The sequence below is a fragment of the Actinomadura opuntiae genome, from assembly GCF_030283205.1.
Lineage (GTDB): Bacteria > Actinomycetota > Actinomycetes > Streptosporangiales > Streptosporangiaceae > Spirillospora.
The window spans coordinates 57,087-110,871 of record NZ_JASNWF010000002.1 but is presented as its reverse complement, the minus strand read 5'-3'; the positions used below and the strand labels follow the sequence as shown (position 1 = coordinate 110,871).

At 72.9% G+C, this 53,785-nt stretch carries 59 protein-coding genes and 1 pseudogene (1 of these 60 running past the window's edge); 33 read left to right on the top strand and 27 right to left on the bottom strand.

What is annotated here, in order from left to right:
- A protein-coding gene (locus tag QP089_RS03920; protein ID WP_285909856.1) for an SDR family oxidoreductase crosses the window boundary here: on the bottom strand, window positions 1–1,288 show its 5' portion. 221 nt of this gene lie to the left of the window's left edge; the window shows 1,288 of its 1,509 coding nt (coding positions 1–1,288); the start codon lies at window positions 1,286–1,288; the stop codon falls past the left edge of the window.
- A gap of 263 nt (window positions 1,289–1,551) precedes the next feature.
- Here QP089_RS03920 and QP089_RS03915 point away from each other — a divergent pair, with 263 nt between their 5' ends.
- The 3 genes from QP089_RS03915 to QP089_RS03905 all read left to right on the top strand — a co-directional run bounded on the left by QP089_RS03915 (window position 1,552) and on the right by QP089_RS03905 (window position 4,186).
- A complete protein-coding gene (locus QP089_RS03915; protein WP_285909855.1) occupies window positions 1,552–2,796 on the top strand; it encodes an NAD(P)/FAD-dependent oxidoreductase in 1,245 nt (414 codons plus the stop codon).
- Between the two features lie 67 nt (window positions 2,797–2,863).
- Window positions 2,864–3,193 (top strand): DUF3140 domain-containing protein, encoded by a 330-nt coding sequence (locus QP089_RS03910; protein WP_285909854.1) that lies wholly within the window; start codon window positions 2,864–2,866, stop codon window positions 3,191–3,193.
- Window positions 3,194–3,214: 21 nt separating this feature from the next.
- Complete coding sequence (locus QP089_RS03905) at window positions 3,215–4,186, top strand: YbgA family protein (protein ID WP_285909853.1); 972 nt, start codon at window positions 3,215–3,217, stop codon at window positions 4,184–4,186.
- Window positions 4,187–4,194: 8 nt separating this feature from the next.
- Here the strand turns inward: QP089_RS03905 and QP089_RS03900 are convergent, their stop codons facing one another.
- Window positions 4,195–4,920: an SDR family oxidoreductase gene (locus QP089_RS03900; protein ID WP_285909852.1), complete on the bottom strand. Its 726-nt coding sequence runs from the start codon at window positions 4,918–4,920 to the stop codon at window positions 4,195–4,197.
- Window positions 4,921–5,003: 83 nt separating this feature from the next.
- Between QP089_RS03900 and QP089_RS03895 the strand changes: the two genes are divergently transcribed.
- The 4 genes from QP089_RS03895 to QP089_RS03880 all read left to right on the top strand — a co-directional run bounded on the left by QP089_RS03895 (window position 5,004) and on the right by QP089_RS03880 (window position 8,091).
- Window positions 5,004–5,846 (top strand): LysR family transcriptional regulator, encoded by an 843-nt coding sequence (locus tag QP089_RS03895; protein ID WP_285909851.1) that lies wholly within the window; start codon window positions 5,004–5,006, stop codon window positions 5,844–5,846.
- A 28-nt stretch (window positions 5,847–5,874) separates the two neighbouring features.
- Entirely contained in the window at window positions 5,875–6,522 is a 648-nt protein-coding gene (locus QP089_RS03890) for a maltokinase N-terminal cap-like domain-containing protein (RefSeq protein ID WP_285909850.1), read from the top strand.
- Window positions 6,523–6,710: 188 nt separating this feature from the next.
- Window positions 6,711–7,667: a TIGR01777 family oxidoreductase gene (locus QP089_RS03885; RefSeq protein ID WP_285909849.1), complete on the top strand. Its 957-nt coding sequence runs from the start codon at window positions 6,711–6,713 to the stop codon at window positions 7,665–7,667.
- A 28-nt stretch (window positions 7,668–7,695) separates the two neighbouring features.
- Window positions 7,696–8,091: a hypothetical protein gene (locus QP089_RS03880; RefSeq protein WP_285909848.1), complete on the top strand. Its 396-nt coding sequence runs from the start codon at window positions 7,696–7,698 to the stop codon at window positions 8,089–8,091.
- 80 nt (window positions 8,092–8,171) lie between these two features.
- Here the strand turns inward: QP089_RS03880 and QP089_RS03875 are convergent, their stop codons facing one another.
- Both QP089_RS03875 and QP089_RS03870 read right to left on the bottom strand, forming a co-directional pair.
- Window positions 8,172–8,783, bottom strand: coding sequence for a hypothetical protein (locus tag QP089_RS03875; RefSeq protein WP_285909847.1), 612 nt, complete (start codon window positions 8,781–8,783; stop codon window positions 8,172–8,174).
- 114 nt (window positions 8,784–8,897) lie between these two features.
- Window positions 8,898–9,278 (bottom strand): VOC family protein, encoded by a 381-nt coding sequence (locus tag QP089_RS03870; RefSeq protein ID WP_285909846.1) that lies wholly within the window; start codon window positions 9,276–9,278, stop codon window positions 8,898–8,900.
- A 187-nt stretch (window positions 9,279–9,465) separates the two neighbouring features.
- Between QP089_RS03870 and QP089_RS03865 the strand changes: the two genes are divergently transcribed.
- Window positions 9,466–10,197 carry an SDR family oxidoreductase gene (locus QP089_RS03865; protein WP_285909845.1) on the top strand — a complete coding sequence of 244 codons (732 nt, stop codon included), beginning with the start codon at window positions 9,466–9,468 and terminating at the stop codon, window positions 10,195–10,197.
- A 92-nt stretch (window positions 10,198–10,289) separates the two neighbouring features.
- Here QP089_RS03865 and QP089_RS03860 read toward each other — a convergent pair whose 3' ends face one another.
- Entirely contained in the window at window positions 10,290–10,553 is a 264-nt protein-coding gene (locus QP089_RS03860; protein WP_285909844.1) for a winged helix-turn-helix domain-containing protein, read from the bottom strand.
- Between the two features lie 87 nt (window positions 10,554–10,640).
- Window positions 10,641–10,904, bottom strand: coding sequence for a GntR family transcriptional regulator (locus QP089_RS03855; protein WP_285909843.1), 264 nt, complete (start codon window positions 10,902–10,904; stop codon window positions 10,641–10,643).
- A gap of 175 nt (window positions 10,905–11,079) precedes the next feature.
- Here QP089_RS03855 and QP089_RS03850 point away from each other — a divergent pair, with 175 nt between their 5' ends.
- Both QP089_RS03850 and QP089_RS03845 read left to right on the top strand, forming a co-directional pair.
- Window positions 11,080–11,370, top strand: a complete 291-nt coding sequence (locus QP089_RS03850) for a hypothetical protein (RefSeq protein ID WP_285909842.1) — start codon at window positions 11,080–11,082, stop codon at window positions 11,368–11,370.
- A gap of 185 nt (window positions 11,371–11,555) precedes the next feature.
- Complete coding sequence (locus QP089_RS03845) at window positions 11,556–13,079, top strand: MFS transporter (RefSeq protein ID WP_285909841.1); 1,524 nt, start codon at window positions 11,556–11,558, stop codon at window positions 13,077–13,079.
- Here the strand turns inward: QP089_RS03845 and QP089_RS03840 are convergent.
- Window positions 12,961–13,794: a helix-turn-helix transcriptional regulator gene (locus tag QP089_RS03840; protein WP_285909840.1), complete on the bottom strand. Its 834-nt coding sequence runs from the start codon at window positions 13,792–13,794 to the stop codon at window positions 12,961–12,963. The two genes, QP089_RS03845 and QP089_RS03840, sit on opposite strands and share 119 nt — an antisense overlap.
- A 9-nt stretch (window positions 13,795–13,803) precedes the next feature.
- Window positions 13,804–15,012 carry an acetyl-CoA C-acetyltransferase gene (locus QP089_RS03835; protein WP_285909839.1) on the bottom strand — a complete coding sequence of 403 codons (1,209 nt, stop codon included), beginning with the start codon at window positions 15,010–15,012 and terminating at the stop codon, window positions 13,804–13,806.
- Window positions 15,013–15,161: 149 nt separating this feature from the next.
- Between QP089_RS03835 and QP089_RS03830 the strand changes: the two genes are divergently transcribed.
- Window positions 15,162–16,709: a 3-hydroxyacyl-CoA dehydrogenase gene (locus QP089_RS03830; RefSeq protein ID WP_285909838.1), complete on the top strand. Its 1,548-nt coding sequence runs from the start codon at window positions 15,162–15,164 to the stop codon at window positions 16,707–16,709.
- 71 nt (window positions 16,710–16,780) lie between these two features.
- On the opposite strand, the gene QP089_RS03825 is transcribed toward QP089_RS03830, so the two are convergent.
- From QP089_RS03825 to QP089_RS03815, 3 genes are all read right to left on the bottom strand, one after another.
- Entirely contained in the window at window positions 16,781–17,863 is a 1,083-nt protein-coding gene (locus QP089_RS03825) for a CU044_5270 family protein (RefSeq protein ID WP_285909837.1), read from the bottom strand.
- 2 nt (window positions 17,864–17,865) lie between these two features.
- Window positions 17,866–18,438, bottom strand: coding sequence for an RNA polymerase sigma factor (locus tag QP089_RS03820; RefSeq protein ID WP_285909836.1), 573 nt, complete (start codon window positions 18,436–18,438; stop codon window positions 17,866–17,868).
- An 85-nt stretch (window positions 18,439–18,523) separates the two neighbouring features.
- Window positions 18,524–20,026: an MFS transporter gene (locus QP089_RS03815; RefSeq protein ID WP_285909835.1), complete on the bottom strand. Its 1,503-nt coding sequence runs from the start codon at window positions 20,024–20,026 to the stop codon at window positions 18,524–18,526.
- Window positions 20,027–20,139: 113 nt separating this feature from the next.
- Here QP089_RS03815 and QP089_RS03810 point away from each other — a divergent pair, with 113 nt between their 5' ends.
- On the top strand, window positions 20,140–20,883 hold the full coding sequence (locus tag QP089_RS03810) for a TetR/AcrR family transcriptional regulator (protein WP_285909834.1): 744 nt from the start codon (window positions 20,140–20,142) through the stop codon (window positions 20,881–20,883).
- 68 nt (window positions 20,884–20,951) lie between these two features.
- On the opposite strand, the gene QP089_RS03805 is transcribed toward QP089_RS03810, so the two are convergent.
- From QP089_RS03805 to QP089_RS03790, 4 genes are all read right to left on the bottom strand, one after another.
- Entirely contained in the window at window positions 20,952–22,157 is a 1,206-nt protein-coding gene (locus QP089_RS03805; protein ID WP_285909833.1) for a CU044_5270 family protein, read from the bottom strand.
- Window positions 22,154–22,723 carry an RNA polymerase sigma factor gene (locus QP089_RS03800; protein ID WP_285909832.1) on the bottom strand — a complete coding sequence of 190 codons (570 nt, stop codon included), beginning with the start codon at window positions 22,721–22,723 and terminating at the stop codon, window positions 22,154–22,156. Before QP089_RS03800 ends, QP089_RS03805 begins: the two co-directional genes overlap by 4 nt.
- 86 nt (window positions 22,724–22,809) lie before the next feature.
- Window positions 22,810–24,006 (bottom strand): hypothetical protein, encoded by a 1,197-nt coding sequence (locus QP089_RS03795; RefSeq protein WP_285909831.1) that lies wholly within the window; start codon window positions 24,004–24,006, stop codon window positions 22,810–22,812.
- On the bottom strand, window positions 23,999–24,610 hold the full coding sequence (locus QP089_RS03790) for an RNA polymerase sigma factor (RefSeq protein WP_285909830.1): 612 nt from the start codon (window positions 24,608–24,610) through the stop codon (window positions 23,999–24,001). The genes QP089_RS03795 and QP089_RS03790 overlap by 8 nt, the downstream gene beginning before the upstream one ends.
- Before the next feature lie 272 nt (window positions 24,611–24,882).
- On the opposite strand from QP089_RS03790, the gene dnaK reads away from it, so the two are divergent.
- The 9 genes and pseudogenes from dnaK to QP089_RS03750 all read left to right on the top strand — a co-directional run bounded on the left by dnaK (window position 24,883) and on the right by QP089_RS03750 (window position 34,262).
- Entirely contained in the window at window positions 24,883–26,742 is a 1,860-nt protein-coding gene (gene dnaK, locus QP089_RS03785) for a molecular chaperone DnaK (RefSeq protein ID WP_285909829.1), read from the top strand.
- Window positions 26,739–27,362, top strand: a complete 624-nt coding sequence (gene grpE / locus QP089_RS03780; RefSeq protein WP_285909828.1) for a nucleotide exchange factor GrpE — start codon at window positions 26,739–26,741, stop codon at window positions 27,360–27,362. Before dnaK ends, grpE begins: the two co-directional genes overlap by 4 nt.
- Window positions 27,363–27,427: 65 nt before the next feature.
- The gene (gene dnaJ, locus QP089_RS03775; protein ID WP_285909827.1) at window positions 27,428–28,600 is read left to right on the top strand and encodes a molecular chaperone DnaJ; all 1,173 of its coding nucleotides are present in this window, start codon (window positions 27,428–27,430) and stop codon (window positions 28,598–28,600) included.
- Between the two features lie 4 nt (window positions 28,601–28,604).
- A complete protein-coding gene (locus QP089_RS03770) occupies window positions 28,605–29,051 on the top strand; it encodes a heat shock protein transcriptional repressor HspR (RefSeq protein WP_285909826.1) in 447 nt (148 codons plus the stop codon).
- 40 nt (window positions 29,052–29,091) lie between these two features.
- Window positions 29,092–31,689 (top strand): ATP-dependent chaperone ClpB, encoded by a 2,598-nt coding sequence (clpB, locus tag QP089_RS03765; RefSeq protein WP_285909825.1) that lies wholly within the window; start codon window positions 29,092–29,094, stop codon window positions 31,687–31,689.
- Window positions 31,690–31,898: 209 nt separating this feature from the next.
- The gene (locus tag QP089_RS03760; RefSeq protein ID WP_285909824.1) at window positions 31,899–32,669 is read left to right on the top strand and encodes a lytic polysaccharide monooxygenase; all 771 of its coding nucleotides are present in this window, start codon (window positions 31,899–31,901) and stop codon (window positions 32,667–32,669) included.
- The gene (locus QP089_RS03755; protein WP_285909823.1) at window positions 32,654–33,253 is read left to right on the top strand and encodes a DUF305 domain-containing protein; all 600 of its coding nucleotides are present in this window, start codon (window positions 32,654–32,656) and stop codon (window positions 33,251–33,253) included. Before QP089_RS03760 ends, QP089_RS03755 begins: the two co-directional genes overlap by 16 nt.
- 57 nt (window positions 33,254–33,310) lie before the next feature.
- Window positions 33,311–33,772, top strand: a pseudogene (locus QP089_RS48705) (GNAT family N-acetyltransferase); the annotation flags it as partial.
- A gap of 118 nt (window positions 33,773–33,890) precedes the next feature.
- Window positions 33,891–34,262 carry an amidohydrolase family protein gene (locus tag QP089_RS03750; RefSeq protein ID WP_285909822.1) on the top strand — a complete coding sequence of 124 codons (372 nt, stop codon included), beginning with the start codon at window positions 33,891–33,893 and terminating at the stop codon, window positions 34,260–34,262.
- Here QP089_RS03750 and QP089_RS03745 read toward each other — a convergent pair.
- The gene (locus tag QP089_RS03745; protein WP_285909821.1) at window positions 34,252–34,635 is read right to left on the bottom strand and encodes a DoxX family protein; all 384 of its coding nucleotides are present in this window, start codon (window positions 34,633–34,635) and stop codon (window positions 34,252–34,254) included. The two genes, QP089_RS03750 and QP089_RS03745, sit on opposite strands and share 11 nt — an antisense overlap.
- Before the next feature lie 126 nt (window positions 34,636–34,761).
- On the bottom strand, window positions 34,762–35,271 hold the full coding sequence (locus QP089_RS03740) for a winged helix-turn-helix transcriptional regulator (protein ID WP_285909820.1): 510 nt from the start codon (window positions 35,269–35,271) through the stop codon (window positions 34,762–34,764).
- Between the two features lie 83 nt (window positions 35,272–35,354).
- Between QP089_RS03740 and QP089_RS03735 the strand changes: the two genes are divergently transcribed.
- Window positions 35,355–35,789, top strand: coding sequence for a tautomerase family protein (locus tag QP089_RS03735; protein ID WP_285909819.1), 435 nt, complete (start codon window positions 35,355–35,357; stop codon window positions 35,787–35,789).
- A 152-nt stretch (window positions 35,790–35,941) separates the two neighbouring features.
- Here the strand turns inward: QP089_RS03735 and QP089_RS03730 are convergent, their stop codons facing one another.
- Window positions 35,942–36,865, bottom strand: a complete 924-nt coding sequence (locus QP089_RS03730) for a LysR family transcriptional regulator (RefSeq protein ID WP_285909818.1) — start codon at window positions 36,863–36,865, stop codon at window positions 35,942–35,944.
- Window positions 36,866–36,995: 130 nt separating this feature from the next.
- On the opposite strand from QP089_RS03730, the gene QP089_RS03725 reads away from it, so the two are divergent.
- Complete coding sequence (locus QP089_RS03725) at window positions 36,996–37,475, top strand: hypothetical protein (RefSeq protein WP_285909817.1); 480 nt, start codon at window positions 36,996–36,998, stop codon at window positions 37,473–37,475.
- The gene (locus tag QP089_RS03720; RefSeq protein WP_285909816.1) at window positions 37,468–39,081 is read left to right on the top strand and encodes a multicopper oxidase family protein; all 1,614 of its coding nucleotides are present in this window, start codon (window positions 37,468–37,470) and stop codon (window positions 39,079–39,081) included. Before QP089_RS03725 ends, QP089_RS03720 begins: the two co-directional genes overlap by 8 nt.
- Before the next feature lie 30 nt (window positions 39,082–39,111).
- Here the strand turns inward: QP089_RS03720 and QP089_RS03715 are convergent, their stop codons facing one another.
- Both QP089_RS03715 and QP089_RS03710 read right to left on the bottom strand, forming a co-directional pair.
- A complete protein-coding gene (locus QP089_RS03715) occupies window positions 39,112–39,306 on the bottom strand; it encodes a DUF397 domain-containing protein (RefSeq protein ID WP_285909815.1) in 195 nt (64 codons plus the stop codon).
- Entirely contained in the window at window positions 39,303–40,115 is an 813-nt protein-coding gene (locus QP089_RS03710; RefSeq protein ID WP_285909814.1) for a helix-turn-helix domain-containing protein, read from the bottom strand. The genes QP089_RS03715 and QP089_RS03710 overlap by 4 nt, the downstream gene beginning before the upstream one ends.
- Before the next feature lie 73 nt (window positions 40,116–40,188).
- Here QP089_RS03710 and QP089_RS03705 point away from each other — a divergent pair, with 73 nt between their 5' ends.
- Window positions 40,189–40,638, top strand: a complete 450-nt coding sequence (locus tag QP089_RS03705) for an ATP-binding protein (RefSeq protein ID WP_285909813.1) — start codon at window positions 40,189–40,191, stop codon at window positions 40,636–40,638.
- Window positions 40,639–40,645: 7 nt separating this feature from the next.
- Here QP089_RS03705 and QP089_RS03700 read toward each other — a convergent pair whose 3' ends face one another.
- From QP089_RS03700 to QP089_RS03690, 3 genes are read right to left on the bottom strand one after another with little or no spacing between them, the layout of a single operon-like run.
- Window positions 40,646–41,035: a PPOX class F420-dependent oxidoreductase gene (locus tag QP089_RS03700; RefSeq protein ID WP_285909812.1), complete on the bottom strand. Its 390-nt coding sequence runs from the start codon at window positions 41,033–41,035 to the stop codon at window positions 40,646–40,648.
- Window positions 41,032–41,499, bottom strand: a complete 468-nt coding sequence (locus QP089_RS03695) for an erythromycin esterase family protein (protein ID WP_285909811.1) — start codon at window positions 41,497–41,499, stop codon at window positions 41,032–41,034. Before QP089_RS03695 ends, QP089_RS03700 begins: the two co-directional genes overlap by 4 nt.
- Window positions 41,500–41,536: 37 nt before the next feature.
- Entirely contained in the window at window positions 41,537–42,181 is a 645-nt protein-coding gene (locus tag QP089_RS03690; protein WP_285909810.1) for a CatB-related O-acetyltransferase, read from the bottom strand.
- Between the two features lie 132 nt (window positions 42,182–42,313).
- Here QP089_RS03690 and QP089_RS03685 point away from each other — a divergent pair, with 132 nt between their 5' ends.
- Window positions 42,314–42,946 carry a TetR/AcrR family transcriptional regulator gene (locus tag QP089_RS03685; RefSeq protein WP_285909809.1) on the top strand — a complete coding sequence of 211 codons (633 nt, stop codon included), beginning with the start codon at window positions 42,314–42,316 and terminating at the stop codon, window positions 42,944–42,946.
- A 5-nt stretch (window positions 42,947–42,951) separates the two neighbouring features.
- Here QP089_RS03685 and QP089_RS03680 read toward each other — a convergent pair whose 3' ends face one another.
- Window positions 42,952–43,644, bottom strand: coding sequence for an SDR family oxidoreductase (locus tag QP089_RS03680; RefSeq protein ID WP_285909808.1), 693 nt, complete (start codon window positions 43,642–43,644; stop codon window positions 42,952–42,954).
- A 56-nt stretch (window positions 43,645–43,700) separates the two neighbouring features.
- On the opposite strand from QP089_RS03680, the gene QP089_RS03675 reads away from it, so the two are divergent.
- Entirely contained in the window at window positions 43,701–44,111 is a 411-nt protein-coding gene (locus tag QP089_RS03675; RefSeq protein WP_285909807.1) for a MerR family transcriptional regulator, read from the top strand.
- A gap of 32 nt (window positions 44,112–44,143) precedes the next feature.
- Entirely contained in the window at window positions 44,144–44,782 is a 639-nt protein-coding gene (locus tag QP089_RS03670; protein ID WP_285909806.1) for a nucleotidyltransferase domain-containing protein, read from the top strand.
- On the opposite strand, the gene QP089_RS03665 is transcribed toward QP089_RS03670, so the two are convergent.
- The 3 genes from QP089_RS03665 to QP089_RS03655 form a co-directional block, all read right to left on the bottom strand.
- Window positions 44,748–45,302 (bottom strand): DUF6624 domain-containing protein, encoded by a 555-nt coding sequence (locus QP089_RS03665; RefSeq protein WP_285909805.1) that lies wholly within the window; start codon window positions 45,300–45,302, stop codon window positions 44,748–44,750. The genes QP089_RS03670 and QP089_RS03665 overlap by 35 nt on opposite strands.
- A gap of 80 nt (window positions 45,303–45,382) precedes the next feature.
- A complete protein-coding gene (locus QP089_RS03660; RefSeq protein WP_285909804.1) occupies window positions 45,383–46,072 on the bottom strand; it encodes a hypothetical protein in 690 nt (229 codons plus the stop codon).
- Window positions 46,073–46,091: 19 nt separating this feature from the next.
- Entirely contained in the window at window positions 46,092–46,877 is a 786-nt protein-coding gene (locus QP089_RS03655) for an SDR family NAD(P)-dependent oxidoreductase (protein WP_285909803.1), read from the bottom strand.
- A gap of 102 nt (window positions 46,878–46,979) precedes the next feature.
- On the opposite strand from QP089_RS03655, the gene QP089_RS03650 reads away from it, so the two are divergent.
- The 5 genes from QP089_RS03650 to QP089_RS03630 all read left to right on the top strand — a co-directional run bounded on the left by QP089_RS03650 (window position 46,980) and on the right by QP089_RS03630 (window position 53,745).
- Entirely contained in the window at window positions 46,980–47,555 is a 576-nt protein-coding gene (locus QP089_RS03650; RefSeq protein WP_285909802.1) for a TetR/AcrR family transcriptional regulator, read from the top strand.
- Between the two features lie 67 nt (window positions 47,556–47,622).
- Complete coding sequence (locus QP089_RS03645; protein ID WP_285909801.1) at window positions 47,623–48,615, top strand: NAD-dependent epimerase/dehydratase family protein; 993 nt, start codon at window positions 47,623–47,625, stop codon at window positions 48,613–48,615.
- A gap of 49 nt (window positions 48,616–48,664) precedes the next feature.
- Window positions 48,665–50,293 (top strand): alkaline phosphatase D family protein, encoded by a 1,629-nt coding sequence (locus QP089_RS03640; RefSeq protein WP_285909800.1) that lies wholly within the window; start codon window positions 48,665–48,667, stop codon window positions 50,291–50,293.
- 268 nt (window positions 50,294–50,561) lie between these two features.
- Window positions 50,562–52,022 carry a sigma-70 family RNA polymerase sigma factor gene (locus QP089_RS03635; RefSeq protein ID WP_285909799.1) on the top strand — a complete coding sequence of 487 codons (1,461 nt, stop codon included), beginning with the start codon at window positions 50,562–50,564 and terminating at the stop codon, window positions 52,020–52,022.
- A 241-nt stretch (window positions 52,023–52,263) separates the two neighbouring features.
- On the top strand, window positions 52,264–53,745 hold the full coding sequence (locus QP089_RS03630; protein ID WP_285909798.1) for an NYN domain-containing protein: 1,482 nt from the start codon (window positions 52,264–52,266) through the stop codon (window positions 53,743–53,745).
- Window positions 53,746–53,785 lie beyond the last annotated feature (40 nt).

Genomic DNA, 53,785 nt, shown 5'->3' with positions numbered 1-53,785 from the left:
GCCGCATCTCGGCGCGCAGCCGCAGCAGGCGTTCCGGCTCGACCTCCTCCACGCGCCAGAAGTCGACGGACTCCCCGATCCGGAGCCGCTGCGGGTCGCGGCGTCCGCGGCGCAGGCCCACCCCGCCCACCAGCCGGTCCAGGACGCCGCGGGCGCGCCAGGCGAGCGGGAAGGAGTACCAGCCGTGCTCGCCGCCGACGCCCTCGACGACCTCCCACACGCGGTGCGCCGGGGCGTCCACGTCGCAGGCCCGCTCGTCGGTGTAGAGGCTGCCTCCCGCCCAGTCCGGATCGGTCGGGAGCGGATCGCTGGGAGCGCCCGGGACGCTCGCCGACGACCAGCGCGTGGCGACGTCGGCCTCCCGGACGCGCCGCAACGCCAGGGACACGGCGCGCTCGAACCCGGCCGCTCCCCCGTCCGGCGGCCCGACGTACCGGTCGATGTCGTGGTCGCGGCAGATCACCTCGTTGCGCAGCGACTCCACCAGCGGGCGCGCCAGGCGGCCCGGCACCGGGGTGACCGCCCCGACCCACAGGCTCGACAGCCAGGGGCTCAGGACGGGCACCGGGACGATCAGCCGCCTCCCGAGCCCGGCGACGGCGGCGTAGCGCCGCATCATGTCGCGGTAGGTGAGCACGTCCGGCCCGCCGATGTCGAACCCCCGGCAGACCTCGGGCGGCAGGTCCGCGGACGCCACCAGGTAGTGGAGGACGTCCCGGATCGCGATCGGCTGGATGCGGGTGCGCACCCAGCGCGGGGTGACCATCACCGGCAGCCGCTCGGTCAGGTACCGCAGCACCTCGAACGAGGCCGACCCCGACCCGATGATCACCGCGGCGCGCAGCCACACCGCCGGCACGCCGGCGTCGAGCATGATCCGGCCCACCTCGGCGCGGGACCGCAGGTGCGGCGACAGGTCCTCGTCCGGGGCCATCCCGCCCAGGTAGACCAGCCTTCCCACGCCGGCGTCGCGGGCGGCCGCGGCGAAGGTGCGGGCGGCGCGGCGGTCGGCCTCGGTGAACGCGGCCGCGCCGCCGATCGCGTGGATCAGGTAATAGGCCACGTCCACGCCGTCCAGGGCACGGCGCGTCGGCTCGGGGTCGGTCGCGTCGGCTTCGGCGATCTCCACCTGCGACGCCCACGGGTGATCGCGCAGCCTGCGCGCCGAGCGGGCCATGCACCGCACGCGGTATCCCGCGTCCAGCAGCGCGGGCACCAGCCGGCCGCCGATGTAGCCGCTGGCGCCCGTCACCAGGCACAGGCGGCCGTCACCGTTGCGTTGCTCCATGGCGCGCTCCCGCCCGGGCCCTCCGGCGGCCGCCGCGCGCCCGCCGGTCCGGCCGCTCGGGCCGGGCCCCCCGCGCCCCGCTCGCGCGGAGCGTCGTCTCCCCGTGGTCGGGTGCTCCGTACCCTCCGGCCGTCCGCACAAGCGTGCCCGGCCGGAGGGTTCGCCGAGGTCACCGGGATGACCCGGGGATCGGCGGGCATGGTGACCGGGCGAGCGACCGATGGGCCGGTGGGGGCCGGTCGCGCGGACGAGGGGGGCGCACGATGGCCGAGGACGTCGTCGTTGTCGGAGCGGGGCTGGCCGGGCTGGCCTGTGCGGTGCGGCTGCACGAGAACGGGGTGCCCGTCCGGGTGCTGGAGGCGTCGGACGGGGTCGGCGGCAGGGTGCGCACCGACGTCGTGGACGGTTTCCGCCTCGACCGCGGGTTCCAGGTGTTCAACACCGCCTATCCGGAGGCGAGGCGCCTCCTCGATCTGGAGGCCCTGGACCTGCGGGCGTTCGCGTCCGGGCTGCTGGTCTTCCACGAGGGGCGCCGGGAGCGCGTGATGCTGCCCTGGAGGCACCCGGAGCATGCGTTGAGCGGCGTGTTCGCCGGTGTCGGGACGCTCGCCGACAAGGCGGCGCTGGCGGCGATGACCGCCCGCGACCTCGCCGCCTCCGGCTCCTGGCTGTGCGACGCCCCGGACCGCCGCACCCGCGACGAGCTCCGCGTCCGGGGCATGTCGGACGTGATGATCGACCGGCTGATGCGCCCGTTCCTGGCGGGCGTCCTGCTGGAGCGCGAGCTGGAGACCTCCAGCCGGTTCTTCCACCTGATCTGGCGGTCCTTCGTGCGCGGCACCATCGCGGTCCCGGCGCTCGGCATGGGCCGCATTCCCGAGCAGCTCGCCGGGCGGCTTCCGGCGGGGACGATCTCCCTGAACACCCCGGTGCGGGAGATCGTCGACGGCGGCGTGCGGACCGCGGACGGCGGCACCGTGCGGGCCGGCGCCGTGGTCGTCGCCACCGACCCGCGCCGGGCCGCCGACCTGCTGCCCGAGGTCGAGGCGCCGGCGATGCGCGCCGTCACGACCTTCTACCACTCGGCCCCGACCTCGCCGCTGCGCGAGCCGATCCAGATCGTCGACGCCGGCGGTGTCATCACCGACACGCTCGTCCTCACCGACGCGGCTCCGGGCTACTCGTCCGACGGCCGGGCGCTGATCTCGACGTCCGTGCTCGGTACCGGGGCGGACGAGGCGCGCGTGCTGGCCCGGCTCGGCGAGATCTACGGCGGCACGTCCGGCTGGCGGCTCGTCGCCGAGTACCCGATCGAGGCCGCGCTGCCCGCGATGCCGCCGCCGCTGCGGATGCGGCAGCCCGTGCGGCTGGGCGCCGGACGGTACGTCTGCGGGGACCACCGCGACACCGGCTCGATCCAGGGCGCCCTGGTGTCCGGGCGCCGCGCCGCGCAGGCCGTCCTCGCCGACGCCGTGCGGCGGAGCGGCGCCGTCCTGCACCCGGCATGACCTGGTGATTCACCTGGTATGCCCGGGTCGTGGGCGGGTACGGGCGTCCCGACGGGAAGGGGGCGGCATGACCGACGACAGGGACACCGTGGCGGCGAAGTTCGGGGAGGTCGTCAACATGACGCCCAAGGAACTGGAGCGATGGCTGGAGACCGAGGAGTCCAGGTCCGCGGGCCAGAGGGACGGCGGGGACGAGTCGACCGGCCACGCGTCCGGCCGCAGGATCGTCGAGCTGATGCACACCAGGAGAGCCGACCTGTCCGACCAGGACTACGCGCACATGAACAAGGTGGTCGGCTACGTCCACCGGCACCTCGCGCAGCGGCCGTCCGGCGACGTGCGGGACACCAGATGGCGCTACTCCCTGATGAACTGGGGGCACGACCCGCTGAAATGACGCCTCCGGACCGGAGCCGTGATGACGGCCGGTGAGCATCCTCGGCCGCGGCTGGGGGTGTCGAGCTGCCTGCTCGGCGCGCCCGTCCGCTACAACGGCGGCCACAGCCGCGACCGGTTCCTCACCGGGCCGCTGGCACGGCACGTCGACTGGGTGCCGGTATGCCCGGAGATGGAGATCGGGCTCGGCGCGCCGCGCCCCACGATGCGGCTGCGGACCGACGGGCACATCGTGACGAAGGACGGCGCGTCCGACCACACCGCCGCCATGACCGCGCTGGCCGGCCGCCGGCTCCCCGACCTGGACGGCATCGACGGATACGTCCTGAAATCCCGGTCGCCGAGCTGCGGGCCGTCGCACCTGCCCCGGTACGCGTCCGGGCGGCCGGGCGAACGCACCGACGGCCAGCCGGTGGACCGGCACGGCCGCGGCGTGTTCGCCGGCCTGCTCCTGGACGCCTACCCCGACCTGCCCGTCGAGGAGGACGGCCGGCTCAACGACCCCTTGCTGCGCGAGCACTTCGTCGAGCGGGTGTTCGCGCAGGCGCGGCTACGGGAGCTCTTCGCCTCCGACTGGCGGCCCCGCGACCTCGTCGCCTTCCACAGCAGGCACAAGTTCCAGCTGCTCGCCCACGTCCCCGCCGGCTACCGCGAGACCGGCCGCATCGTCGCGCGCGCGGGCGAGCGCCCCCGAGACGACCTGGAACGCGACTACCGCCGCGCGTTCAGCGCCACCCTCGCCGTGCGCGCCGGGCGCGGCGGCCACACCAACGCCCTCCACCACATCTTCGGCTTCATCACCGACGACCTCGACCCGACCCGCCGCCGCGACATCGTCACCGCCATCGACTCCTACCGGCAGGGGCGGGCGCCGCTGAGCGTCCCGATCGCCCTCCTGCGCCACCACGCCGAAGGCGAGCACCTCCGCTACATCGCCGACCAGACCTACCTCGACCCGTTCCCCGACGACCTTCTCCTGCGCCACACCCTCTGAGCGGCGCGTCACCAGGGGATCGGGCCGTCGTCGTCGAAGAAGGCACCGGTCGGGCCGTCGTCGGGCAGGGTCGCGAGCTGCACCGCGATCGCCGCGCCCTGCTCGGGGGTGCGGACGCCGCGGAAGCCGTTCAGGTCGGTCGCGCAGAAGCCGGGGCAGCCCGCGTTGATCAGGATGTTCGTGTCCTGCAACTCCTTGGCGTACTGGACGGTGACGGCGTTGAGGAACGTCTTCGACGTCGAGTACGCGGCGGAGATCGGGCCCGTCTGGGCGCCGGGCGTGGTCTGCCGGGTGAGGGAGCCGACGGTGCTGGACATGTTCACGATCCGCGGGGACGCCGAGCGGCGCAGCAGCGGCAGCATCGCGTTGGTGACGCGCAGGACGCCGATCACGTTGGTCTCCATGACCGTCCGGACGGTGTCCAGGTCGACGCGGGTGGGCTCTTGCGGCATGCCGCCGGTGATCGCGGCGTTGTTGACCAGCGCGTCGAGACGTCCGGCGCGCTCCTCGATCAGACCGGCGGCGGCGGTGACGGTCGCGTCGTCGGTCACGTCCAGCGGCACGCCGAACGCGTCGGCCCCGGCCGCGCGCAGCTTCGCCACGGCCTCCTCCCTCGGCCCCTCGCTGCGGGCGCCGACGCCGACGCTCCAGCCGAGCGCACCCAGGCCCGCCGCGATCTCGTATCCGATCCCCTTGTTGGCGCCGGTGACCAGCGCGATCTTCTTCTCGCTCATGCCTTCGATCCTCGCGCCCCTGGTGGCGCCGTGGCCAACACCGTCTGGGTGGGCCGCGATACCTTGCGGGTATCGTGGCGGGCATGGAGACGCGGGAGCTTCGGTACTTCATCGCCGTCGCCGAAGAGCTGCACTTCGGACGGGCCGCCGAGCGGCTCGGCATCGCGCAGCCGCCGCTCTCGCGCGCGATCCAGCAGCTCGAACGGCGCCTCGGCGTGACGCTGCTGGACCGCACCAACCGCACCATCGCGCTGACCGACGCCGGGACGGTGCTGCTGCACGAGGGCCGCGCGGCCCTCGACGCGGTCGGCGCCGCCGAACGCCGCACCCGCCGCGCCGCCGCGGCCGGCGACTCGGGGCTCGTCCTCGTCACGAAGGCCGGGGCGTCCAGCGACCTGCTGCCGAAGCTGCTCGACGCCTACGCCGCCGAACCCGGCGCGGTGAACGTCGACGTGCTGCTGTGCGGGCCCGGCGAGCAGGAGCGGCTGCTGCGCGACGGGCGGGCCGACGTGGCGCTGCTGCACCGCCCGTTCGACTCGGCCACCGGGTTCGACACCGAGGAGCTGTGCACGGAGGGGCAGGTCGCGGTGCTGCCCGCCGGGCACCCCCTCACCGGCCGCGCCCACCTGCGGCTGAGCGACCTCACCGCGCTGCCCGGCCTGCCGCTGCCGCGCTGGCCCGGTCCCGGCGGCGGCTACCCCGACGGCCCCGGCCCGCAAGTCCACGACCACGCGCAACTGCTCCAGCTGATCGCGCTCGGCCGGGCCTCGGCCGTCCTGCCGGAGTCGTGCCGCTCCCATCTGAGCCGCGCCCACGCCGCCGTGCCGGTACTGGACGCGCCGATGGTGACGACGGTGATCGCATGGCCGCCGCACAGCCGCTCCCGCGCCCTCGCCGCACTGGTCAGGACCGCGACCCGGCTCTGACGGGCTGCTCGATGGGAGAATCCTCGGCATGGCCGTCATTCACGAGACCACGCTCAAGCCGTCCAAGCTGGAACTGCTCGCCGCATGGCTCCCGTCCCGGCCCTGGTACGCCGGCGGAACGGGCGAACCGGAACTGGCGAAGGCGGGCGGCTTCCGGCTGGACGACCCGGCAGGCGAGGTCGGGATCGAGTTCATCGTGGTCACCGACACGTCCGGTACGCGTCCGGCCACATATCTGGCGCCCCTCACCTACCGCGGCGCCCCGCTTGACGGTGCGGACCACGCCCTCGTCGGCACCATGGAACACGGCGTGCTGGGACGCCGCTGGGCCTACGACGGCTGCCACGACCCGGTGGCGGTCGCCCAGTTGCTGGCCCTGCTCGAAGGCCGCGTCCAGGCCCAGGACCAGAACACCAGCGGCGCCCCCGACCGCGAGGTGACCCGCTCCTACCGCGGCGGCGCCCTCACCAGCACGAACGTCGCCACCACGGCCACCGACGACCAGGACGGCACCGTGCTGCGCTTGCCGGAGGGCGCGGCCCTCCGCCTGCACCGCGTCCTGCGCCCCGCCCCGAACGACCCGCCTGCGGAAGCCCTCGGCCACATCTCCGGCCCCTGGACCACACCGGCCGGCACCCGCACCCGAGGCGCGTTCGCCGTCCTGCACCCCGCCTGACCCCGACCTCCGGGAATGGCGGATTTATCGGATCCGCCCCGGCGGCCCCGGCCCTGCCGGCAAGAGCCCTACTGCACGCTGGCGGTCATCGGACTCGCGACCGGATTCATCGGGTGAGGGTCGTCTCGTTTTTAAACGTGTTCAAAAATCTGCGTTAGGCTCGGGGCGGGACGCGGAGGTGGAGCGCGATGAAGCTGGTGATCCCCGGCGGCAGCGGGCAGGTGGGCACGATCCTGGAGCGGGCGTTCACCGGCGCGGGCCATGACGTCGTGGTCCTGACGCGGCGGCCGGAGTTCGAGCGGGAGCTGGCCTGGGACGGCCGGAGCCTCGGCCCGTGGGCGGACGCGGTCGACGGCGCGGATGCCGTGGTCAACCTCGCCGGACGCAGCGTCAACTGCCGCTACACCCCGTCCAACCTGCAAGAGATGATGGACTCGCGGGTGCTGTCGACGCGGGCCGTGGGCGAGGCCATCGCCGCAGCCGCGCGCCCGCCCCGCGTCTGGCTCCAGATGAGCACCGCGACCATCTATGCCCACCGCTTCGACGCGCCCAACGACGAGGCGAACGGCGTCATCGGCGGGACGGAGCCGGACGTCCCGCGCTACTGGTCGTACAGCGTCCGGATCGCGAAGGCGTGGGAGCGGGAGCAGGAGCGCGCGGCGACGCCGTCCACCCGGAAGGTCGCGTTGCGTGCCGCCATGGTGATGAGCCCAGACCGCGGCGGCGTCTACGACGTGCTGCTGCGGATGGCGCGGCTCGGCCTCGGCGGGGCCGTCGCGGGCGGCGCGCAGTACATGTCCTGGATCCACGGGCACGATTTCGTGCGCGCGGTGGAATTCCTGATCGAGCGGGAGGATTTCGCGGGGCCGGTGAATCTCGCTGCGCCCGACCCCCTGCCCCAGCGCGGTTTCATGCGCGAGTTGCGCGCCGCCTGGGGAGTTCCGGTGGGCCTGCCCGCGACCAGATGGATGGCCGAACTCGGGGCACTTGCCCTGCGCTCGGACACTGAATTGCTGTTGAAGAGCCGCCGCGTCGTCCCCGGCCGCCTGCTCGACGCCGGCTTCGCTTTCGACTTTCCCGAATGGCCAGAGGCTGCGGCGGACCTCGTCCGGGCCACACGCACTTCCGGGGCTTCGTCGGCATGAGACTGTCGTGTCAGAAATGAGGAGCGGGTTGGAGGCGGCACTGGCTGAGGCGTCGTCTCCCTTGTGGACGCGACGCGTCCGCGCCGGGCGTGGCCTTGCCCCCTTCGCCGATGCGCCTGCGGCTGCGGAAACGCTGGTGAGGTTGCTGCTGGACGGTGAGGACACGGCGGTGACCCGGCATACGGCCGAGGCCCTGGCCCGGGTGGGGACGGTGGCCGCGTTGAGGCTCATCGCTCTCGCGGTTGCCGCGGCTGACGACAACCAGACCGACTGGCTGCTGACCGGTGTGCAGGACGCGCTCATGGGTCCGGGTGATGCGCCGGACGTCGCGGCGGCCTGCGGGAAGCTCGCCGGAGACCCGGACGAAGCCGTCCGCCGGGGTGCCGCCGATATTGCAGCATGGACAGACGACGCACGGTATTGATCCGCACCATCGATCAGTCTCATGCAGCCGTCGCCGGGCATGGCGCCGTCCGCCGGTGGGCCGGCGAACGGCGCGTCGCGTCAACCCGTGGTGCGGGTGATCTTGATGGCGGGGCTGACCTTGAACTCGCCGGTGAAGGTGATGGTCTCGCCCGACGCGCGCACGCCCGCGCAGCCGACGGAGCCGTCGTTGTTGGCCGTGGCGAACGGGGTGGCGACCGCGCTGCCGTACTTCAGGATCTGGGTGGCGTTGTCATAGCTCGCCGTGATCTTGCCGAACGAGAACCGGCAGTCGTCCGCGAAGATCGTGATGCCGTACGGGGAACTCTGCGCCCCCGAGAGGGTCGTCGTCCCCGTGGCCGCGTTATAGCCCGTGGCGGTGTAGTAGATGGGCCCGACTCCGGCGGCCAGGGTCCCGAGGATGACGGCGGTACTGCCACCGGGGCGGGTGCACGGGCTGCCGACGGTGCCGTCGGCGGTGCCGAGGGACGCGGTGGCGCCGGTGACGGTCCTACTCGCCAACTGACCCCACTGCTGCACGCTGGTGCAGGTGAGCAGCGTCGCGCCCGCCTGGTTCTTGATCGTCACGGTGCCGGTCGAGGCGGTGGTGTACTTGCCGTCGGCCGCCGGATTGACGACCTTCCAGGTGGTGGTGGCGGCGTGCGCGGCGATCGCCGGCGCGCTCAGCGCCAACGGAGCCAGTCAACGTAACCCGAGCCCGAACCAAGATCAATAATCAATTTCACCGGACGACCCGGTCACTCCAGGGTGGGACGGGGCGATGCTCCATTCGCCCGAGGCCGGGCGTCAGAGCGGGGCGAGGCGGGCCTTGAGCAGGCAGAACTCGTTGCCCTCGGGGTCGGCCAGGACGTGCCACTGCTCCTCGCCCGTCTGGCCGATGTCCGCCGGACGCGCGCCGAGCTTCAGAAGCCGTTCGAGCTCGGCGTCCTGGTCGCGGTCGGTGGCGTTGACGTCGATGTGCAGCCGGGACTTGCCCTTCTCCGGCTCGTCCCGACGGCTGAGGATGATCGTCGGCTGCGGGCCGCCGAACCCTTCGCGCGGCCCGATCTCCAGCGTGCCGTCGTCCTCGCGGCTGAGCACGACAAAGTCCAGGACCTCGCACCAGAAGCGCGCCAGCAACTCGGGGTCGCGGCAACCGAGCACGAGCTCACTGATCCGACATGCCATGAACGCAACCTGCTCCCTCGGGTCCTAGCAGCGAAAACAACCGCGCGATCGTACCGTGCTCCGCCGCGCAGCTTTCGTCGAACTGGCTCGGTACGCGGTGCCGAACGATCTTGTGTCCTGAAGTGTGCGGACCTACGGTTGGCGATGATCACATCGGAGCGTGCCGGCCTGATAGTGCGAGGACCTTATGACAAAGAACCTTTCCGGAAAGGCCGCGGTCGTCACCGGTGCATCGCGGGGCATAGGCCGGGCGATCGCGCTGGGGCTGGCAGCTCGCGGTGCGTCAGTGGCCGTGAACTACCTGAAGAACGGCGACCTCGCTGCCGAGGTCGTCGCGTCCATCGAAGCGGAGGGCGGCACCGCGGTCGCTCTGCAGGCCGACCTGTCCCGCCCCGCCGAGGTGGCCGGCCTGTTCGACCGGGCCGAGCAGGCGTTCGGTGGCCTGGACATCGTCTTCGCCAATGCGGCCGATGCCGTGGTCAAACCGCTCATCGAATGCACCGAAGAGGACTACGACAGGCTGTTCGCGGCCAACGTGAAGAGCGTCTTCTTCACGCTGCAGGAAGCGGCGCGCCGGGTACGCGACGGTGGCCGAATCGTCGCCACGTCGACCGGCGGAACGAAGATGTTCTTCACCGAGACCTCGCTCTATCTGGGTAGCAAGGGCGCCGTGGAGCAGTTCGTACGGGTGCTCTCGCGCGAACTGGGCCCGCGGAATGTGACCGTCAACGCGCTCTCACCAGGATTCACCGACACCGACCTGCTCCCCGATCGTGATCGGGAGGTCGCCGCCGGCATGTCGCCATTCGGCCGGGTCGGCCAGCCGCAGGACGTCGCCGACGTGGCGGTCTTCCTCGCCGGCGACGAGGCACGCTGGATCACCGGCCAGAACATCGCCGCAGGCGGAGGCGTGTTCTGACCAACGCCGGCCCCTGCTAAGCAGCCGCCCCAAGCCGCTCGGGCTGGGCTCGGTGATCAACCACCCTCGCCCGTCAACCACGTTCGCGGTCACTACACCTGGCCGTCCGCCCTGCCGACGTCCGACGGCTTGGCGATGACGAAGGTGCCTCGTCCGTGCGTGGCGCGCGTGAGGCCCCGCTCGCGTAGAAGTCGCATTGCGGCTTCTGCCGTGGACTTCCCGACCTTGAACTCCTCGGCGACGGCCACGACGGACGGGACTCGGGACCGCAGCGGGTAGGTCCCGTCGCTGATCCGCTTGGTGAGCACGTCGGCGATCTGCTGGTACAGCGGCTCAATCCCGTCCAACTCCACCACATGGCCACTCTATGGAAGCGCACGCCTCCCTACCGTGTGCTTGCCGCAACAAGATGGGCGACATCGGCGGCCAAGGCGTTGTTGCGGTCAGTCGCCCGGCTGGTCGGTGGCCGAGGGCTTGGCGATGACGAAGGTGCCTCGTCCGTGCGTGGCGCGCGTGAGGCCCCGCTCGCGCAGGACGCGCACCGCCGCCTCCGCCGTGCTCTGAGAGACGCCGAATTCGTCGGCGATGGCCCGTACGGCAGGGATGCGCCGACCTATCGGATACGTGCCCTTCGCGATGCGGCCGGCGATGACCTCTGCCACCTGCTCGAAGAGCGGTTGTGGTCCGTCGAGGTCGATCTCTCCCATGGAAAGACACGCTATGTCACCTGCAGTTATGCCATCACACGGCACGGCGGTCCATGACTTTGCCAGACACGGCAAGACACTCGACGTATTGTGTGAGGTCAGAGCAGCCCCGGCGCGGTGCACCACCACTGCGCCGGGGCCTAGGAATCGACCGTCGCTAGGAGGCGATCGACCCATGACCCCTGAGAGTAGGGCCCGGCTCGAGGCGCTGGGTGTCGTTCTGCGGGTGTACCGGCTTCGGGCGTCCATGACCGAGGAGGGCCTGCGGGTCGTCAATCGGGGGGCGGCGGGGTGCTGCGCGGCGCAGGTGGCCGATCTGATCACCGTCGCGGCGCGGGAGGACGACGGCGGGCGGCTGTGGTTCTTCACGTCGTGGCGGTATCCGGTCGCCGAGGTGGAGCGCGTCGTGGACGCGGTGATGGTGATCCGGGGGCTGCTCGACGGGGAGCCGGGGGTGGCGCTGTGATCGAGGCGGTCACGGTCGTCGCGTCCGGGGCGGCGTTGCTCACGGCGATCATCGGGATGGCCGTGGTGGAGCGGCGGCCTCGGTATCGGGGGCGGCATCGTTCGCTGTTGTGAAGGGTGTACCTGGCAGGTGTACCTCCAGCGGGGTGCTGGTTGGTCCGCGCAGTGCGGCGCAGGGTGGGCGGCATGACGACGGAGAATTCGCTGAGTGCCGCGCGCCTGGGGTTGCGCGGTTGGCTCGTCCTCATCACGTTGTGCGGCGCCACGTTCATGACGGGCCTGGACTACTCGATCATCACGGTGGCGCTGCCGGAGATCGGCCGGGACCTGGGGTTCTCCAGCGCGTCGGCGTTGCAGTGGGTGGCCACGGCGTGCCTGCTGCCGACGGCGGCGCTGATGCCGCTGTTCGGGCGGGCGTCCGACATGGTCGGCAGGCGCCGGCTGTTCATGGCGGGCGTGGCGGGATTCGCCGGACTGTCGCTGGCGGCCGCGCTGGCGCCGAGCCCGGGGCTGCTGGTGGCGGCGCGGGCCGGGCAGGGCGTCGCGGCGGCCATGATCGGCCCGACCGCGCTCGCGCTGATGACGGGCGCGTTCCCCGAGGGGCCGCAGCGCACCCGGGCGCTCGGAGTGAACGGCGCGCTGCTGTCGCTGGGGTTCGTCATCGGGACGATCGGCGGCGGGCTCATCACCAGCGGGCTGAACTGGCGCTGGACGATGCTGATCCTGTTCGGCATCGGCGCGCTGGTCCTGGTCGGCGCGGTCGCGGTGGTCCGCGAGACGGCCGGGCGGAGCCGGACCGGGCTCGATGTTCCGGGCGCGGTCCTGGCGAGCGCCGGGCTGTTCGCCCTGGTGTACGGGGTCTCGTCGAGTGAGGGCAGCGCTCTGACGCTGGTCGCGGCGGTGGTGCTGCTCGGTTCGTTCCTGGGTGTGGAGGCCCGGCACAGGGCTCCGCTGGTTCCGTTGCGGCTGCTGCGCCGTCCGACCGTGAAGTGGGGCATGGCCGTCGGGCTGGTCACGTTCGGGATGTGCGGTGGGGCGACGCTGCTGCTCAGCATATACATGCAGGACGTCCTGGGCTACTCGCCGCTGGAGACCGGGCTCGGGTTCCTGGGTGAAGGCGTCGCGGCGCTGGCCGGTGGGACGCTCGCGGCGCGGCTCATCAACGCCCGCGGGACGGTCGCGACGATCGTGACCGGCCTGTCGGTTCAGGCGGCGGGCACCGCGGCGATGGTGCTGCTGCCCGTCCACGGCGGGCTGGCGCTGTTGTCGGTGACCTCGGCGGCGATGGGCTTCGGCCATGTCCTGACCGTGGTGGCCGCCGTCACGACGATCACCTCGGGGCTGGACGAGGCCGATCAGGGCGTCGCGGGCAGCCTCGCGCAGATGCCCACCTTCGTCGGCGCGATCGGCGTGGCCGGGCTCACCGCGATCGCGGCGGCCCGCACCGAGGCGCTCGCCCCGTCCACCACCGAGGCCCTGGCCACGCTGGGCGGGCTGCACGCGGCCTTCCTGGCGGCCGGTGCGGTCGCGGTGCTCGGCGCGGTGGCGGGCGGCGTCCTGCTCCGCCGGTCGGACGCCGCCTCGCGCGGGTCTAGAGGACGGAAGCGGCGAGGCGCCGCAGACGCTCCTGCGACGGCGAGCCCGGTTCGGCCTGGAAGACCGTCACGCCCTGGCCCTCGTCGTCGGGCGTCCGCAGGAGTTCGGCGGTGAGGGTCATGACGCCCACGTCCGGATGCCGGTAGCCGCGCGAGATGGACGCGCAATTGGACACCGGGTGCTCCGTCCACATGGCGCGGAACTCCGGGCTCAGCGTCAGCAGCTCGTCGATCAGGGCGGTCAGCCCCTCGTCGCCCGGGAACCTGCTGAGCGAGCCCTCCAGGTAGGCGATGTCGTCGCGGGCCTTCTGCTCCCAGTCGAGGTAGAGGCTGCGGGAGAAGTCGGTTTCGAGGAAGTCGATGCGGACGAAGTTGGGCTTCTCCTCGCCGTCGAAGTCCCAGTGCGGGGCCAGCAGGGCATGGGCCAGGCGGTTCCACGCGAGGAAGTCGCCGCGCCTGCCGACCGCGACGGCGGGGACGTCGGTGAACGACGCCACCATCCGCTCGATGCCGGGGCGCAGCCGTTCGGGCCCGACCCGCTCGCGGGCCCGGACGACGCGCACCAGCCGGTGGAGGTGGCGCCATTCGTCGTCGTCGAGCCGCAGGACGCGGGCGAGGGCGTCGAGGACCTCGTCGGAGACGTTCGGGCTCTGCCCCTGCTCAAGCCGCGTGTAGTAGCTGACGCTGACGCCGGCGAGCGGCGCGACCTCCTCGCGGCGCAGCCCGGCGACGCGCCGGTGCCGCACGCCCGGGTTCAGCCCGACGTCCTCGGGACGCAGCCGGGCACGGCGGGACCGCAGGAACTCGCCGAGAACGGAACCGGGATGCATGGCGGCGTGTCAGACCCGTTCGAAGACGGCGGTGAGGCCCTGGCCGCCGCCGATGCACATCGTCTCGAGGCCGTAGCGGGCTTCGCGGCGGTCCATCTCGCGGGCGAGGGTGGCGAGGATGCGGGTGCCGGTCGCGCCGACGGGGTGGCCGAGGGAGATGCCGGAGCCGTTGACGTTGATGCGGTCCCAGTCGGCGTCCTTGACGCCCCATTCGCGGGTGACGGCGAGGACCTGCGCGGCGAACGCCTCGTTCAGCTCGATGAGGTCGATGTCGGCGAGGGTGAGGCCGGCGGCGGCGAGGGCCTTGGCGGTCGACGGGACGGGCCCGATGCCCATCGTGCGGGGCGGGACGCCGGCGCGGGCCCAGGAGACCAACCGGACGAGCGGGCGCAGGCCGAGTTCGGCGGCGCGCTCCGGGGTGGTGACGATGCACGCGGCGGCGGCGTCGTTCTGGCCGCTGGAGTTGCCGGCGGTGACGGTCGCCTGGTCGTCGCTCTTGCCGAGGACGGGACGCAGCTTCCCGAGGGTCTCCATGGACGTGTCGGGCCGCGGGTGCTCGTCGGTGTCCACGACCGTGTCGCCCTTGCGGGACGTGACCGTGACCGGGACGATCTCCTCCGCGAACCGGCCGGAGCGCTGCGCCTCGACGGCGCGCTGGTGCGAGCGCACGGACAGCTCGTCCTGCTCCTCGCGGCCGATGCCGTACTCGCGGCGCAGGTTCTCGGCGGTCTCCAGCATCCCGCCGGGCACCGGGTAGTTGACGCCGCCCGCGGTGACACGGCCGCGCGCGAGGGTGTCGTGCAGTTCCAGGGACGGGCCGCGCAGCCCCCAGCGGGCGGAGGTCGTGTAGAACGGCGCGTTGCTCATCGACTCGACCCCACCCGCGATGATCAGGTCGCTGACGCCGGTCTGGATCTGCATGGCGGCGTTGAGGACGGCCTGGAGCCCCGACCCGCAGCGCCGGTCGACCTGGAGGCCGCCGACCTCGATGGGCAGCCCGGCGTCGAGGGCGGCGACGCGTCCGATGGCGGGGGCGTCGGCGCTGGGATAGCACTGGCCGAGGAAGACCTCGTCGACGGCGTCGCCGGGCAACCCGGCGCGCTCGACCACGGCGCGGATGACGGTGGAGGCGAGGTCGACGGGCTGGACGGTCGTGAACACCCCGCCGAAACGGCCGATGGGGGTCCGCAGCGGCTCGCAGATCACCGCGTCGCGCATGGTGGTCGCTCCTCATTCCAGGCAAGGCGGGCACTTCGCAGGTTATGCCGTCGGCGTCCGCGCCCCGCGTCCGGGCTCGCGTCCGGGCTCGCGTTCGGGCTTGCGTTCGGAAGGGGGTTGAATGCTGGGCAGGCGAGCGAGGAGGCGCGATGCGTGAGTGGGCGGAGCGGGCGGCGACGATCCGGGTCATCGGGACGGGCGCGATGGGGCGCGGGATCGCCCAGCTCGCGGCGGCCGGCGGGCTGACGGTGGAGCTGGCGGACATCCGGTTCGAGGCCGTTCAGGGCGCGGTCGAGCACGTGGAGGCGATGTTCGGCAAGCTGGTCGCGAAGGGCCGGATGACCGCGGAGGACGCGGCGGCGGCGAAGGGCCGGCTGAAGCCGGTCGGCGAGCCGCTGACCCCGCTGCAGGGCTGCGACCTGGTCATCGAGGCCGTCCGCGAGGACCTGGACACCAAGCGGGAGCTGTTCGCGACGCTGGAGAAGGCCGCCTCCGAGCACACCGTCTTCGCGACGAACACCAGCTCGCTGCCGGTGACGGCGATCGGCGCCGCGATGCGCGACCCGTCGCGGCTCGCGGGGCTGCACTTCTTCAACCCCGTCCCGCTGATGCGGCTCGTCGAGGTGATTCCCGGCGCGCGGACGGCCGAGTGGCTCCCGGACGCGCTGGCCGACCTGGTGCGGCGCCTCGGGCACGAGCCCGTGATCGCGCCCGACGCGCCGGGGTTCCTCGTCAACCACGCCGGACGCGGGCTGGTGACGGAGGCGCTGCAGATCCTGTCCGAGGGCATCGCGGAACCGGTCGACATCGACCGCATCGCCCGCGACGTCCTCGGCCTGAAGATGGGCCCGTGCGAGCTGCTCGACCTCACCGGCATGGACGTGTCGCACCCGGTCATGGAGTCGATCTGGACGGGCTTCTACACCGAGCCGCGGTACCGGCCGTCCCGCATCGGCCGCGCCCGCATGGAGGCCGGGCTGCTCGGTCGCAAGACCGGCGAGGGCTTCTACAAGTACGCGGACGGCGTGAAGCAGGAACCGCCGGAGACGGCGGTGCCGGACGTTCCGCTGCGTCCGGTGTGGATCCACGACGTGGAACCGAACGTCCGCGAGGGCCTCGGCGCGCTGCTGGCGGACGGCGGCGTCGAGGTCGAGACGGGCGACGGGCCGTCCGGTGACGCCGTCGTGCTGGTCGCGCCGTTCGGGGAGAGCGCGTGGAGCATCGCCGGACGCGCCGGGCTGCCCGCCGACCGCACCCTGGGCATCGACCCGTTCGGCGGTTTCTTCACCCGCCTCACCCTCACCGTGCATCCGGGCGTCGACCGGCAGGCCGGACGCGCCGCGCTCGCCGCGCTGGCCGCGACGGGACGCGCCGTGTCGGTCGTGCGGGACGCCCCGGCGACCGTCGCGCAGCGGCTCATGGCGTCGGTGGTGAACGTGGGCTGCGGCATCGCCGAGCTGCGGCTCGGCCGCCCCGAGGACATCGACACCGCCGTCCGGCTCGGGCTCGGCTACCCGCGCGGGCCGCTGGAGATGGGCGACCAGGCCGGCGCGGCGCAGGTCCTGCGCGTCCTGGACGGCCTGCACCGCGCGACCGGCGACCCCCGCTACCGGCCGAGCGGCTGGCTCGCCGAGCGGGCGGCGCTCGGCCTCCCCCTCACCGAGACCGGCACCGCCCCCTCCGACCTCCTCCGTTGACTTGCGGCGAGTCGTCGTTATGGCGCACCGCATAACGACGACTCGCCGCAAGTCAACGCGTCCGGTGCCGGTCAGGGGAGGGCTGGGGCCTTCGGGCCGGAGTCGGTCCACTCCGCCGCGAGGTACCGCGTCCGCTGGAACTTGGACTTCACCTTGGCGGCGGCGCCGGTCTGCTCCACCGACTCAGACAGGACCAGCGAGGTCTTCGGGTCGATCACCAGCCGGTAAAGCGGCCCGCGGGTCGACTGGAGGACCAGCCCGGCGCCCTTGCGGCCTCCCTCGTCGGTCGCCGGACCCGCCGACGTGACGCCCGGCAGGGAGGCGAGGGCGCGGTAGGCGGCGCCGCGCACCTTCGGCCGGGTGGGCACCTCGGCCAGCAGCCCGGCGAGGCACTGCTGCAGGAAGCCGTTCCGCGCGCTCCCGGACACCGGGCCGTCGTCGTTGTCCCGCATCGCGTTCCGCAGGGCGTTCTTCAGTGCGTCGGGCTGCGCCGGGAGCGCCTGCGCCTGCTCGAACGACATCTCCTTGTCGCAGACCGAGACGGTGTGCGGGCCCTTCATCTTCACCACGTCGCCAGGAAGGGGGGAGGTCGACAGCACGAGGCGGCCGCCGCCCGGAGTGTCAGCGGTCCCGAGATCCCACCGGGTGGGCGAGCCGTCCCGCCGCCAGGCGAAATCGTCGGCGACCGAGTGGGGGCGGGCGCCCACCTCCCGGTGGCCGGACCAGGCGACGCCCGCGGCGTTCGTCCACGTCTCGTGCACCACCAGCTTGTCCATCCAGTACCGGTTGCCCTTCGGCCCGACCTGGGTGGGGAGGGCCTGGAGCGCCCGGACGTGCCAGTACTTGCCGGTGGCCGGTGCCGCCTCGGCGGTCTCGGCGGCGGCGAGCAGCACCGTGCGCGCGGACACGGGCCGCGCGTCGACGGGGTCGGGGGCGCGGGGCGTGGTTCCTGAGGACAGTGTCACCGCGCCCGCGACGGCGGCGGCCGTGGCGGCGAGGCCGACGCCGCCCCACAGGGCGGGACGGTGCCGGGCGCGACGCGCCGGGCGCTGCGGCGCGCGCATTCCGTTGAGGAGCCGGTGGCGGACGGCGGCCTCGCTCTCCGGCGTCGGCGGCTCGTCCAGCAGGGTGGCGATCATCTGGAGTTCGTCCACGGTCACATTCCTTCCGAGCCGGCGGGCAGGGCCGCGCGGAGCTTGCGGCGGGCGCGGTTGAGGCGGGAGCCGACGGTGCCGTACGGGACGCCCAGCACGGCGGCGATCTCCTCGTGGGAGAGCTGGGCGAGGGCCTTGAGCAGGACGACGTCGCGGTCCTTGCGGGACAGCTCCGCCAGCGCGCGGGCCAGGGAGGGTTGCAGGCTTTCGGCGGACACCGACGTCGCGACACGGTCGTCGTGGCCGCAGGGATCGCGGTCGGGACCGACCTGGGCGAGCGCCCGGTAGCGGCGGGTCTCGGTGCGGCGGTGCTGGGCGATGAGGTTGGTCGCGATGCCGAACAGCCAGGGCCGGACGGCGCCGCGGGACGGGTCGAAGGAGGCGCGGCGGCGGAACGCGGCGAGGAACGTCTCGGCGACGACGTCGTCGGCCGCCTGCGGGCCGAGGCGCCCGGCGACGTAGCGGTGGACGTCGGCGTAGTGCCGGTCGTAGACGGCGGTGAAGCGGTCGCCGTCGCGGACGGACGCGGCGAGCAGCTCCGCGTCCGTCCGGTCGATCTCGGGCGGGGCGGTCACTCGGCCGCCCCTTCCGTGGGGTCCGGCATCAGGCACCTCCGGGGGATGGTCGTCACTTCTACTCCGCCCGGTCCCTGATTCGCTTTCACACGGGTTCGGTGACCTGCTCCGCCTCGGCGGGCGCGGCGGCCGGACGGGGGACGCCGCGCAGCACGAGCGCCGCGAACAGGGCGGCGGCGAGGGTGGCGCCGCACCCGGCGAGCGACCCGGCCGACACCGCGTGGACGAAGGCGTCGCGCGCCTGGTGCGCGAGGACGGGGTCGCCGAGCGCGAGGGCCTCACCGAGCGAGTGCTTCGCGGCGGCGGGCGCGCCGTCCGGCAGGCCGTGGGCGTAGACGGCGGAGATGACGCTGCCGAGGACGGCGACGCCGAGCGCGTTGCCGAGCTCCTGGCCCGCGTCGTTCACCGCTGACCCCACCCCGGCCTCCTCGATGGGGACGGCGGACATGAGCAGGTTGTAGGCGGGCGGGGAGCCGAGACCCATGCCGAATCCGACCACGACGAGCCCGGTGATGACGGGCCCGAAGCCGGGGCCGGCGAGGGCGAGGGCGCCGAACCCGGCGGCGATCACGATCAGGCCGGTGACGAGGGCGGGACGTCCGCCGAGCCGTGCCTCCAGGGCGGCGCCGAGGCCGTTGCCCGCTGCGGCGGCGACGGCGCAGGGCAGCAGCGCCAGCCCGGCCTTGAGCGGGCCGTAGCCGAGGACGAGCTGGAGCATCTGGGTGAGGGCGAACAGCGTCCCGGCGATGACGAAGCCGAGGACCGCGATGATGGCGGCGGAGCCGGAGAAGGCGCGCTGCCGCAGCAGGGCGAGGTCGAGCATCGGCTCGGGGTTGCGGCGCTGCCAGCCGGCGAACGCGGCGAGCGCGGCGGCGCCGGCGGCGAGGCCGGACAGGGTGCGGGCGCCGGTCCAGCCGTGCTCGGGCGCGGAGATGATCGCCCACACGAGCGAGGCCATGCCGATGGTCGACAGGACGGAGCCGAGGACGTCGGGGCGGCGGCGCGGCCCGCGCGACTCCGGCACCAGGACCAGCAGCCCGACCACGGCGACGACGGCGACGGGCACGTTCACCAGGAACACCGACCCCCACCAGAAGTGCTCCAGCAGCAGCCCGCCCAGCGCGGGCCCGCCCGCGACGCCGATCATGGACGTGCCGCCCCAGATCGCGAACGCCCTGGCGCGCTCGTCCGGGCCGAACACCTGCGCCATGATCGACAGGGTGCCGGGCATCAGGAGCGCGCCGCCGAGGCCCATGACCGCCCGCATCGCGATCAGCTCGCCGGGGGTCGCGGCGAACGCGCCGAGCAGCGAGCCGCCGCCGAACAGCGCGAACCCGGCCAGCATGGCGCGGCGCCGGCCGAAGCGGTCGCCGAGGCCGCCGGCGGTGAGCAGCAGGCCGGCGAAGACCAGCGAGTAGGCGTCGATCGTCCACTGGACGTCGGACATGGTGGCGTGCAGGTCCTCCAGCAGCGACGGGATCGCCACGTTGAGGATCGTGTTGTCCACGGTGACGGCCAGCAGGCTCAGGCACAGGACGCCGAGGATCCGCCAGCGCCGGGGGTGCGGCGCGGGGACGGCTGCGTTCATCGGGGATCTCTCCTCGCACAGTGTTCGAGTTGACTCGCACACCGTACGACGCAACTCGCACACTGTTCAAGTCCCGGTACCCTGTACGAGACGGACCGAGCCGGGGAGGGCCGATGGCGGGCACGGAGAGGGCGGGCGCGCGCAAGCCGCCGGAGTCGGTGTGGACGCGGCCGGCGCGCGCCAGGCGCGAGCAGCCGACCCTCACCCGCGGGCAGATCGTCGACGCCGCGCTGGAACTGCTCGACGCCGAGGGCCTGGACGGGCTCAGCATGCGGCGGCTCGGCACCCGGCTGAACTCCGGCGCCACGTCCGTCTACTGGCACGTCGCCAACAAGGACGAGCTGCTGGAACTGGCGCTGGACCGGGTGATGGGCGAGGTCCGCGTCCCGCCCGGCGACGGCGGCGACGGCGACGACGGCTGGCGGGACGCCGTCGCCGGCTACGCCCGCAGCCTCCGGACGATGATCCACCGGCATCCGTGGACGGTGCCGCTGTTCGGCGTCCAGCCGATGATCGGCCCGAACGCCACCCGTGTCCTGGACGAGGTGATCGCCGCGTTCGACGGCGCCGGCCTCGCCGGCATGGACCTGGAGAACGCGATGTCGCTGGTCGCCGACTACGTCATCGGCGCGGCCGGCAGCGAGGCGAGCTGGCAGAACGCCCACGACGCCGCGACCGGCGAGGACTGGCTGGAGACCCTCGCTCCCTACCTCGCCGAGATCGCCGACCGCCACCCCCGGCTCACCGCCCACGTCAGGGAGGTCTGGGCCCGGGAGACCGCCGACGTGCTGGAACAGCGCTTCGACTACGGCCTGTCCTGCGTCCTGGCCGGCATCGAGGCCCACCGCCCTCGTTGACTTGCGGCGTGTCGTCGTTATGGACGCCGCCATAACAACGACTCGCCGCAAGTCAACGAAAAGGGGGGTCAGAAGGGGAGTTTCGCGGGGGGCTTCGGCTTGGTGTCGGTCCAGTTCGTCGAGCGGGTGGCCGAGTAATTGATGATGAAGCCGGGCTTCATCCCCGCGTACTCACCGCCCGGCCGGGTCAGCGTGTCCTGCACGGACAGCAGCGCGCCGGTGCGCTCGTCGAAGACGATCACGTCGCGCGAGCGGTACGCGCCCCGGTCGCCCTTCGGCCCGTCCGTGGTCGCCGTGGTGCGCTCGGCGGAGGCCAGCGCGACGCCGCGGCGGCCCAGCGGGTCGGTGACGTGCCCGATGGCCTGGACGCCCGGCTGCGCGGCCAGCGCCCGCATCAGCCCGGCCCGCACCTTCGGCGGCATCGGGGAGCCGCCGAGGAGCGAGGCCACCCGCCAGATCTTGGCGTCGGCGGCCTGCTCCGCGCTCGGCTTCCGCCCGCTCGCCGGGGACATCCCGAGGCTCTTCCCCATCTCCGCGTCGCTCAGGAAGAGGCGGGCGAGCGCGGACGGATCGGTCGGCAGCTTCCGCAGCTCCTCCGCCGACTTGCCGAGGAAGTCGCCGCCGCCGCGCGCATCGATGCCGGCCTCCGGGCCGTCCGATCGCCACTTCGTCACCTTGGTGGTGTAGGTGGTGGAGCCGCCGTCGGTGCGGACGCGGAAGCTCGACGGCGAGCCCGCCTTGCGCCACAGCGCCGCGTCGCGCGGGGTCGGCGGGCGGGCCGGCAGGTCGCGCAGGTAGTACCCCTCGCCCATGCCGGACTTCGCACCGTGCCAGCTGAAGGACTCGCTCTGCGCCCCGACGATCGCGTACGCGCCGGTTTTCGCCTGCACGATGTAGGACTGGCCGTCGAGCTGGTCGGTGTACCAGTACCTGCCGATCGGCGCCAGCTCCGCCTTGGTGGCGGCGGCGAGCACCGCCTGCTTGTTGAGGTCGATCGTCCCGGACGGCCGGGAGCCGCCGGGCGAATCGGGGGAACCCGAGGACCCGATCGTCGCGATCCCCACGGCCGCCGCCGCCCCGGCCGCGACCACGCCGGTCAGCGCCCAGATGACGGGACGCCGCCCCCGCGTCCGCTCCCCGGCGGGTGCCGCGTCCGCCCGGAACGCCCGTCCGAGGTCGCGCTCGCGGCGCGCGCGGGCGGCGGCCGGGTCCGCCGGCGGGTCGAGCTGCGCGGGCCGCGCGGCGGCCAGCGCCTCCATCACGTCGTGCTTCATCGGACGGCCTTCCTTTCCGGGGTGACCAGGGACGGGCGGCGGGCGGGCACGCCGGGGTCCGGCGTCCGCGCCTCCGCGGCGAGCGCCCGCTCCAGCCGCCGCCGCGCGCGGTGCAGCCGCACGTAGAACGACGCCTTCGAGCACCGGGCGACCTTCGCCGCCTCGCCCGGCGACAGCCCGTGCCAGGCGACCAGCGTCAGCAGCTCGCGGTCGCCGTCGGGCAGCGAGGCGAGCGCGCGCAGCATCCCGGCGCGCTCGGCCACCGCCTCCCCGACGTCGCCGCCGGGCGGCTCGCCGGCCGCCCAGGTGCGCAACTCGCGGGCCAGCGCGTCCTGCCGGTCCCGCGCCCGGTACGACTCGCGCAGCAGGTTGCGGGCGATGCCGAGCAGCCAGGGCAGCGGCTCGTCCGGCAGGTCGCGGACGCGCCGCCACGCGACGCAGAACGTCTCACTGGTGATCTCTTCGGCGGCCTGCACGCCGACCCGGCTCACGGCGTAGGCGTGGACGCGCGGATGGTGCGCGTCGTAGAGCGCCGTGAACCGGGCTGTGTCATCGGGGTCCGACAAGGTCCGAGCCCTTCGTCCGGGGGTGCTTCACCCGGGTAGTGATCCGGGCCCGCCGTTTCTTACCGGAGCATCCCCGGTCAGCGGGCTCAGCGGGCCGGGAAGGGCAGCGCGGCCGGCGGCTTCGGCTCGCTCTGCGTCCAGCCGGAACTGCGGAAGGTCTCATAGCTGATGATGAAACCGGGCGTGCGCGTCCGGTACACGCCGCCGGGCTTGACGAGCTCGTCCTGCATGGACAGCAGCGCACCGGTGCGCTCGTCGAAGACGAACACGCTGCGCCACGTGTAGGTCCCCCGGTCGGCCTTCTCGGTCCCGTACTCACCGTCGTCGGTGGACGACATGGGGTCGGCGGCGAGCGCGACGCCCGTGCGGCCCAGCGGGTCGGTGTCGCGGGCGACCGCGTGAACGCCCGGCAGGGCGGCCAGCGCCCGCATCAGGCCCGCCCGGACCTTCGGCGGCGTCGGCGCGGACAGGAATCCTCCCGCGATCCGCATCTTCGCGGCGGGCGTCATCGTCCGCTCCACCGCGCGGGGCGCGCCGGCGACCTTCTTCCCGAACCGCTTCCTCAGCGCCTCGTCGGACAGGACCAGCGTGGTGAGCGCGGCCGGGTCGGTGGGCAGTTCCTGCAGCTCCCGGGCCGATTTCCCCCAGAAGAACGTGCCTCCGCCCTCGGGGTCCAGGCCCACTCCCGGACCGCTCGACCGCCACTTCGACGCCGTGGTGGTGTAGGTGGCATGGTGGTCGCCGGACCAGGTGCGGAAGCTCGACGGCGCCCCGTCCGCGCGCCACACCGCCGCGTCCCGCTCGGTCAGCGGACGTGCCGGAAGGTCGCGGTCGTAGTACATCTCGCCCATGCCGGGCTTCACGCCGTCCCAGCCGAACATCTCGTCGGCCGCGCCGACGATCGCGTACGGCCGGCCGGACTTCGAGCGCACGATGTAGGACTGGCCGGAGACCCGGTCGGTGTACCAGTACCTGCCGGTCGGCGCCTGCTCCGCCTTGGTCGCCGCGGCGAGCACCGCCCGCCGGCCCAGGTCGATGTCCCCCGGTGCCTTCGGCGAGCCCGGCCCGTCCGCCGCCCCCTGGCCGGTGGCCGCGATGGCGACGGCCGCCGCGGCACCGGCCGCGACCGCGCCGAGGCCGATCCCGAGCGGCCGCCCGAACCGGGTGCGGAAGCGGCGCGGCGCGCTCTCCCCCTCCCAGCGGGCGCGGGCCCGCTCGATCTCCGTCATGGTCGGCGGCGCGGGCTCGCCGTAGGCGTCCCGCAGGGTCCGCAGCTCATCCATGGTCGTCCTCCCCGTCCAGCATCGGATTCGTCCCACCGAGCGCCTCGCGCACCTTCTTCCTGGCCCGGCTGAGCCGGGAGCCGACCGTCCCGTACGGGACGCCCAGCGCCGCCGCGACCTCGTCGTGGCTCAGCTCGGCGAGCGCGACCAGCAGCAGCACGTCGCGCTCGCCCTTCGACAGCCCCGCGACCGCCCCGGCGAGCCGTCCGCGCAGGCCCTGCGCGCTGACCCGGGAGTCGATCACGTCGGCGTGGCCCTCGACGGCCCGGACGAGGCCGGGGCCCATCCGCTCCCGGGCCCGCAGCGCCCGGACCTCGCCGCGCCGGTGCTTGCCGATCAGGTTCGTCGCGATGCCGTACAGCCACGTCCGGACGTTCGCCCGCGCGGGGTCGTAGCGGTGCCGGCCGCGGAACGCCTCCAGGAAGGTCTGGGACGCGATGTCGGGCGCGGCGTCCGGGCCGAGGCGGTTCGCGGCGTACCGGTGGATCTCGGCGAAGTGGGCGTCGAAGACCTCGCCGAAGCGTTGCGGGTCGTGCAGGGACGGCCGCGGCGCCGGGCCGGCGCCGGCCCGGTCCGGCGTCGCGGCGAGGGGGTCCGCTGTCATGTGGTGCCTTTCCGTGGCGCGGATGGCGGTCACACACGTATCACCCGCAACCCGGTCCCGCTTTCCCGGTTTCCCGCGGCCGCCGGGAACCGGAATAGGGCGCTCAGACGTCCTGTTATAGAGGACGTCAGCAAAGTTGAGTCCGGTCGACTCAAGTCATTTGACAACGAGGCGCCGGCCGGGCACCCTGGCGGACAGACACGACATCGACCGGCCGCACCCCGGGGGCGACCGGGGCGCGATAACACCGGAAACGACGGAGGACGAGAGACATGGCACGTGCGGTCGGCATCGACCTCGGGACGACCAACTCGGTCGTCGCGATCCTGGAGGGCGGCGAGCCCACCGTCATCGCCAACGCGGAGGGGTCGCGGACCACGCCGTCCGTCGTCGCCTTCGCCAAGAACGGCGAGGTCCTGGTCGGCGAGGTCGCCAAGCGCCAGGCGGTGACCAACGTGGACCGGACCATCCGGTCGGTCAAGCGCGAGATGGGCACCGACTGGAAGACCAAGATCGACGACAAGGACTTCACCCCGCAGCAGATCAGCGCGTTCGTGCTGCAGAAGCTGAAGCGGGACGCCGAGGCCTACCTCGGCGAGACCGTCACCGACGCGGTCATCACCGTGCCCGCCTACTTCTCCGACCACCAGCGCCAGGCCACCAAGGAGGCCGGCCAGATCGCGGGCCTGAACGTCCTGCGCATCATCAACGAGCCGACCTCGGCCGCGCTGGCGTACCACCTGGAGAAGGAGAACGAGGCCACCATCCTGGTGTTCGACCTCGGCGGCGGCACGTTCGACGTGTCCCTGCTGGAGGTCGGCGACGGGGTCGTCGAGGTGAAGGCCACCTCCGGTGACAACCACCTCGGCGGCGACGACTGGGACAACAAGGTCGTCGACTGGCTGGTGGAGCGGTTCAAGAACGCCAACGGCGTCGACCTGTCCAAGGACAAGATGGCGCTGCAGCGGCTCCGCGAGGCCGCGGAGAAGGCGAAGATCGAGCTGTCCGGCTCGTCCGAGACGCAGATCAACCTGCCCTACATCACCGCCTCGGCGGAGGGCCCGCTGCACCTGGACGAGAAGCTCACCCGGGCCGAGTTCCAGCGGATGACCTCCGACCTGCTCGACCGGACCAAGGCGCCGTTCACCTCGGTGCTCAAGGACGCCGGCATCACGGTGGGCGACATCGACCAGGTCGTCCTGGTCGGCGGCTCCACCCGGATGCCCGCGGTGTCCGAGCTGGTCAAGGAGCTGACCGGGGGCAAGGAGCCGAACAAGGGCGTCAACCCCGACGAGGTCGTCGCGATCGGCGCCAGCCTGCAGGCCGGCGTGCTGAAGGGCGAGGTCAAGGACGTCCTGCTGCTGGACGTGACCCCGCTGAGCCTCGGCATCGAGACCAAGGGCGGCATCTTCACCAAGATCATCGAGCGGAACACCACGATCCCGACCAAGCGGTCGGAGACGTTCACCACCGCCGACGACAACCAGCCGTCCGTGGAGATCCAGGTCTACCAGGGCGAGCGCGAGATCGCGATGCACAACAAGAAGCTCGGCACCTTCCAGCTGACCGGGCTGCCGCCGGCGCCGCGGGGCGTCCCGCAGATCGAGGTCACCTTCGACATCGACGCCAACGGCATCGTCAACGTCAGCGCGAAGGACCAGGGCACCGGCCGCGAGCAGTCGATGGTCATCACCGGCGGCAGCGCGCTGCCCAAGGACGACATCGAGAAGATGGTCCGCGACGCCGAGCAGTACGCCGAGGAGGACCGCCGGCGCAAGGAGGAGGCCGAGGTCCGCAACCAGGCCGACACCCTCGCGTACTCGACCGAGAAGTTCCTGCGGGAGAACGACGAGAAGGTCCCCGCGGAGCTCAAGACCGAGGTCAACGACGCGATCGCCGAGGTGAAGAAGGCCCTGGAGGGCACCGACGTCGACGCGATCAAGGGCAGCGCCGAGAAGCTCGCGCAGGTCTCCCAGAAGATGGGCGCGGCGATGTACGCGCAGAACCCCGAGGGCGCGCAGCCGGGCGCCGAGGACGCCGGCCCGACGGCCGACGCCCAGGGCGAGCAGGACGACGAGGTCGTCGACGCCGAGATCGTGGACGACGACAAGCCGAAGGGTGAGGCTTCGTGACTTCTCCCCAGGAGGGCGAGGAGAAGGAGGGCCCGGTGATCCGCGACAGGCGGCGCATCGATCCCGAGACGGGCGAGCCCCGGGAGCCGGCGGCCGAGCCGGCCCCCGAGGCCCCCGCGGGGGACGCCGGGGGAACCGACGAGGAGGTCTCCTCGCTGAAGACGCAGCTGGACGAGCGGCTGGCCGACCTCCAGCGGCTCAAGGCCGAGTACGACAACTACCGCAAGCGGGTCGAGCGGGACCGGGTCGCGGTCCGCGAGCAGGCCCTCGGGCAGGTGCTGTCCGAGCTGCTCCCGGTGCTGGACGACATCGGCCGCGCCCGGGACCACGACGAGCTCACCGGCGGCTTCAAGTCCGTCGCCGAGAGCCTGGAGGCGGTCACCGGCAAGCTCGGCCTGGAGAAGTTCGGGGAGAAGAGCGAGCCGTTCGACCCGACCGTCCACGAGGCGCTCATGCACTCCTACTCGGCCGACGTGGCCGAGACGAGCGTGGTGGACGTCCTGCAACCCGGCTACCGGATCGGGGAGCGGGTCCTGCGGCCCGCCCGGGTCGCGGTGGCCGAGCCCGACCCGAACGCGGGCGCCTCCGACGGCGAGAGCGGCGACGACGGCGACGAGTGATCCCGCCCGCGGGCCGGGCGGGACGAAGACGAGACGCAAGTGGCGATAGCAGAGAGCGGGGCGCCGTGAGCACCAAGGACTACCTGGAGAAGGACTACTACAAAGTCCTCGGTGTCTCGAAGTCGGCCTCGCAGGAGGAGATCAAGAAGTCCTACCGGAAGCTGGCGCGCAAGTACCACCCGGACGCCAACAAGGGGGACGTCGACGCCGAGGAGCGCTTCAAGGAGGTCTCCGAGGCCTACGACGTCCTGTCGGACGACAAGCGCCGCAAGGAGTACGACGCGGTGCGGTCCATGCCGGGCGGTTTCCGCGGCCAGCAGGGCGGCGGGGGCTTCCCCTTCGACCTCGGGGACATCTTCGGGCAGACCGGGGGCGCGCAGACGGGCGGCGCCGGCGAGCGCATCGGCGACCTGTTCGGCGGCCTGTTCAACCGGGGCGGCGGCACCCGCACGACGGGGACCGGCGCGCGGCGGGCGCGGCGCGGCGCCGACGTCGAGACCGACGTGACGCTGTCGTTCGGCCGCGCGATGAACGGCGTGACCGTCCCGATCAAGCTGACCAGCGAGGCGGCGTGCCCGTCGTGCCGGGGCACCGGCGCGAAGGCCGGCACGGTGCCGCGGGTGTGCCCGAACTGCGAGGGCACCGGGCACGAGACCCGCAACCTCGGCAACTTCGGGTTCCAGGAGCCGTGCCGGGAGTGCCACGGCCGCGGGCTGGTCGTGGACGACCCGTGCCCGACCTGCCACGGCAGCGGCCGCAAGCAGTCCGACCGCACCATCCAGGCCCGCATCCCGGCGGGCGTCGCGGACGGGCAGCGGATCCGGCTGAAGGGCAAGGGCGCGCCGGGCGAGAACGGCGGCCCGCAGGGCGACCTGTACGTGAACATCAAGGTGCTGCCGCACAAGGTGTTCGGCCGCACCGGCGACAACCTGACGATGACGGTGCCGGTGACGTTCCCGGAGGCGGCGCTCGGCGCGGAGATCCGGGTGCCGACGTTCCAGGGCCAGCCGGTGACGCTGCGGCTGCCGGAGGGTACCCCGAACGGCCGCACGTTCCGGGTGCGGGGCCGGGGCGCGCCGCGCCGCGACGGCACGAAGGGCGACCTGCTCGTCACCGTGGACGTCCAGGTGCCGAGCAAGCTCGACGACCAGACCCGCGAGGCGCTGGAGCGGCTCCGCGACGCGGGCTCCGGCGAGGACCTGCGCGGCGAGCTGCTCCAGCAGGCGAGAACGGAGTGAGCCAGTGGAACCGTTCGGCGACGACACTCCGGTCTATGTGATCTCGGTGGCGGCGCAGCTGTCGGGCCTGCACCCGCAGACGCTGCGCACCTACGACCGGATGGGGCTGGTGTGCCCCGGCCGCACCGCCGGGCGGGGCCGCCGGTACTCGATGCGCGACATCGTGATGCTGCGCGAGATCCAGCGGCTCTCCCAGGAGGAGGGCGTCAACCTCTCCGGCATCAAGCACATCCTGGAGCTGCAGCGCGACAACGTGCGGCTCCGCGAGGAGCTCGCCAAGGCGCACGCCGCCCTGGAGGAGCTCGCCAACGAACTCGAATCGACCCGGTCGGTCGCGGCGCGCCTGGCGCAGCAGCGGCGGCGCGGGGACCCGGGCGGCACTCCCGGCTCCGACCTGGTGCCGATCAGGCACACCAGCGTCGTGGTGTGGCACGAGCGCAACCGGGACTGAACTACCCGGGGGGCGTCCCCCGAGAAGGAGTACGGGGACCATGGACTACAAGCTGACGCAGAAGAGCCAGGAGGCGGTGTCGGTCGCGGTCCGCAGGGCGGCGGCCGAGGGGCACCCCGAGGTGGAGCCGCAGCACCTGCTGGTGGCGCTGATCGGCCTGCCGGAGGGCACCGCGGTGCCGCTGCTGGAGGCGGTCGGCGCGGACTGGCAGGCGATCCGGCGGCGGGCCGAGGAGCAGCTGGCGGCGATGCCGAAGGCGCAGGGCTCGACGGTCGCGACGCCGCGGCTGTCGGGGCAGCTGAGCCGGGCGATCAACACGGCGGGCGCGCGGGCGCAGCAGCTCGAGGACGAGTACGTCTCGACCGAGCACCTGCTGGTGGGCCTCGCCGCGGACGGCGGCCCGGCGGCGGGCCTGCTGAAGGAGTTCGGGGCGACGCCGCAGGCGCTGCTGGACGCGTTCGAGAAGGTGCGCGGGCACGCCCGCGTGACCAGCGAGAACCCCGAGGGCACCTACCAGTCGCTCGAGAAGTACGGCGTCGACCTGACGGCGGCGGCGCGCGACGGCCGCCTCGACCCGGTGATCGGGCGGGACGCGGAGATCCGGCGGGTCGTGCAGGTGCTGTCGCGGCGGACGAAGAACAACCCGGTGCTGATCGGCGAGCCGGGCGTCGGCAAGACGGCCGTCGTCGAGGGGCTCGCGCAGCGGATCGTGGCGGGCGACGTGCCGGAGTCGCTGCGCGGCAAGCGGCTGGTGTCGCTGGACCTCGGCGCGATGGTCGCGGGCGCGAAGTTCCGCGGCGAGTTCGAGGAGCGGCTGAAGGCCGTCCTGAACGAGATCAAGGAGTCGGAGGGGCGGGTCGTCACGTTCATCGACGAGCTGCACACCGTCGTCGGGGCGGGCGCGGCCGAGGGGGCGATGGACGCCGGCAACATGCTGAAGCCGATGCTGGCGCGCGGCGAGCTGCGGATGATCGGCGCGACGACGCTGGACGAGTACCGCGAGCGGATCGAGAAGGACCCGGCGCTGGAGCGCCGCTTCCAGCAGGTGTTCGTGGGCGAGCCGTCCGTGGAGGACTCGATCGCGATCCTGCGCGGGCTGAAGGGCCGCTACGAGGCGCACCACAAGGTGCAGATCAACGACTCGGCGCTGGTCGCGGCGGCGACGCTGTCGGACCGCTACATCACCTCCCGGTTCCTGCCGGACAAGGCCATCGACCTGGTGGACGAGGCCGCGTCCCGGCTGCGCATGGAGATCGACTCGCGGCCCGTCGAGATCGACGAGCTGCAGCGCGCGGTGGACCGGCTGAAGATGGAGCAGATGAACCTGGAGAAGGAGACCGACGAGGCGTCCCGGCAGCGCCTCGAGCGGCTCCGCGCCGACCTGGCCGACAAGCAGGAGCAGCTGAGCGGCCTGAACGCCCGCTGGGAGCGGGAGAAGGGCGAGCTGAACCGGGTCGGCGAGATCAAGGAGCGGATCGACCAGCTGCGCGGCGAGGCGGAGCGGGCCGAGCGCGACGGCGACCTGGAGACGTCCTCGCGGCTGGTGTACGGGGAGATCCCGGAGCTGGAGAAGCAGCTGGAGGCCGCGTCGGAGGCGGCCGACAGCCGCGACACGATGGTCAAGGAGGAGGTCGGCCCGGACGACGTCGCCGACGTGGTCGCGTCCTGGACGGGCATCCCGGCGGGCCGGCTGCTGGAGGGCGAGACGGGCAAGCTGCTGCGGATGGAGGAGGAGCTGGGGCACCGGCTCATCGGCCAGTCCGCGGCGGTGAAGACGGTGTCGGACGCGGTGCGCCGGGCGCGCGCGGGCATCTCCGACCCGGACCGCCCGACCGGCTCGTTCCTGTTCCTCGGCCCGACCGGCGTCGGCAAGACCGAGCTGGCGAAGGCGCTCGCGGAGTTCCTGTTCGACGACGAGCGGGCGATGACCCGCATCGACATGAGCGAGTACTCCGAGAAGCACTCCGTCGCGCGGCTCGTCGGCGCGCCGCCCGGGTACGTCGGCTACGAGGAGGGCGGGCAGCTCACCGAGGCCGTCCGGCGCCGCCCGTACTCGGCGATCCTGCTGGACGAGGTGGAGAAGGCGCACCCGGAGGTGTTCGACATCCTGCTCCAGGTGCTGGACGACGGGCGCCTCACCGACGGGCAGGGCCGCACGGTCGACTTCCGCAACACCATCCTGATCCTGACCTCCAACATCGGGTCGCAGTTCCTGGTGGACCCGACGATGGAGCCCGGGGTGAAGAAGGAGGCGGTGTGGAACGCGGTCCGCGACTCCTTCAAGCCGGAGTTCCTGAACCGGCTGGACGACGTGATCCTGTTCGACGCGCTGTCCACCGAGGAGCTGACCCGGATCGTGGACCTGCAGGTCGACCGGCTCGCCGACCGCCTGGCCGACCGGCAGCTCACGCTGAGGGTCACCGAGGCGGCACGCGAGTGGCTGGCGCTGACCGGCTACGACCCGCTGTACGGGGCGCGGCCGCTGCGCCGCCTGGTGCAGACCGCGATCGGCGACCAGCTGGCGCGCGAGCTGCTGGCCGGGGACGTCCGCGACGGTGACGAGGTGGTCGTCGACCTGGACGAGGCCGCCGACAAGCTCACGGTCCAGCCGGCGCGGGGGCTGTCCCTGACCAAGTGAGCGGGTTCCTTCCGGACGGGCCGGCGCGTGCGATCGCGCCGGCCCGTCGCGTTCTCCCAGCGTGCGGACCCGAGCCGGCCGTCCCGGTGAACCTTGATGGGTTCTTCGCGGATCGTTAAAGATCCTTTAGGGCGGTTGTCACTAGCGTCCGACGGCATTGCGGCACGCCGGCGTCCGGTGGCCGCGGACGACCGTTGGGAGATCTCTTCATGCGCAGATCCGTCGCCTATCCCCTCGCCGCCGTGGCGGCCGTCGGAGCGCCGCTGCTCGTCGCGGGCCCCGCGTCGGCGCACGGCTACGTCTCCGCCCCTGCGAGCCGGCAGGCGCTTTGCGCGGCGGGCGCGGTGCCCGACTGCGGGCCGATCCGGTTCGAGCCGCAGAGCGTCGAGGGCGCGAAGGGGCAGCGCCGCTGCGACGGCGGCGTCAGCCGGTTCTCGGTGCTGTCGGACGAGAGCCGCAAGTGGCCGGCGCAGTCGGTCGGCACGACCGTCACGTTCCGGTGGGTGTTCACCGCGCGGCACCGCACGTCCGACTGGACGTACTACATCGGGAACACGAAAGTCGCCACGTTCGACGGCGGGAACCAGCAGCCGGGCGCGGTCGTGACCCACAAGGTCGACCTCCGCAAGTTCCCCGGGCGGCGCACCGTCCTCGCGGTGTGGAACATCGGCGACACCGCGAACGCGTTCTACAGCTGCATCGACCTCAACGTCGGCGGCGGGACGGGCGGCGGATCGCAGCCGTCGACGCCCACCACCGAGCCTGCGCCTCCGACCAAGAAGCCGAGCCCGCGCCCGGCCGCGCCCAAGCCCTCGACCGGGAAGCCCGCAGCAGGGGGAACGTGGAAGGCGGGCAAGGCGTACCGCACCGGCGACGTGGTGGCCTTCAACGGTGCCCGGTACCGCTGCCGCCAGAGCCACACGGCGCTTCCGGGCTGGGAGCCGTCGCAGTACACGCTCGCGCTGTGGCTTCCGCTGTGAGCGCCCGCCGCCGCACGGCCGCCGCGCTGGCCGCCGTCCTCGCCGCTCCCCTCGTGCTGACGGCGTGCCGCGGCGAGCAGGCGAAGACGGAACCGGCGAGCGCCGCGTCTGGCACGCCTCGCTACAACGCCGAGGACGTGATGTTCCTGCAGATGATGGTCGCGCACCACAAGCAGGGGCTGGAGATGGTGCGGCTGGCCGCCGGACGCGCCGCACACCCGCAGGTGCGGACGCTGGCCTCCGCCGTCGACACGACGCAGTCCGAAGAGCTGGAGCTGATGACGTCCTGGCTGCACAGGTGGAAGAAGCCGCTCGCGTCCGGCGCGGCGGCGCACACCCACCAGCACCACGGCGCCTCGCCCGGCACCACCGCCAAGGAGATCGACACGCTGCGGCGGGAGAAGGACGCCGAGTTCGAGCCCGCCTTCCTCACCCTGTTCACCGCCCACCAGCACAACGCGGTGGAGATGGCGCAGGTGGAGCGGAAGAACGGCGCCAACCCGGACGCGAGGGCGTTCGCAGGACGCGTCGTGGAGTCCCGCACGGCGGAGATCAAGCAGATGCTCGGCTTCCTCAACACCTGACGGCCTCACCGCGACCGCGCCGGCCCTGCCGCTCGACGGGACCGGCCTTCCACCGGTATGACCCCTCTCATGGTGATTCGAAGAGCGCGGACGGCCGACGCGGACGCGATCGCCGGCGTCCACGTCCGGTCGTGGCAGGCCGCCTACCGGGGGCTGATACCGCAGGACTACCTCGACCGGCTGGACCCCGCCGAGCGGCGGCCTATCTGGGAGCGGCGGCTGGCGGAGTCCTCGTGGCCCGCGCGCGGGGTCCTGGTCGCCGAGGCGGACGGGCGCGTCGCCGGCTTCGTCTCGCTGGGCCCGACCCGCGATCCGGACGAGGACCCGGCGGCCGTCGCCGAGATCGCCGCGATCTACCTCGACCCAGGCGCGTGGGGCGCCGGGACCGGCCGGCGGCTCATGGCCGCCGCCCTCGAAACCCTCGCCGAAGCCGGCTACGAGCAGGTCACGCTCTGGGTGCTGGAGACCAACGCGCGGGCCCGCCGCTTCTACGAGGCCGCCGGCTGGCACCCCGACGGTGCGGTCAAGCAGGACGCCACGCGCGGTTTCCCGCTCGCCCATGTCAGGTACCGGCACCCGATCCGCCGAGGTAGCGTGGGGGAGCCAAGCCAAGCAAGCATATGTTTGGTGGATCCGGATGGCCGCGCTCGTGGTCGTCGCCGAGCACACCGGCTGGCCGGACAAGGAGCCCTTCCCCGAGTGGCGCGCCGGGATGGCCACGCTCGCCGCGCTCCCGAACGTCCACTGCAAGCTCTCCGGCCTCGGCATGGCCCTGCGCACCATGGCCGTCGAGGAGCTGCGCCCCTACGTCGAGAGCTGCCTCGACCTCTTCGGCGTCGACCGCTGCTTCTTCGGCAGCAACTTCCCGGTGGACGGCGTCGCCGGCACCTACGCCGACCTGCTCGCCGCGTACCAGGAGATCTCCGCACCGCTCACCGAGGCCGAGCGGCGCGCGCTGTTCTCCGCCAACGCCCGCCGCCGCTACCGCCTCGCCCCGGTCAGCCGGTGAACGACTCGGGCCCGAACCGTCCCCACGCCACGAACACGGCCATCGCCAGGTAGACGACGTTCGCCACGACCGCCGCGCGCTCGTGCCTGCGCAGGTGCGTGGTCATCGCGCCGACCATCAGCAGCACCCAGCACACGGCGGTCACCGGCACCATGACCGGCGCCACGTCGACCACGGCGGGCACGATGATCCCGACCGCCGCCAGCACCTCCAGGGCGCCGAGCGTCTTGACGAACCCGACACTCGCGTCCCCGGTCCAGCCCCCGGCGGGCGCCTGGGCCAGCTTCGCCTTCGGCACGACCAGCTTCGTGACACCGCCGAAGAACATGACGGCGCCCAGCACACCGGCGACGATCCACAACGCGAGGTTCATGACGTGGCCCCTTCACTCGAACATGTCGACCACAAGACACCGCCGCCCCACCGCGCATAACAGCCGTCGCCGGTGACCTACGCCACCGCGGGCTCCCGCCGCCGGTGTCGTGAGGGGACGGGTCTGTTACGACTCCTCGGATGCGCCGCCATTGCGGCGGGCCAGCACCCTGGTTCCCGGCCCCGAGGCGGCGCCCGGGCCGGCGAGCGACGTCACGTCCGCGGTCGTCACGGGCTCCCCACACTCCGAGCAGCAGACCTGCGGCGTGAACTCGGCACCGCATCCGTCGTGCACGAGGCGCACCGGCGGGCCGCCCACCGGGGTCGTCCACTTGTCGCCCCAGGCCATCAGCGCCATCAGCACCGGCACGAGCTCGCGGCCCGCTTCGGTGAGGTGGTACTCGTGCCGCAGCGGCCGCTGCTGATACGCCCGCCGCTCCACGATGCCGTCGGCGACCAGCGCCTCGAGCCGGCGGGTGAGCAGGTTGCGGGAGATGCCGAGGTTCTCCGCGATGTCGTCGAACCGGTGCAGGCCGAGGTGGAGGTCCCGCACGATCAGGGGCGTCCACCACTCGCCGACGCGTTCCAGTGCCTGCCCGATCGAGCAGTGCATCTCCGCGAAGCTGGTCCGTTGCATGCCCCCAGTGTAGAGGGTTGATTCATTGAACTCACTCGGGATACGGTGCCGGGACCGACAGAGTTCAATGAGAGGACTGACTGATGCCGTTCGTGGAGCTGTTCGTCCCCGCGGGTTCCCTCGACCGGGAGGCCCGCGACGAGATCGGAGGGCGGCTGGTGTCGGAAGTGATGATCGCCGAGGGCGCCCCCGACACCGAGGCCGCGCGGGCCATCTCGTGGCTCGTGGTGAACGAGATCGACGCCTGGTTCGTGGGCGGCCGCCGGCTGCCCGCCGGGGAGAAGCCGAAGTACGTGGTGCGGGTCGGGGTGCCCGCCGGTTCCATGAACGACGACAAGCGCCGCGACATCGTGCGGCGGGTCACGCGGGTCCTCGCGGACGCCGACGCGGAGCCGGAGCGCTTCACCGACCCCGGCACCGCATGGGTGCACATCAACGAGATCCCCGAGGGCAACTGGGGAGCGCGCGGCGAGATCGTGCGCATCGAGGACATCCAAGCCCTCGTGACCAGCGGCTGACCCCTCAGCCCCCGAACAGGCTCAGGGGCCTCCCGGCTCGGGCACCTGGCCGAGGCCACCGCCCGCCCGGACGGGGACCCCCGCGCCCTGCCGCGCACCGGAAGCCCGCCAACGCCGCCCCGAACCGCTGGGGCACGCGGACCGGCGCCTGATCACCGCCGGTCCGCGCCAGAAGACGGGCCGGAGCCGGGTCGTGGTTCGGCGGTGGTCCAGTGCCAGTCGGTGAGGGTGGCGCGCATCAGGCGGGCGGCGGTCGAGAGGTGGCCGCCCGCGCCCCAGTACAGGGTGAGCGCGCGGCGGCAGTCGGGACTGTCGACGGCGATCCAGGCGGCGGACGCGGCGGAGTCCGTGCGCCGGGCGAGGGCGGGGACGAGGCCGATGCCGAGCCCCGCCTTGATCAGCTCGGCGATGGCGCTCACCTCGTCGCCCTCGCAGACGATCCGCGGGGCCAGGTCGCGGGCGGCGAAGAGCCGGTCGAGCAGCCGGCGCTGCCAGTGCCCCCGGTGGGCGGCGATGAAGGGCTCGCCCGCGAGTTCGTCGACGGTCACCGAGGTGCGGCCCGCGAGCGGGTGGTCGAGGGGGGTCGCCAGCCACACCTGCTCGTCCAGCAGCCGGACCGACTCCAGGCCGTCGCCGTGGACCGGCTGCGAGGCGGCGCAGAGGTCGACGTCCTGGGCGAGGAGGGCGCGGGCCATGTCCGCGGCGGGCATCTGATGGAGTTCGACCTCGATGTCGGGATGGGCCTGTTTGTACGCGGCGAGCGGCCCAGTGAAGGTGAGGAACGTCTCCGACGCCAGCCGGACGGTGCGCAGGCCCTCGCCGGCGGCCTCGGCGACGGCCCGCCGGCCCGCTTCGAGCTCGCCGAGGGCGCGTTCGACGTGGCCGCGGAAGAGCTTCCCGGTGTCGTTGAGGCGCAGCCGTCCGGCCCGGTCGAACAGCGGCGCGCCGAGTTCGCCCTCCAGCCGGGCGATGGTGCGGCTCAGCGACGGCTGGGCGACGCGGAGCTCCTCGGCGGCGCCGCTGAGGTGCTCCAGGCGCGCCACCACGAGGAACTGCCTGAGCGAGTTCAGATCCACGGCTGCTCCGCCCTCGTCATGCGTGCACGGTCATAACAGCTTAACAATATTGATCTTCGACAGAAGAACATCGGAGTCATAACGTCGGGGGCGTCCGCGAATCCGGACCGATCGTGAGGAGGGCACCCCCATGGCCACCGCAGCCGACCAGGCCCGCCCGGCCCTGCCGGCCCGGCCCGGCGCCGCGCGCCGGACGAGGCCCGCATGGTGGGCCCTGCGGGCCGTCGTCAGCGCGCACATCGTCGCGATCTTCGGCCAGCCGGTGTTCGCCGGCGTGTTCCTGAGCGGCGACTACGACGGGCTGCGCCTGCACGAGGCCGGCGCCAACGTCACCACGTCCCTCGGCTACGTCCAGCTCATCGCGGCGATCGCCGTCTGGGTCCGGCTGCACCGAGCGGGACCGTTCCTCGCCACATCAGCCCTGGTCGCGGCCGAGACCGTGCAGTACTTCGCCGGAATGAACGGCGCGCTGTGGCTGCACCTCCCGCTGGGCGTCGCGACCATCGCCGCGCTCGTCGTGCAGTTCGTCGACGTCTGGCGCCGCCCCCTCGGACGAAGGCCGTCGCGGACCGGAGCCGAACCGAAGCGCCAGGAGACCGACGATGAGTGAGCACGAGGACGACCGGCCCGACGGGGTCCGCGAGGTGGCCAGGCGCCACTTCCTGAGCATCGGCGGCGCGCTCGGACTGGTGGCGTTCACCGGCCTGACGACCGCCCACGCGCTGGCCCGCCGCCCGCCCCGCACCGGCGCCGAACTGCGCAGCGAGGCGCCGCTGCCGCCCCCGTTCCAGGTGCCGCTGCCGATCCCGCCCGTGCTCCGGCCGGCCGGCACCGCCGGAGGCGTCGACCGGTACGAGATCACCCAGCGCGAGACGACCGCGGAGATCCTGCCCGGGGTCAGGACCCCGCTGTGGACGTACGACGGCACCTTCCCCGGGCCGACTATCGAGTCCCGCCGCGGCCGGCCCGTCACCGTCCGGCACCGCAACGAGCTGCCCGTCCCGACCGTCGTCCACCTGCACGGCGGACGGACCCCGGCCGCCTCCGACGGATACCCGACCGACCTCGTCCTCCCCGGCGGATGGCCCGCCGTCCGGAGCGGTCACCATCACATGGGCGGCATGCGCGACCCGCGGGCGGTCGAGACCCGGCTCACGCGCGACTACACGTTCCCGCTGGACCAGCGGCCGACGCTGCTCTGGTACCACGACCACCGCATGGACTTCACCGCCCCCGCGATCTGGCGCGGCCTCGCCGGGCTCCACATCGTCCGCGACGACGCCGAGGACGCGCTCGGCCTCCCCTCGGGACCGCGCGAACTCCCCCTCATGATCGCGGACCGCGCGTTCGGCGCCGACGGGACGCTCACCTACCCCGCCCTCGACCCCGCCCTGCGCGAACGGCCGGGCGTCCAGGAGCCCTACCTCGCGGGCGTCCTCGGCGACGTCATCCTCGTCAACGGCGCCCCTTGGCCCGTCCACGAGGTCGATGCCGTCCAGTACCGGCTGCGCGTCCTGAACGCCTCGAACGCCCGCCACTACGAACTGGAAGCGGTCACCGACGACGGGCGGCGGCTCGACCTCGTCCAGGTCGGCGCCGACCAGGGACTCCTGGCCGCGCCGGTCGTCCACACGTCACTGCCGATCGCCCCCGCCGAACGCTACGACCTGGTCGTCGACTTCTCCCGCGTCCCGGTGGGCGGCCGCGTTCGGATCGTCAACCGGCTGGGCTCCGGACGCACCCGCGACGTGATGGCGTTCCGCGTCGCGCGCAAGGCGAAGGACGGCGGCCGCATCCCGCGCGTCCTGTCCACCGACCTGCCGTCCTGGCGCCGGTCCGACGCCGTCCGGGTCCGGGACCTGTCCTTCCGCGCCGGGCGCATGGACGGCGGCCACGGCTGGCTGATCGACGGGAAGCCGTTCGACCCGGCCCGCACCGACGTCACCACCCGGCTCGGCGACGTCGAGGTCTGGCGGCTGGTCGCCGACGTCCACCACCCCGTCCACCTGCACCTGGTCGGGTTCCGGGTGCTCTCGCGCGGCGGCCGTCCACCGCTGCCCCACGACGCCGGCCTCAAGGACACGGTCTCCCTGCGTCCCGGCGAAGCCGCGGAGATCATCACCCGCTTCGACGGCTACCGCGGCCGGTACCTCTTCCACTGCCACAACGCCGAACACGAGGACATGGGAATGATGGCCAACCTCCAGATCGTCTGACCGGCCAGAGTCGGGTCCCGGCCGATCCGGTCAGACGAGGTCGAGGACGCCGGAGCGGATGCGGGCGAGGAGGGCGGCGAAGGCTGCACGCTCCACGGTGACATGGCCGCCGTCCGCGTCCTTGCTGTCCCGCACCCCCACGCCGTCCGCAAGAGTGGCCAACTCGACGCACTCGGTCGCTCCGTGTGTCCCACTACTGCGGCTGGATTTGCGCCACTGAGTCATTTCAACGACTCCAATGCTCGTCGGATGACATCCCTGGTCTGCGTACGGTTCAATGCGTCCGCCCCGATGCGATCGAGTCGCAGCGCAAGTTGACCGACCTCTCTCGGGCCTCGTATCAGCTTTCCACCCAGCGGCGCCTCAGTGAAGCCGATCAACTCGCTTCCGACCGTCATGATCTTCATGGGCCCGACGAGGCCGTGGTGAAAACCCAGGTCACGAGGGACGATCTGCACGATGATGTGGTGCAGTTCCGAGAGTTCCAAGAGGCGCTCCAACTGCTTGGACATCACCTCCCGCCCTCCGACGGCCCGGTCTATCACGTCCTCGTCTATCAGCATGGACAGGTGCGGGGGGTTCGCCGAGAACAGGCGCTCCTGCCTGGCCATCCGCATGGCGACGGCGCCCTCCACGTCATCGACAATGCCCTCCAGCACGAACAGCGCTCGGGCGTACTCCGGTGTCTGAAGCAGTCCCGGAATGAACGATCGCTCGTACAGCCGGATCTTGGACGATCGGGCGTCGTAGTGCAGGTGCTGCTTCTGCCAGCGCGCGTCGTGAACGATCTCGGCGTGGAAGGCGAGCCATTCCAGTAGGCCGCCGGTCTCGTAGAGGGCGTCCAGCTTCTGGATCTGGTCTTCGTCGGGGCGGAGCAGGCCGGATTCCCAATGAGAGACAGTCTGCCGCGCGGCGCTGACCACCCGACCGACGGCAGCGCACGACAGGCCGTGCTTCGTCCGGAGAACATGCAGGTAGACGGCGAACAGGTCCCAGAGCGAGGCCGTGGGATCAAGCTCTTCGCGGCGCGTCATCGCCACCCCTCCGAATTCGATCTTGTCTCTCGTTGCTCAGATCCATGGCCACGGTAACGGCGGCCATTCACTCTTGGAGTCGAACGGTGAAAGATTCGCAGAAAGGGTGGGTGATCGGGAAGTGGACGGGTTGGCGGACGCTTTCGAGTGCTGCCTCAAACCGGTTCCGGAGTCGGCGCGGGAGGCGCGGCAGCTCGTCTCGGTGGCGTGGGCGCACTGGGGGCTCGGCGACGACTACATGGCGCGGCTGGTGGTGTCGGAGCTGGTCACGAACGCGATCACCGCGTGCGGGAAGGCCGGTGGCGACCTTGCAATAAAGGTGGTTTTCCGCCTATCCGGAGAATGTCCGGTAATTGAGGTGTGGGACGGGAGTGACGAGCTTCCGGAGATGCGCTATCCGGCGCTCGGCGATCTCGGAGGGCGCGGGCTGCCGCTGGTGGCGTGCCTTTCCGGGGGATGGACGGTGGAGAAAAGGCCCGGAAAGGGGAAGATCGTGCGGGTCGAGCTGGGCGGGGCCGCGTGACCGGCCGTCACACGGCGCGGCTCGTGCGGGGTCCCTCCAGCCCCCAGGTGACGATCTTGGTCGGGGTGATCTTGATGGTCTCTCGGGATAGGCCGGGCCGGGGCGGGTCCTGGTCGGTCAGCGCCACCGCGGTGCCTCGGATCTCGATGCCCCGGGGCGCCCACGGGTCGACCGTCGCCAGGTCGTCCACGACGAAGGCGACCGTGCTGCCCCGCTGGACGTTCCGGAACTTCTTGGACGCGCCCAGCGCGCCGCCGCCGATGACGATCGTGCCGGTGTCGGCGTCGACGAAGAAGTTGGTCGGGTTGTTCTGCACCTGCCCGTCGGGCGCGACGGTGGCCAGCCGTCCGATGTGCTGCGTGGCCAGGTAGTCGAGCTCCGCCTGGGTGAAGATCATGCGCGTACGCCTTCCAGGTCGCCGGCCACGGTGGAGGCCGGGGTGTCGATGATGCCGGCGAAACGCACCGGTGACTGGGCCGTGCGGTTGTGCCGGCGAATCCAGCGCAGGGGCTCTTCGAGTCCGATGGGGATCGCCGCGGCGAGGTGGGCCGACAGGTCGTCGTCCGCGCCCTCGCCCCGGGCCCAGGCGTCGAGGGGGAACCCTTCGCTGAAGCCGTACTCGAAGGCCAGGACGGTGAAACCGCAGCGCTCGGCCAGGAACCACAGGATGCGCCGCCGCAACTGCGCGAACTCGTGGACGAAGTGGGAGTGCTCGCCGATCGCGACGACGCATGCGCCGCGGATGATGCCGCGCAACGGCTCCAGGTCGTCGAGCGGCGCGTCGGGGTCGAGGTGGGTGAGCGGGACGGCATGGGAGTGCAGCCAGTCGGCGAACGAGTCGCCGTGGGAAGGAACGGGCATGGTGGCGGCTCGTTTCTCGGTGCGGGGACGCCGGCGCTCAGGGCCGAGGGGCCGCGGCCTCCAGCTCGTCGATGGCGCCGGACATGATCGTGCGGATGTGCTCGGTGAGGTGCGGGAGCGGCCAGTCCCACCAGGCCAGAGCCAGGAGGCGGTCGATGTCCTCGTCGGGGTAGCGACGGCGCAGGAGCCGGGCCGGGTTGCCGCCGGCGATGCCGTAGTCGGGGACGTCGTCGACGACGACGGAGCCGAAGGCGATGATCGCGCCGTGGCCGATGCGGACGCCGGGCATCACCAGGGTCCGGTAGCCGAGCCAGACGTCGTGGCCGACCACGGTGTCGCCGCGTCCGGGCAGGCCGGTGATGAGGTCGAAGTGCTCGGCCCAGGAACCGCCCATGATCGGGAACGGGAACGTCGACGGGCCGTCCATGCGGTGGTTGGCGCCGTTCATGATGAACCGCACGCCCTCGCCCAGCGCGCAGAACCTCCCGATGACCAGCTTCTCCGGCCCGTAGTGGTACAGCACGTTGCGGGTCTCGAAGGCGGTCGGGTCGTCCGGGTCGTCGTAGTAGGAGAACTCGCCGACCTCGATCAGCGGCGAGGTGACGAGCGGCTTCAGCAGCACCACCCGCGGCTGGCCGGGCATCGGATGCACCACGGTCGGGTCGGCGGGGACGGGCGGCATCGGGATCGCTTCCTCCTGGGGAGTCGTCTGCCGCCGCGCCGTCGGCGATGATCGCCTCCGTCACTATTGCGACAACTGATGCATTAAGATGCTGCCATAACCGCCGTCCCCTGAGCAAACGGATGACCAGCGATGACGTCCGACGCCCCCGCCGACGAGCCGCCGCCGACCCGGCGCCGACCCGGCGGCCGCAGCGCCCGTGTCCGCAGGCAGGTGCTCGACGCGGTTCTCGCGGAGCTCGGAGAGCACGGTTACGACGGGCTCACCGTGGAACTCGTCGCCGCCCGGGCCGGTGTGCACCGCGCGACGGTGTACCGGCGCTGGGGCGACGTCGGCGGACTGCTCGCCGACGTCCTCGACGCGGCGGGCGGCGACGACTGGCGGCCGCCGGACACCGGCTCGCTGGAAGGCGACCTGGCGGCGCTGAACCACGAGATCCAGGACGCGCTGACCGCGGAGCCGCCGGTCGTGGCGGCCCTGATCGCCGCCTCGTTCCGCTCCGAGCAGGCCGACCGCGCCCAGCGGCGGCTCTGGGACGACCGGTACGCCCGCTGCGAGGCGATCGTCGACCGGGCCGTCCGGCGCGGTGAGCTCCCGCCGCGCACCGACGCCCGGCGGCTGCTCGTCACCGCGACCGCGCCGCTGTACCACCAGCTCGTGCTGCTCCGCACGCCGCCCGACCCGGACCTGCCCGGTCACGCGGCCAGGACCGCCGCCCTGGCCGCGTCCGCCGGCGCCTTCGCCCCGCCTTCGGCGGCCGGCTGACGGGATCACACCGGCTGGCCGATCGGGCGGATCGTGACGGTGTTGACGTCCACGCCGGGCGGCTGCCCAATGGCCCAGACGATCGACTCGGCAACCTGGCCGGCAGTAAGGGTGCGGCCTTCGGGCGGGCCGCCGAGGTCGTCCCAGAACGCGGTCTCGACGCGTCCCGGGGCGATCAGCGTGACGCCGACGCCGTCGGCCGTCACGGCGCGGCGGGTGTTCTCGGCGAGGCCGGTCAGCGCCCATTTCGTCGCGCCGTAGAGGTTGCCGGGGCTGTGGATGAAGCCCGCGACGCTGCCGACCAGGACGATCCGGCCGCGCGTCGCCTTCAGGGCGTCGACCGAGGACCGGATGAGCACGGCCGGGCCGAGGACGTTGGTCAGCACCATGTCCCGCCACCGGGCCGGGTCGCCGTCGACGACGCTGTCGGGGGTGGCGAAGCCCGCGTTGGCGACGACCGCGTCGAGCCGTCCGAACCTCTCGACGGTGGCGTCCACCGCGGAGCGCATGGCTTCGGGATCGGCGGCGTCCGCGGCGATGGTCAGGAGCATCTCGGGGTTGCCGCAGCCTTTGGCGAAACGGTCGAGACGGTCGCGGTCGCGTCCGGTGACGGCGACGCGGTGGCCGCGCTCCAGCAGCAGGCGGGCCGCGGCGGCGCCGATCCCGCGGGAGCCGCCCGTGATCAGTGTGACGTTCATGGGCGCGGACGCTAGGTCCTAGAGTCCGCTCTAGGGCAAGCGCCTAGGCTCGACGCATGTCCCTCAGCATCGGCCAGGTCGCCGAGCGCACCGGCCTCAGCGTGCACACCCTGCGCTTCTACGAGAAGGAGGGCCTGTTCGCCATGCCGGTGCGCCGCGTCGGCGGGCAGCGGGTCTACGGCGAGACCGAACTGGAGTGGCTGCACCTGTGCACGCGGCTCCGGGCGTCCGGCATGCCCCTGGACATGATCCGCGAGTACGCGGCGCTGGTGCGGCAGGGGACGTCGACCGTGGAGGCGCGCCTGTCCCTGCTGCGCGACCACCGCAAACGCGTGACCGACCAGATCGAGGAACTGAACCACTGCCTCGATCTGATCTCCCACAAGGTGGCCATCTACGAGAAGCACCTCGCGGGCGAGGGCGACGACCCTCTGTGGCCCGCCTCCAGCGAGGTCGCGGGGCATTAACGGGTCCCCTGCGGCGGGCTACGGTGTGCGGCGTGGGCGAGAGCGACCGTGCCGTCTTGGCCGCCGGGGTGCGCGGCGCGCTGGAGAGGTGCTGCCCGGGCTCGGATGCGCGGTTGAGGGGGTCGCTGGCGGCGGGCACCGCCGACGACTTCAGCGACATCGACATCGCGTGGGTGGTGCCGGACGCGCGGTTCCCGGACTGCCTGGCCCACCTGGCGGAGGTGCTCGAAGAGGTCCAGCCGGTGGACGACGTCCGCAGCGACCCGGACTTCCATCACTCCGACCGCCGCCGCCTGCTGTTCGTCCGCTTCGCGGGGGTGCCGCTGTTCTGGCGGCTCGACCTGGACGTCCGTACCGCGTCGGTCGCGGACGACCCGGACTACGACGCGGGAAACCCGGCGGCACGGGCCCGTGCGGACGAGTGGTCAAGGCCGGCCAGCGCGCTGGCCAATGCCGTCGGCGCGGTCAAGGCGGTGGCCCGCAAGCGGGACGCGGAGGCGCGCGGCCTGCTGGACCGCGGGTTCGCCCGGATCGGCGAGGACGACCGCGCCACCGGCGCGTGGGCGAGCGACGTGACCCGGCTGGCCCAGGCCGCCGCGTCGCGCGACTCCTCCCTGTCGGCCCTGGCCGCCCAGGTCACCGCACTCGCGGCCCGGCACCTCGGCTCCTGACCGCGAGGGGTGAGTTGTAGAGGAGGCGGCGCATTTCGGCGTCGTACTCGGCCATGGACGGCAGGCCCGCCTCGGCGCGGCGGTCGTCCACGCCGTCGGGCTCCTCGATGGGCTGCGGGCCGAACCCCGCCGCGGTCATTCCGTACTGGGTGCCGTACCGCTGGGGCCGGCCGGCGTTGATCCGGACGCGGTCCTCCAGGTAGGCGAGGTCCTTGGGATCGGCGTCGCCGCGCTCGACCGCCTCCAGCAGCGCCCCCAGGAAACGGCGTTGGGCCTGCCGCCGCCGGTCGGCGTGCTGGGCGAGCAGCCAGGCCGCGTGGGCCGCCTCCGTTCCGACCAGCGAGATCCCCGGCCACCCGCGCCGCCGGACGACGCGATCGAGCCAGGCGGCGTTCCTGCCGTCGACCCAGAGAAAGCGCAGGGCTCTGAAGGGAGAGAGGGAGGTCCGCGGGGTCGACTCACGGACTCTCTGGTCGCGGGCGGCCCGGCGCAACAGATCCGCTTGCAGTCTCCGATCCACCACCCCACTATCGCCCCGGCCGGACGCCGGGCCCGCGGGCCACATCCGGACGGTGCAGGCCGGGCGGGGAACGGCGATGGTCAGGCGTTGAGCCAGTTGCCCGGGAACTCGGCGCGGAAGCGGTCGAGGGTCTCGGGGTCGCGGGCGCGGACGCAGAGCACGTCGCCTCCGCCGTCGGCGACGAGGACGCCCGGCGCGACGTAGAAGGTCTGGTACTCCGCCGGGAAGGGCAGGAGGGTGAGGCGGCGGGCGAGCTCGTCGTCCTCGCCCGCGCGCAGGTCGCGGAAGTCGCACAGCTCCTCGGGGCCCTGTGCGGACTCCGACAGGACGATGTCCAGGACGGCCACCGAGAAGCGGTCGAGCCACGGCTCCCAGAGTTCGAGGTACTTGTCGGCCAGGTCTTCCCACACGTGGACGGGCGGGTCCTCTTGATCGAGGTCGTCCAGGAGGACGCCCCAGCGCGCCGCCCCCTGGTTCTCCTCCCGGAAGATCACCGCGCCGTGCTCGACGGTCAGCTCGTCCGGGCTCAGCAGCGTGTGGAAATTGCTGTGCAGGTCGGGGCGGCGGCCGAGCAGTGCGTAGGCCTCGCGGACGGCGGCGGGCAGCCGGAGGCCGAGGCGCTGCCCGGCCTCGGCCAGCTCGGCTTCGGGGGCGCCGTCGTCCGCGCCGAGGGGCGTGCCCCAGCTTTCGGCGAACCCCCTCAGGTAGGTCCAGATGGCGGCCCGGTCGTGGAGTGCCGGCGGCAGGTCGCGGACGATGTCGAAGCCCACACTTCGACGTTATCCCTCTTCAGGCGGTTTTGACCGCGCCGCCGTCGATGAGGTGGTCGGTGCCGGTGGTGCTCGCGGCGAGCGGCGAGGCCAGGTAGGCGATCAGCGCGGCGACCTCGGCGGGCTCGACGAAGCGGCCGGTGAGCATGCCGATCCGCTCGGGGACCATGTCGATGAGCTGCTGCTGCTCCACGCCCAGGGTCGCGGCCAGCTCGGCGCCGTAGCCGTCCGGGGACTCCCACATCGCGGTGCGGGTGGCGCCCGGCGACACCGTGTTGACGCGGACGCCCTGCGGCCCGAACTCCGCGGCGAGGGCCTTGCCGAACGCGGTCAGCGCCGCCTTCGCGGTGGTGTACGGGACGGGACCGACGTGCGGGGTCCGGGCGCCGTTGGACGAGACGTTGACGACCGCGCCCGAGCGCTCCAGCAGGCTCGGCAGCGCGGCGCGCGTGGTGCGGACTGCGGCGAAGAGGTTCAGCTCGTACGTGCCCTGCCAGGCGGCGTCGTCGAAGGTCAGGAAGCCGCCCGCCATGCCGTCGCCGTCCCCGCCGCCGACGTTGTTGACGAGCACGTCGATGCCGCCGAGCTCGTCGAGGGCGGTCTCGATCAGGCGGGACGGGGCGTCCGGGCGGGACAGGTCGGCCGCGACGGCGATCGCGCCGGTCTCCTTCAGGCCGGGGGTGACGGTGCGGGACGCCGCGACGACGCGCATCCCCTCGGCGGTCAGCGCCTCGACGGTGGCGAGGCCGATGCCCTTGCTCGCTCCGGTCACCACGGCGGTCTTGCCGGTCAGTCGCAGGTCCATGAGAACTCCTTCGTGCATCACTGATGATGCGTTCAAGCTAATAGATGCGACAGAGATGTTGCAAGTAGGTGGATACCTGGAACTTTGCTGTACTGTTTCGGGGTGAGCAGAGCGTTGCGCGCGGACGCGGAACGGACCGTCCGGACGATCCTGGAGGCGGCCGAGCGGGTGCTGTCCGCCGATCCGGCGGCCACGATGGAGCAGATCGCGGAGGCGGCCGGCGTCGCCCGCACGACCGTGCACCGGCGGTTCGCGACCCGGGACGCGCTGGTCGACGCGCTCGCCTCCTGGGCCACCCGGCGGTTCGCCGAGGCCGTGGACGCGGCGCCGGTCGAGAGCGCGCCGCCGCTGGTGGCGCTGTACCAGGTCACCGCGAGCGTCCTGGAGGTCAAGATCGGCTGGGGGTTCGGGATGACCCGGGCCTCCGCCTCGTCCGATCCCGAGATCGCGCGGGTGCACGCCGACGTCGAGGCCAGGTGCGAGCGGCTCTTCCGGCGGGCCCGGGAGGCGGGCGCGCTGCGCGCGGACGCCGACCTGGCGTGGGCGCGGCGCGTCTACTACGCGCTGATCCACGAGGCCAGCAGCAGGGACGACGGCAAGGAGCCGGGCGTCCTGGCGACGCAGGTCATGGACACGCTGCTGCGGGGCTTCGCCGCGCATCCCGAGCGGGGCGTGTGATCCAGGTGATTCCGCCGAGAGCGTGCACGGCTGCCGTACTGAACGTACAGAACGTACAGTCCACGCCATGAGACTTCTGATGCTGGGCGGCACGGAATTCGTCGGGCGCGCGGCGGCCGAGGAGGCGCTGGCCCGCGGCTGGGAAGTGACCGTCTTCCACCGCGGCCGCCACGAGCCTCCGGACGGCGCGACCGCCCTCCACGGCGACCGCACCACGCAGGACGGCCTCAAGGCGCTCGTCCAGGGGGAATGGGACGCGGTCATCGACACCTGGTCGGCCGCGCCGACCGTGGTCCGCGACGCCGCCCGGCTGCTGAAAGGACGGGCCGGCCACTACGCCTACATCTCCAGCAGGTCCGTGCACCCGTTCCCGACGCCCGCCGGAGCCGACGAGAACGCCGCCGTCGTAGAGGGCTCCATGGACGACGGCGACGTCCCCTATGCGGAGGCCAAACGCGGTGGCGAACTTGCGGCGCTCGACGCGTTCGGCGACAGCGCGCTCCTCGTGCGCGCAGGTCTCATACTCGGCCGCTACGAGAACATCGGGCGCCTGCCATGGTGGCTCAACCGGATCGCGCGCGGCGGGCGCGTCCTGGCACCCGGCCCACGCGACCTGGGAATCCAGTACATCGACGTCCGCGACCTCGCCATCTGGACGCTGGACGCCATCGAGCGGAAGCTGAACGGCCCCTACAACCTGATCAGTCCGCAGGACCACACGACGATGGGCAACCTGCTGGCGGCATGCACAAGCGCGACGGGCTCGGACGCGGAATTCGTATGGGCATCCCCCGAGGAGATCCTCGAAGCGGGCATCGAGCCGTGGATGGAGCTTCCCATCTGGATTTCGCCCGGCGAGGCCCACGGCACCATGCACCAGGGGAATGTCGACAAGGCGCTCGACACCGGCCTGCGCTGCCGTCCCGTGGAGGAGACGGTGGAGGACACCTGGAAATGGCTGCGCTCCATAGGCGGAACCGCGCCGCAGCGACCCGACCGTCCCACGGTCGGGCTGGCGCCGGAAAAGGAGGCGGCGTTCCTGGAGGCCAAGGCACACTGACCGCACCGGGGTGGACGCGAACCGCCGGGTTCCGCTAGAGAGACGTTCTATGACCGCTTTGGCACTCGGCCCCCATCTCCGGCACGTGAGCGCCCGCACCGCGACGATCTGGGTGGAGACCGACCACCCGTGCGAAGTCCGCGTGGTCAACGCCGACCACGGGCTGGACGCGGGCGCCCGCACGTTCACCGCGCACGGCCACCACTACGCGATCGTGGACGTCGACGGCCTGGAACCCGGCGCGCGCATCCCCTACGAAGTGGTCATCGACGGCGAGACGGTCTGGCCGGAACCGGGATCGGACCACCCGGCCAGCCTGATCCGGACGCTCGACCCCGACGGGACGCTGCGCATCGCGTTCGGGTCGTGCCGCCGCTCCCCCGGCACCCCCGACCAGTTCGGGCACGACGCGCTCGCCGCGTTCGCGCACCGGCTGCGCACCGGCGGCGACGCCGTGAGCTGGCCGGACGTCCTGCTGATGGTCGGCGACCAGGTGTACGCCGACGAGCTGACCGACGAGATGCGCGAGTTCATCAACAGCCGGCGCGCCAAGGACGAGCCGCCCGTCGACGAGGCCGCCGACTTCGAGGACTACACCCACCTGTACAAGCTGGCCTGGCGCGACGAGCCGACCGTCCGCTGGCTGCTGTCCACCGTCCCCATCTTCACGATCTTCGACGACCACGACATCCGCGACGACTGGAACACCTCCTACACCTGGCGGCAGCAGATGTGGGCGCAGCCGTGGTGGCGGACCCGGATCACCGCCGGGATCGGCTCGTACTGGATCTACCAGCACCTCGGGAACATGGCGCCGCAGGAACGCGCGTCCGACCCGCTCTTGGCGGCCGTGCGCGCGGCGTCCGAGGGCGGCGGCGACGCGGGCAAGGTGCTGGACGAGTTCGCCGAGCGCGCCGACAAGGAACCCGACAGCATGCGGTGGAGCTACGCGCACGACTGGGGCGGCACCCGGCTGATCGTCGTCGACAGCCGCTGCTCCCGGCTGCTGACGCCCGACCGGCGCGGAATGCTGGACGACGGGGAGTTCCGCTGGCTGGACGAGCAGTGCCAGGGCGGCGTGGACCACCTGCTCATCGCCAGCTCGCTGCCCTACCTGCTGCCCCGCACGGTCCACCACGCCGAGTCGTGGAACGAGGCCGTCGCGGGCGGCGCGTGGGGGCGGCGCGCCGCCGTGGTCGGGGAGAAGATCCGGCAGGCCGCCGACCTGGAGCACTGGGCGGCGTTCGAGCGCTCGTTCCGCGAGGTGGCGGAGGACGTGGTCGCGGTCGCGAAGGGAGAGCGAGGTCCCGCGCCGGCCAGCATCTCCTTTCTCTCCGGTGACGTCCACTACTCCTACCTCTCCCGTGTCACCGCCCCCGACACGACGTCGGACATCGCGCAGATCGTCTGCTCGCCGCTGCGCAACCCGCTGATCGGCACCTTCCGCAGGGCCAACCGCATCGCGTCGCTGCGCGGCGTCAGCGGACCGTTCCGCGCGCTGGCGAAGCTGGCGAAGGTGCCCGCGCCGCCGCTCCGGTGGCGGATGACCGACGGCCCCTGGTTCGACAACGCCATCGCAACCGTCGAGCTCAACGGCAGGAACTGCACCGTCCAGTGGGAGACGCCGCACGCCGAGACCGCCCTCACCGAACTCGGCCGCGCCTCCATCACGCGCTGAGCGCACCGGCGTCCCCTCCCGCCGCTGCACGGAGCGGGGTGCACCCGTTCAGCCCCCTCGCCGGAACGGGCGCACCCCGGGCGGGCGGCTGGGGAACCGGCCCACGCCCCTCCAACGCCGCACCGGGCCGTCCATGACGCGGATCCGCGAAATCGAACGTGTCGAGTGACGCCGTGCGCGACAATGAGTGGTCAAGGCGTCACAACGAGCTAGCATCGATGTGGCGAAGAGCCCGCCAAGGACGGCGCGTCTCGGTGAGGAGGCCACGGTGGAGGAGCCCGCCACGACCGGTGCCGGCGACGCGACGCTCATCTCCCGGATCCGGGACGGCGACGTGTCGGCGTACGCGACGCTCTACGAACGGCACGTCGACGCGGCGCGCCGCCTCGCCCGCCACCTGACCGGCGGCGCCGACGCGATGGCCGCCGAGGACGCCGTGCAGGACGCGTTCACCAAGGTCCTCGGCATGCTGCGGCGCGGCGGCGGCCCCGACACCGGGTTCCGCCCCTACCTGCTCACCGCCGTGCGCCGATCGGTGTACGACCGGCAGCGCGCGGACCGCCGCGTCCACCGCACCGACCGGATCGAGGAGTTCGACGAGGGCGCCCCGTTCGAGGACCCGGCCGTCGCCGAGCTGGAGCGCTCGATGATCGTCCGGGCGTACCGGTCGCTGCCGGAGCGCTGGCAGGAGGTGCTCTGGCACACCGAGGTGGAGGGCGCGAAGCCGTCGGAGGTCGCGCCGCTGCTCGGCCTCACCGCCAACGGCGCGGCGGCGCTGGCCTACCGGGCCCGCGAGGGGCTCCGGCAGGCGTACCTGCAGATGCACCTCGACGCGCTGCCGGACGCGCGCCGCGAGTGCCGCCCGGCGCTGGAGCGGCTCGGCCCGTACGTGCGCGGCGGCCTGGCCGGGCGCGAGGCCCGCCGGGTCCGCCGGCACCTGGACGGCTGCGCCGACTGCAAGACGCTGTACGCCGAGCTCGCCGAGGTGAACGCGGCGCTGCGCGAGGCCCTCGGCCCGCTGGTGCTCGGCACCGCCGCCGGGATGGCGCTGGCGTCCAAGGGCGGCCTGTTCATGTGGCTGCGCCATCTGCCGAAACGGCAGCAGCAGGCGCTCGCCGGCGGAAGCGCGGTGGCGGTCGCGGCCGCGGTGGCCGCCGCGATGATGCTGGTGGCCGGCAAGGAGCCGCTCGAACCGGCGCACGACCCGCCCTCCGCCGTCCAGGCCGGTCCGCGGCCGCCGGCCGCCAAGCCGCCGGCGGAACCGCCCGCGCAGCCGCCCGCACCGCCTCCCGCGCCGCCCCCGGCCGTGCCGCCGCCGGTGCCGGTGAAGCCCGTGGCCGACCGGCCCGCGCCGCCGCCGAAGCCGCGCGTCCCGGCGAAACCGGTCCGCAGGCCGCCGAAGAAGCATCCGCACCCGCGTCCGCCCGCGCCCCACGTGCACAAGCCGCCGCAGGTCCCGTTCGTCCATGTCGCGGTCGCGGCCGCCGGGCAGGACGCCGGGGTGCACGTCCGGGTCGGCCGCGAGGTCCGGGTCGACGTCGGCAACGGGGTCCGCGTCGACGCCGGCGGCGGGGCCCGCGTCGAGGTCGGCGGGACCGGCGGCGGCGTCCGCGTGGACGCCGGCGCGGGGCCGCCCGCCGGCATCCCGCCGCAGGTGATGGCGCCGTTCCTGGCGGACGGGCGGCCCCATGGGCGGTTGAAGACACGGTCGCGGTCGCCCTACGGCTGAACCGGCGACCTGCTCTTCCCGTAAAGATCATGGGGAAGGGCGGGGCGGGGCGGCAGCGGCTGGTAGCGTCCGCCGCGGTTCCCAGTTCGTCGTTACTGGGGAGTCGCGAACCGGCGGTATGCCATGAAAGAGTGCGAATCGCCGTATTGGCCTACGGGGCTGACGGGCTTCACTACGCTATAGGCGCCCGAGGTCACTACGCCGGCCTGTGAGCTCCCGTGTAGAGGAAGGGCGGTGTCGCATGGATCGCTGCGCGCTGTTCGTAGACGCCGGCTACCTGCTGGCCGACGGCGCCATGGCGGTGCACGGCACCCGCCATCGCGAGACCGTCTCGTGGGACTTCGGCGGGCTGCTGCAACTGCTGAGCAACCTGGCGCGCGAGCGCACCGGCATGCCCCTGCTGCGCTGCTACTGGTACGAGGCGACCGTCGAGGGGCGCCGCGCCCCCGAGCACGACGCGCTCGCCGACCTGCCCGGCCTCAAGCTGCGGCTCGGGCGCATCCGGCCCGGCCGCCGCGAGGGCGTCGACACCGAGATCCACCGCGACCTGATGACCCTGGCCCGCAACGGCGCGCTCGCCGACGCCGTCGTCGTCAGCGGCGACGAGGACCTCGCCCAGGTCGTCGCCGACGCCCAGGACCTCGGCCTGCGCGTCACCGTCGTGCACGTCGCCGTCGACGGCAACTGGACGATCTCCCGGGTGCTGCGGCAGGAGTGCGACGACCTCATCGAGATCGGCGCCGGCCACCTGCGCCCCTACGTCAACCTGCTCACCGGCCTCGACACCGGTTCGGGCTCCTCCAGCACCGGGACGCACGCGCTCGGCGCGGGCCCGCTGTCCAACGGGCACGCCTCCAACGGGCGCGGCACCGGCACCGGCGCGCCGCTCGGCCCGCTCCAGACCACCTCGCACCACGGCCCGCCGCCCTCGTCCCCGATCGGCGGGCAGCCGCCGCTGAGCCCCGCCGGGTCCGGGCTCGGCTCGTCGGGCTCCGGCTCCTCCGGCTCGGGCATGTCGGGCTCTGGCATGTCCGGCTCGGGGATGTCGGGCTCGTACGGCGGCGGAGGCGGTGGCGGAGGCACCGGGGTGCCCACCGGCCCGCTGCCCCTGCCCGGCGGTGGCGGCGGTTACGGCTCGTCGTCCTCGCTCGGTTCGTCGTCGTCCTCGTCCTCGTTCGGCTCGTCGTCCTCGATGAACTCCGGCGGGATGCCGCTGCCGTCCTCGCCGCTCCAGGCCCCGCCGTCGGGCGGGTCCTCCTCGGCGCAGGCGCCCGCACCGGCGCCGGCCACCGGCCAGCCGCCGCTGTCCGGCCCGCAGTACACCTCGTCCTCGCCGGTGCCCTCCCCGTCGCCGCCGCCCCCGCCGCAGACGCTGCCGTCCCAGTCGTCCGGGCCGTCGCCGCTGCCGGAGAGCCGCCCGCACGGCCCCTACACCGGCCCGCAGCAGATCGCGCCCGTCCCGGCGCAGCAGAACACCCCGACGCTCGCGGACGCGGTGAAGGCCGCCCACCAGGAGGGCCAGGACTTCGGCGAGTCCGTCGCCCGGGACGCGCCCGCGCTGTGGCTGGAGGCCGTCCTCGCCCGCAAGCCGCGCATGCCGTCCGACCTGGAGGCCCGGCTGCTGCAGGGCTCGTCCCTGCCCATCGACTTCCTGCTGCACGACGAGGTGCGGCACGCGCTGCGCCGCGGGTTCTGGGACGCCCTCGAACGCTCCCGCAGGTGACCGCCCCGCCCGCGCCGGGCGGCCGCGGACCGCTTACGGG

What these genes read in the sequence shown, in the direction of transcription:
- QP089_RS03915 (WP_285909855.1), top strand. Translation starts at nt 1,552, where the DNA reads ATGGCCGAGGACGTCGTCGTTGTCGGAGCGGGGCTGGCCGGGCTGGCC.
- QP089_RS03910 (WP_285909854.1), top strand. Translation starts at nt 2,864, where the DNA reads ATGACCGACGACAGGGACACCGTGGCGGCGAAGTTCGGGGAGGTCGTC.
- QP089_RS03905 (WP_285909853.1), top strand. Translation starts at nt 3,215, where the DNA reads ATGACGGCCGGTGAGCATCCTCGGCCGCGGCTGGGGGTGTCGAGCTGC.
- QP089_RS03900 (WP_285909852.1), bottom strand. Translation starts at nt 4,920, where the DNA reads ATGAGCGAGAAGAAGATCGCGCTGGTCACCGGCGCCAACAAGGGGATC.
- QP089_RS03895 (WP_285909851.1), top strand. Translation starts at nt 5,004, where the DNA reads ATGGAGACGCGGGAGCTTCGGTACTTCATCGCCGTCGCCGAAGAGCTG.
- QP089_RS03890 (WP_285909850.1), top strand. Translation starts at nt 5,875, where the DNA reads ATGGCCGTCATTCACGAGACCACGCTCAAGCCGTCCAAGCTGGAACTG.
- QP089_RS03885 (WP_285909849.1), top strand. Translation starts at nt 6,711, where the DNA reads ATGAAGCTGGTGATCCCCGGCGGCAGCGGGCAGGTGGGCACGATCCTG.
- QP089_RS03870 (WP_285909846.1), bottom strand. Translation starts at nt 9,278, where the DNA reads ATGGCATGTCGGATCAGTGAGCTCGTGCTCGGTTGCCGCGACCCCGAG.
- QP089_RS03865 (WP_285909845.1), top strand. Translation starts at nt 9,466, where the DNA reads ATGACAAAGAACCTTTCCGGAAAGGCCGCGGTCGTCACCGGTGCATCG.
- QP089_RS03855 (WP_285909843.1), bottom strand. Translation starts at nt 10,904, where the DNA reads ATGGGAGAGATCGACCTCGACGGACCACAACCGCTCTTCGAGCAGGTG.
- QP089_RS03850 (WP_285909842.1), top strand. Translation starts at nt 11,080, where the DNA reads ATGACCCCTGAGAGTAGGGCCCGGCTCGAGGCGCTGGGTGTCGTTCTG.
- QP089_RS03845 (WP_285909841.1), top strand. Translation starts at nt 11,556, where the DNA reads ATGACGACGGAGAATTCGCTGAGTGCCGCGCGCCTGGGGTTGCGCGGT.
- QP089_RS03840 (WP_285909840.1), bottom strand. Translation starts at nt 13,794, where the DNA reads ATGCATCCCGGTTCCGTTCTCGGCGAGTTCCTGCGGTCCCGCCGTGCC.
- QP089_RS03835 (WP_285909839.1), bottom strand. Translation starts at nt 15,012, where the DNA reads ATGCGCGACGCGGTGATCTGCGAGCCGCTGCGGACCCCCATCGGCCGT.
- QP089_RS03830 (WP_285909838.1), top strand. Translation starts at nt 15,162, where the DNA reads ATGCGTGAGTGGGCGGAGCGGGCGGCGACGATCCGGGTCATCGGGACG.
- QP089_RS03815 (WP_285909835.1), bottom strand. Translation starts at nt 20,026, where the DNA reads ATGAACGCAGCCGTCCCCGCGCCGCACCCCCGGCGCTGGCGGATCCTC.
- QP089_RS03810 (WP_285909834.1), top strand. Translation starts at nt 20,140, where the DNA reads ATGGCGGGCACGGAGAGGGCGGGCGCGCGCAAGCCGCCGGAGTCGGTG.
- QP089_RS03805 (WP_285909833.1), bottom strand. Translation starts at nt 22,157, where the DNA reads ATGAAGCACGACGTGATGGAGGCGCTGGCCGCCGCGCGGCCCGCGCAG.
- QP089_RS03795 (WP_285909831.1), bottom strand. Translation starts at nt 24,006, where the DNA reads ATGGATGAGCTGCGGACCCTGCGGGACGCCTACGGCGAGCCCGCGCCG.
- QP089_RS03790 (WP_285909830.1), bottom strand. Translation starts at nt 24,610, where the DNA reads ATGACAGCGGACCCCCTCGCCGCGACGCCGGACCGGGCCGGCGCCGGC.
- dnaK (WP_285909829.1), top strand. Translation starts at nt 24,883, where the DNA reads ATGGCACGTGCGGTCGGCATCGACCTCGGGACGACCAACTCGGTCGTC.
- clpB (WP_285909825.1), top strand. Translation starts at nt 29,092, where the DNA reads ATGGACTACAAGCTGACGCAGAAGAGCCAGGAGGCGGTGTCGGTCGCG.
- QP089_RS03760 (WP_285909824.1), top strand. Translation starts at nt 31,899, where the DNA reads ATGCGCAGATCCGTCGCCTATCCCCTCGCCGCCGTGGCGGCCGTCGGA.
- QP089_RS03750 (WP_285909822.1), top strand. Translation starts at nt 33,891, where the DNA reads ATGGCCGCGCTCGTGGTCGTCGCCGAGCACACCGGCTGGCCGGACAAG.
- QP089_RS03745 (WP_285909821.1), bottom strand. Translation starts at nt 34,635, where the DNA reads ATGAACCTCGCGTTGTGGATCGTCGCCGGTGTGCTGGGCGCCGTCATG.
- QP089_RS03740 (WP_285909820.1), bottom strand. Translation starts at nt 35,271, where the DNA reads ATGCAACGGACCAGCTTCGCGGAGATGCACTGCTCGATCGGGCAGGCA.
- QP089_RS03735 (WP_285909819.1), top strand. Translation starts at nt 35,355, where the DNA reads ATGCCGTTCGTGGAGCTGTTCGTCCCCGCGGGTTCCCTCGACCGGGAG.
- QP089_RS03725 (WP_285909817.1), top strand. Translation starts at nt 36,996, where the DNA reads ATGGCCACCGCAGCCGACCAGGCCCGCCCGGCCCTGCCGGCCCGGCCC.
- QP089_RS03720 (WP_285909816.1), top strand. Translation starts at nt 37,468, where the DNA reads ATGAGTGAGCACGAGGACGACCGGCCCGACGGGGTCCGCGAGGTGGCC.
- QP089_RS03715 (WP_285909815.1), bottom strand. Translation starts at nt 39,306, where the DNA reads ATGACTCAGTGGCGCAAATCCAGCCGCAGTAGTGGGACACACGGAGCG.
- QP089_RS03710 (WP_285909814.1), bottom strand. Translation starts at nt 40,115, where the DNA reads ATGACGCGCCGCGAAGAGCTTGATCCCACGGCCTCGCTCTGGGACCTG.
- QP089_RS03700 (WP_285909812.1), bottom strand. Translation starts at nt 41,035, where the DNA reads ATGATCTTCACCCAGGCGGAGCTCGACTACCTGGCCACGCAGCACATC.
- QP089_RS03695 (WP_285909811.1), bottom strand. Translation starts at nt 41,499, where the DNA reads ATGCCCGTTCCTTCCCACGGCGACTCGTTCGCCGACTGGCTGCACTCC.
- QP089_RS03690 (WP_285909810.1), bottom strand. Translation starts at nt 42,181, where the DNA reads ATGCCGCCCGTCCCCGCCGACCCGACCGTGGTGCATCCGATGCCCGGC.
- QP089_RS03685 (WP_285909809.1), top strand. Translation starts at nt 42,314, where the DNA reads ATGACGTCCGACGCCCCCGCCGACGAGCCGCCGCCGACCCGGCGCCGA.
- QP089_RS03680 (WP_285909808.1), bottom strand. Translation starts at nt 43,644, where the DNA reads ATGAACGTCACACTGATCACGGGCGGCTCCCGCGGGATCGGCGCCGCC.
- QP089_RS03675 (WP_285909807.1), top strand. Translation starts at nt 43,701, where the DNA reads ATGTCCCTCAGCATCGGCCAGGTCGCCGAGCGCACCGGCCTCAGCGTG.
- QP089_RS03655 (WP_285909803.1), bottom strand. Translation starts at nt 46,877, where the DNA reads ATGGACCTGCGACTGACCGGCAAGACCGCCGTGGTGACCGGAGCGAGC.
- QP089_RS03645 (WP_285909801.1), top strand. Translation starts at nt 47,623, where the DNA reads ATGAGACTTCTGATGCTGGGCGGCACGGAATTCGTCGGGCGCGCGGCG.
- QP089_RS03640 (WP_285909800.1), top strand. Translation starts at nt 48,665, where the DNA reads ATGACCGCTTTGGCACTCGGCCCCCATCTCCGGCACGTGAGCGCCCGC.
- QP089_RS03630 (WP_285909798.1), top strand. Translation starts at nt 52,264, where the DNA reads ATGGATCGCTGCGCGCTGTTCGTAGACGCCGGCTACCTGCTGGCCGAC.